The organism is Metabacillus sp. YM-086 (genome assembly GCF_048059995.1).
GTDB classification, from domain to species: domain Bacteria; phylum Bacillota; class Bacilli; order Bacillales; family Bacillaceae; genus Metabacillus; species Metabacillus litoralis_B.
In genome coordinates this window covers 57672-115342 of record NZ_JBLUOI010000006.1, presented here as the reverse complement: position 1 = coordinate 115342, position 57671 = coordinate 57672, and the positions used below count along the sequence as shown (strand labels likewise).

At 35.0% G+C, this 57671-nt stretch carries 52 protein-coding genes and 1 pseudogene (1 of these 53 only partly in view); 5 read left to right on the top strand and 48 right to left on the bottom strand.

From position 1 onward, the window contains the following. Window positions 1-204: 204 nt before the first annotated feature. The 8 genes from ACEWK1_RS04555 to ACEWK1_RS04520 all read right to left on the bottom strand — a co-directional run bounded on the left by ACEWK1_RS04555 (window position 205) and on the right by ACEWK1_RS04520 (window position 5464). Window positions 205-612, bottom strand: a complete 408-nt coding sequence (locus tag ACEWK1_RS04555; protein WP_212134648.1) for a hypothetical protein — start codon at window positions 610-612, stop codon at window positions 205-207. Window positions 613-1115: 503 nt separating this feature from the next. Further along, window positions 1116-2096: a hypothetical protein gene (locus tag ACEWK1_RS04550; RefSeq protein WP_212134646.1), complete on the bottom strand. Its 981-nt coding sequence runs from the start codon at window positions 2094-2096 to the stop codon at window positions 1116-1118. A 511-nt stretch (window positions 2097-2607) separates the two neighbouring features. After that, entirely contained in the window at window positions 2608-2847 is a 240-nt protein-coding gene (locus ACEWK1_RS04545; protein WP_396653802.1) for a Gp37-like protein, read from the bottom strand. 301 nt (window positions 2848-3148) lie between these two features. Continuing rightward, window positions 3149-3367, bottom strand: a complete 219-nt coding sequence (locus tag ACEWK1_RS04540) for a YneF family protein (protein ID WP_098797247.1) — start codon at window positions 3365-3367, stop codon at window positions 3149-3151. Window positions 3368-3453: 86 nt separating this feature from the next. After that, window positions 3454-3900 (bottom strand): sporulation inhibitor of replication protein SirA, encoded by a 447-nt coding sequence (gene sirA / locus ACEWK1_RS04535; protein WP_232273494.1) that lies wholly within the window; start codon window positions 3898-3900, stop codon window positions 3454-3456. Between the two features lie 181 nt (window positions 3901-4081). Further along, complete coding sequence (locus tag ACEWK1_RS04530) at window positions 4082-4312, bottom strand: DUF896 domain-containing protein (RefSeq protein ID WP_121661495.1); 231 nt, start codon at window positions 4310-4312, stop codon at window positions 4082-4084. A gap of 163 nt (window positions 4313-4475) precedes the next feature. Then, window positions 4476-5138: a recombinase family protein gene (locus tag ACEWK1_RS04525; protein WP_212134642.1), complete on the bottom strand. Its 663-nt coding sequence runs from the start codon at window positions 5136-5138 to the stop codon at window positions 4476-4478. Between the two features lie 14 nt (window positions 5139-5152). After that, window positions 5153-5464: a LysM peptidoglycan-binding domain-containing protein gene (locus tag ACEWK1_RS04520; protein ID WP_121661493.1), complete on the bottom strand. Its 312-nt coding sequence runs from the start codon at window positions 5462-5464 to the stop codon at window positions 5153-5155. A 157-nt stretch (window positions 5465-5621) separates the two neighbouring features. Between ACEWK1_RS04520 and lexA the strand changes: the two genes are divergently transcribed. Then, window positions 5622-6245, top strand: a complete 624-nt coding sequence (gene lexA / locus ACEWK1_RS04515) for a transcriptional repressor LexA (RefSeq protein ID WP_212134640.1) — start codon at window positions 5622-5624, stop codon at window positions 6243-6245. A 74-nt stretch (window positions 6246-6319) separates the two neighbouring features. Here lexA and glnA read toward each other — a convergent pair whose 3' ends face one another. The 4 genes from glnA to hflX form a co-directional block, all read right to left on the bottom strand. Continuing rightward, entirely contained in the window at window positions 6320-7654 is a 1335-nt protein-coding gene (gene glnA, locus ACEWK1_RS04510) for a type I glutamate--ammonia ligase (protein ID WP_121661492.1), read from the bottom strand. Window positions 7655-7712: 58 nt separating this feature from the next. Further along, window positions 7713-8114 carry a MerR family transcriptional regulator gene (locus tag ACEWK1_RS04505; protein ID WP_121661491.1) on the bottom strand — a complete coding sequence of 134 codons (402 nt, stop codon included), beginning with the start codon at window positions 8112-8114 and terminating at the stop codon, window positions 7713-7715. 106 nt (window positions 8115-8220) lie between these two features. Beyond that, the gene (locus ACEWK1_RS04500) at window positions 8221-9495 is read right to left on the bottom strand and encodes an aminotransferase class I/II-fold pyridoxal phosphate-dependent enzyme (RefSeq protein ID WP_212134638.1); all 1275 of its coding nucleotides are present in this window, start codon (window positions 9493-9495) and stop codon (window positions 8221-8223) included. Beyond that, window positions 9488-10771 (bottom strand): GTPase HflX, encoded by a 1284-nt coding sequence (gene hflX / locus ACEWK1_RS04495; RefSeq protein ID WP_232273495.1) that lies wholly within the window; start codon window positions 10769-10771, stop codon window positions 9488-9490. Before hflX ends, ACEWK1_RS04500 begins: the two co-directional genes overlap by 8 nt. A gap of 221 nt (window positions 10772-10992) precedes the next feature. Between hflX and ACEWK1_RS04490 the strand changes: the two genes are divergently transcribed. Continuing rightward, a complete protein-coding gene (locus ACEWK1_RS04490) occupies window positions 10993-11622 on the top strand; it encodes a trimeric intracellular cation channel family protein (RefSeq protein ID WP_212134636.1) in 630 nt (209 codons plus the stop codon). Window positions 11623-11683: 61 nt separating this feature from the next. Here ACEWK1_RS04490 and ACEWK1_RS04485 read toward each other — a convergent pair whose 3' ends face one another. Then, entirely contained in the window at window positions 11684-12022 is a 339-nt protein-coding gene (locus ACEWK1_RS04485) for a hypothetical protein (RefSeq protein WP_121661488.1), read from the bottom strand. A 370-nt stretch (window positions 12023-12392) separates the two neighbouring features. On the opposite strand from ACEWK1_RS04485, the gene ACEWK1_RS04480 reads away from it, so the two are divergent. Continuing rightward, window positions 12393-12716, top strand: a complete 324-nt coding sequence (locus ACEWK1_RS04480; RefSeq protein ID WP_180320415.1) for a hypothetical protein — start codon at window positions 12393-12395, stop codon at window positions 12714-12716. Between the two features lie 149 nt (window positions 12717-12865). Here ACEWK1_RS04480 and ACEWK1_RS04475 read toward each other — a convergent pair whose 3' ends face one another. From ACEWK1_RS04475 to cotE, 7 genes are all read right to left on the bottom strand, one after another. Then, window positions 12866-13207: a hypothetical protein gene (locus ACEWK1_RS04475; protein WP_212134634.1), complete on the bottom strand. Its 342-nt coding sequence runs from the start codon at window positions 13205-13207 to the stop codon at window positions 12866-12868. A gap of 194 nt (window positions 13208-13401) precedes the next feature. Beyond that, on the bottom strand, window positions 13402-14364 hold the full coding sequence (spoVK, locus tag ACEWK1_RS04470) for a stage V sporulation protein K (RefSeq protein ID WP_212134632.1): 963 nt from the start codon (window positions 14362-14364) through the stop codon (window positions 13402-13404). 244 nt (window positions 14365-14608) lie between these two features. After that, window positions 14609-14836 (bottom strand): RNA chaperone Hfq, encoded by a 228-nt coding sequence (gene hfq, locus ACEWK1_RS04465; RefSeq protein ID WP_098797259.1) that lies wholly within the window; start codon window positions 14834-14836, stop codon window positions 14609-14611. A 38-nt stretch (window positions 14837-14874) separates the two neighbouring features. Next, complete coding sequence (miaA, locus tag ACEWK1_RS04460; protein ID WP_162987292.1) at window positions 14875-15813, bottom strand: tRNA (adenosine(37)-N6)-dimethylallyltransferase MiaA; 939 nt, start codon at window positions 15811-15813, stop codon at window positions 14875-14877. Between the two features lie 335 nt (window positions 15814-16148). Beyond that, window positions 16149-18047, bottom strand: coding sequence for a DNA mismatch repair endonuclease MutL (mutL, locus tag ACEWK1_RS04455; protein WP_121661483.1), 1899 nt, complete (start codon window positions 18045-18047; stop codon window positions 16149-16151). A 23-nt stretch (window positions 18048-18070) separates the two neighbouring features. Continuing rightward, entirely contained in the window at window positions 18071-20671 is a 2601-nt protein-coding gene (mutS, locus tag ACEWK1_RS04450) for a DNA mismatch repair protein MutS (RefSeq protein ID WP_212134630.1), read from the bottom strand. Window positions 20672-20999: 328 nt separating this feature from the next. Next, complete coding sequence (gene cotE, locus ACEWK1_RS04445) at window positions 21000-21545, bottom strand: outer spore coat protein CotE (RefSeq protein ID WP_121661481.1); 546 nt, start codon at window positions 21543-21545, stop codon at window positions 21000-21002. Between the two features lie 338 nt (window positions 21546-21883). Between cotE and ACEWK1_RS04440 the strand changes: the two genes are divergently transcribed. Then, a complete protein-coding gene (locus tag ACEWK1_RS04440) occupies window positions 21884-23116 on the top strand; it encodes a cation:proton antiporter (protein ID WP_121661480.1) in 1233 nt (410 codons plus the stop codon). A gap of 40 nt (window positions 23117-23156) precedes the next feature. Here ACEWK1_RS04440 and ACEWK1_RS04435 read toward each other — a convergent pair whose 3' ends face one another. The 21 genes from ACEWK1_RS04435 to ACEWK1_RS04335 all read right to left on the bottom strand — a co-directional run bounded on the left by ACEWK1_RS04435 (window position 23157) and on the right by ACEWK1_RS04335 (window position 47857). Beyond that, complete coding sequence (locus ACEWK1_RS04435; RefSeq protein WP_121661479.1) at window positions 23157-23594, bottom strand: RicAFT regulatory complex protein RicA family protein; 438 nt, start codon at window positions 23592-23594, stop codon at window positions 23157-23159. Between the two features lies 1 nt (window position 23595). After that, on the bottom strand, window positions 23596-25122 hold the full coding sequence (gene miaB, locus ACEWK1_RS04430) for a tRNA (N6-isopentenyl adenosine(37)-C2)-methylthiotransferase MiaB (protein WP_212134628.1): 1527 nt from the start codon (window positions 25120-25122) through the stop codon (window positions 23596-23598). 178 nt (window positions 25123-25300) lie between these two features. Continuing rightward, window positions 25301-27460: a DNA topoisomerase III gene (locus ACEWK1_RS04425; protein ID WP_212134626.1), complete on the bottom strand. Its 2160-nt coding sequence runs from the start codon at window positions 27458-27460 to the stop codon at window positions 25301-25303. A gap of 261 nt (window positions 27461-27721) precedes the next feature. Then, window positions 27722-28897, bottom strand: a complete 1176-nt coding sequence (locus tag ACEWK1_RS04420; RefSeq protein ID WP_212134624.1) for a glycine C-acetyltransferase — start codon at window positions 28895-28897, stop codon at window positions 27722-27724. A gap of 62 nt (window positions 28898-28959) precedes the next feature. Further along, the gene (gene tdh, locus ACEWK1_RS04415; RefSeq protein ID WP_212134622.1) at window positions 28960-30000 is read right to left on the bottom strand and encodes an L-threonine 3-dehydrogenase; all 1041 of its coding nucleotides are present in this window, start codon (window positions 29998-30000) and stop codon (window positions 28960-28962) included. Window positions 30001-30208: 208 nt separating this feature from the next. Next, a complete protein-coding gene (locus tag ACEWK1_RS04410) occupies window positions 30209-31078 on the bottom strand; it encodes a 2-oxoacid:ferredoxin oxidoreductase subunit beta (RefSeq protein ID WP_212134620.1) in 870 nt (289 codons plus the stop codon). Window position 31079: 1 nt separating this feature from the next. Then, window positions 31080-32816: a 2-oxoacid:acceptor oxidoreductase subunit alpha gene (locus ACEWK1_RS04405; RefSeq protein ID WP_212134618.1), complete on the bottom strand. Its 1737-nt coding sequence runs from the start codon at window positions 32814-32816 to the stop codon at window positions 31080-31082. 202 nt (window positions 32817-33018) lie between these two features. Further along, complete coding sequence (locus tag ACEWK1_RS04400) at window positions 33019-33942, bottom strand: dipeptidase (RefSeq protein ID WP_121661473.1); 924 nt, start codon at window positions 33940-33942, stop codon at window positions 33019-33021. A 132-nt stretch (window positions 33943-34074) separates the two neighbouring features. Then, window positions 34075-34335, bottom strand: coding sequence for a stage V sporulation protein SpoVS (gene spoVS, locus ACEWK1_RS04395; protein WP_003181955.1), 261 nt, complete (start codon window positions 34333-34335; stop codon window positions 34075-34077). A gap of 316 nt (window positions 34336-34651) precedes the next feature. After that, window positions 34652-35446: a TIGR00282 family metallophosphoesterase gene (locus ACEWK1_RS04390; protein ID WP_121661472.1), complete on the bottom strand. Its 795-nt coding sequence runs from the start codon at window positions 35444-35446 to the stop codon at window positions 34652-34654. Window positions 35447-35572: 126 nt separating this feature from the next. Continuing rightward, window positions 35573-37135 carry a ribonuclease Y gene (gene rny / locus ACEWK1_RS04385; RefSeq protein WP_285842646.1) on the bottom strand — a complete coding sequence of 521 codons (1563 nt, stop codon included), beginning with the start codon at window positions 37133-37135 and terminating at the stop codon, window positions 35573-35575. A gap of 480 nt (window positions 37136-37615) precedes the next feature. After that, entirely contained in the window at window positions 37616-38656 is a 1041-nt protein-coding gene (gene recA / locus ACEWK1_RS04380) for a recombinase RecA (protein ID WP_212134616.1), read from the bottom strand. A gap of 299 nt (window positions 38657-38955) precedes the next feature. Further along, window positions 38956-40206: a competence/damage-inducible protein A gene (locus ACEWK1_RS04375; RefSeq protein ID WP_269671088.1), complete on the bottom strand. Its 1251-nt coding sequence runs from the start codon at window positions 40204-40206 to the stop codon at window positions 38956-38958. A gap of 12 nt (window positions 40207-40218) precedes the next feature. Next, window positions 40219-40797, bottom strand: a complete 579-nt coding sequence (pgsA, locus tag ACEWK1_RS04370; protein ID WP_212134614.1) for a CDP-diacylglycerol--glycerol-3-phosphate 3-phosphatidyltransferase — start codon at window positions 40795-40797, stop codon at window positions 40219-40221. A 120-nt stretch (window positions 40798-40917) separates the two neighbouring features. After that, the gene (locus tag ACEWK1_RS04365) at window positions 40918-41790 is read right to left on the bottom strand and encodes a helix-turn-helix domain-containing protein (protein ID WP_212134612.1); all 873 of its coding nucleotides are present in this window, start codon (window positions 41788-41790) and stop codon (window positions 40918-40920) included. A 16-nt stretch (window positions 41791-41806) separates the two neighbouring features. After that, window positions 41807-42598 carry a DUF3388 domain-containing protein gene (locus ACEWK1_RS04360; RefSeq protein WP_098796361.1) on the bottom strand — a complete coding sequence of 264 codons (792 nt, stop codon included), beginning with the start codon at window positions 42596-42598 and terminating at the stop codon, window positions 41807-41809. Window positions 42599-42750: 152 nt separating this feature from the next. Further along, window positions 42751-43008 (bottom strand): DUF3243 domain-containing protein, encoded by a 258-nt coding sequence (locus tag ACEWK1_RS04355; RefSeq protein WP_121661466.1) that lies wholly within the window; start codon window positions 43006-43008, stop codon window positions 42751-42753. Window positions 43009-43081: 73 nt separating this feature from the next. Further along, window positions 43082-43798, bottom strand: a complete 717-nt coding sequence (gene ymfI, locus ACEWK1_RS04350) for an elongation factor P 5-aminopentanone reductase (protein WP_212134610.1) — start codon at window positions 43796-43798, stop codon at window positions 43082-43084. 115 nt (window positions 43799-43913) lie between these two features. After that, the gene (yfmH, locus tag ACEWK1_RS04345) at window positions 43914-45203 is read right to left on the bottom strand and encodes an EF-P 5-aminopentanol modification-associated protein YfmH (RefSeq protein ID WP_121661464.1); all 1290 of its coding nucleotides are present in this window, start codon (window positions 45201-45203) and stop codon (window positions 43914-43916) included. Beyond that, window positions 45200-46480: an EF-P 5-aminopentanol modification-associated protein YfmF gene (gene yfmF, locus ACEWK1_RS04340; protein ID WP_212134608.1), complete on the bottom strand. Its 1281-nt coding sequence runs from the start codon at window positions 46478-46480 to the stop codon at window positions 45200-45202. Before yfmF ends, yfmH begins: the two co-directional genes overlap by 4 nt. A gap of 147 nt (window positions 46481-46627) precedes the next feature. Further along, on the bottom strand, window positions 46628-47857 hold the full coding sequence (locus ACEWK1_RS04335; RefSeq protein ID WP_212134606.1) for an MFS transporter: 1230 nt from the start codon (window positions 47855-47857) through the stop codon (window positions 46628-46630). A gap of 325 nt (window positions 47858-48182) precedes the next feature. Here ACEWK1_RS04335 and ACEWK1_RS04330 point away from each other — a divergent pair. Beyond that, window positions 48183-48642 (top strand): annotated as a pseudogene (locus tag ACEWK1_RS04330) (transposase); the annotation flags it as partial. 180 nt (window positions 48643-48822) lie between these two features. Here the strand turns inward: ACEWK1_RS04330 and ACEWK1_RS04325 are convergent. The 7 genes from ACEWK1_RS04325 to ACEWK1_RS04295 form a co-directional block, all read right to left on the bottom strand. Then, window positions 48823-49776, bottom strand: coding sequence for an ABC transporter permease (locus ACEWK1_RS04325; RefSeq protein WP_373995115.1), 954 nt, complete (start codon window positions 49774-49776; stop codon window positions 48823-48825). A 6-nt stretch (window positions 49777-49782) separates the two neighbouring features. Then, the gene (locus tag ACEWK1_RS04320; RefSeq protein ID WP_121661459.1) at window positions 49783-50829 is read right to left on the bottom strand and encodes an ABC transporter permease; all 1047 of its coding nucleotides are present in this window, start codon (window positions 50827-50829) and stop codon (window positions 49783-49785) included. Then, the gene (locus ACEWK1_RS04315) at window positions 50826-52355 is read right to left on the bottom strand and encodes an ABC transporter ATP-binding protein (protein ID WP_251393920.1); all 1530 of its coding nucleotides are present in this window, start codon (window positions 52353-52355) and stop codon (window positions 50826-50828) included. Before ACEWK1_RS04315 ends, ACEWK1_RS04320 begins: the two co-directional genes overlap by 4 nt. Window positions 52356-52689: 334 nt before the next feature. Then, the gene (locus tag ACEWK1_RS04310; protein WP_121661457.1) at window positions 52690-53766 is read right to left on the bottom strand and encodes a BMP family lipoprotein; all 1077 of its coding nucleotides are present in this window, start codon (window positions 53764-53766) and stop codon (window positions 52690-52692) included. 199 nt (window positions 53767-53965) lie between these two features. Then, window positions 53966-54691, bottom strand: a complete 726-nt coding sequence (locus ACEWK1_RS04305) for a GntR family transcriptional regulator (RefSeq protein WP_121661456.1) — start codon at window positions 54689-54691, stop codon at window positions 53966-53968. 331 nt (window positions 54692-55022) lie between these two features. Beyond that, window positions 55023-57398 carry an FtsK/SpoIIIE family DNA translocase gene (locus tag ACEWK1_RS04300; RefSeq protein ID WP_251401731.1) on the bottom strand — a complete coding sequence of 792 codons (2376 nt, stop codon included), beginning with the start codon at window positions 57396-57398 and terminating at the stop codon, window positions 55023-55025. Window positions 57399-57559: 161 nt separating this feature from the next. Next, a protein-coding gene (locus ACEWK1_RS04295; protein WP_121661454.1) for a YlzJ-like family protein crosses the window boundary here: on the bottom strand, window positions 57560-57671 show its final stretch. Its footprint extends 113 nt past the window's final position; the window shows 112 of its 225 coding nt (coding positions 114-225); its start codon lies off the right edge, out of view; it ends in the stop codon at window positions 57560-57562.

Sequence of the window (57671 nt, the reverse complement as noted above, 5' to 3'; positions counted from 1 at the left end):
AGTTATCTCAACACCAATTATTTCAAATTCTCATTAATTTCACAATATTTATTCCTGAAAATGGCAATAAAACTGAAATAAGTACTTTTCCTTGTTCAGTTCAAGAAAAGCGCTTTTTTAGCTTAAATAAGAAAAGCTGCCTAATGACAGCTCCGTTCTTAAACTCTTGCGCTTTGTTTGCAGAATATAGTTATTTAAAAACTTTTATTTAACAACTCTTACATACGTTTTTTCTGTTATTTCAATTTGATCTACATTAAAGTCCTTTATTTTTAGGGTTAACTCATTTTCTCTCTTCTCAGTTTCTTCACCTAACCAACAACTATAAACCTCAAAGTACTCTCCTGGTTTCAGGAACTTATCCATTATTTCGCATAGTCTTATGAATTTCTTCTTTGACTCAGCATTTACTTCTGAATTAGTGTGTATTGAAATATCGATTCCCCAATCGGTTGAAACCTCATAGACAAAACAAGTAGTGAATTGATACTTTTTTACATTTAATCGATGATAATCCTCCGAAAATGAATTACCTATTAGTAATACATCATTTGAGTCTTCGGAACTTAAAGGTAGTTCTACATTACACCCAATATAACTGGCTAAGCTCATAACTATCCCCCTTTTTAAAATTAATAAGATATTCTTAATAGAAAATATCTAACCATTTTTCTCCTTGATCAGTCCGGTTTCGAAAGTTCATGATTATAGCGCTTGATTATTCTTTGTTCCTGAAAAGTGCTTTTGGTGGAATCCTTTAAATAGAGGAAAGATCAGTCTCCGTAAAAAACCACTTTCCATACGCGAGGGTCCGAGATTCTTTTTATTAGAACAGCCATTTTCTGTTGATGGCCTTCAACAAAAGGACAGTGATTTTTAAGTTCATTAACGTACCTTGTCATTAAACTTAGTCCAAAGTATACGAACACCATCTAATTTTAACTCAGTTATATAGAATCATCTTAAAAAGGATGATCAGATTTGTGTAACAACATTGGCGATATAGTCATTTAAATACACCTCAAAACAATTGTAACAAATTAGGATGTAAAAATAATTGGTAGTTGGAGTAAACAAAATAACCCCTACCAAATCAGGAAAGGGGTTATTTCTACTTAATTACTTATGTCAAACCAAACTTCATCATCCCAACCTTGATTAAATACAACTAAAGGTTCATCATTTTCATCTACCATGAAATATGTCCAACCTTCATGTTCTGCACCTTCATACAAATCGTTTCTTAAGTCTGGTTCAAGACCAGCGATAGAAATCCAGTCATCATACGTTACTCCACTTCCACTAACAGCTTTAAATTTAGCATGATTTATATCATAAGGTTCTTTTTCTAATTCAAGTACTTTTATTCTAAACTTAGCTAACACGTATTTCATACCGGCATCTGGTGAATCATTATACATGTTTGCTTCTTTTACCAAAGTTAATGCTTCATCACCTGAGATAACATCTGTTAGTTCAACCTCATATTTAACATGACCGTCTAACCAATCATCTTTTTCAACAAGTAATGTTTCACCAATTCCTGCTGGATTCTTTCTAGAATTTCTATTATTAAGTTCGTTTAATTTGTCAACAATATCACTTTTTATACTAGATAGTCCATTGCTCACTTTAGCAGGTAACTGCTCATACCCACCAGCTTCTTTAATTTCAACTGCTCTTTTTTCTAATCTTTCAAGTTTTGCAAAGTCACTATTTGCTTTATCAACTCTGTTTGCTGTAAGTGAGTCATTTATTACTTTCATTAATCTATATTGAGACACTTCATAAATAACACGTTCCCTTGCAATTTTCGCTGGCTTCACATACTTATTATTCAAAGCATCTCTGTTGGATTTTCCTGAAACCTTTCCAATTGCTCTTTCAGTCTTCTTAATATCATTAGAAAATGAATCATACTGATCATCAATTGAAGATATGTCACCCGAGTTAATTGTGGAATTGAAGCTAGATAACTTTGTTTTAAGTACCTCACCTAAATTTGCAGCATCAGTGTAACTACTAGCACTAGCAGTATTTACTGTTAATGTTAATGCAACCAATACTGTAAACATTGATAATATTATTTTTTTCATGGTCTTCTCCCTTCAATTTGAAATCTATCAACCATGAAAATATTACCATATATTTCTACAATCTGTAAAACACAGAACCTATCTACTTCAGTTTTCTATCTTCAATAGCTTTAACCAAAGCATTTATCATATAAATAAGAGGGACTTCATAATCATTTGTAACATCATAATCAGGCTTCAATCCCATACTTCGCTAATCTTTCAATTACAATTTTAGTAGCTTCTGTTATTCAAATAACCACTTCCTTCACATTTAATTTTCCAAATGTATCTGTTACATAGCTCCTAGTGTTTAAATCATAAACAACAACCTCGAGCCTAGCTGTTCCATCATCGTTTGTTTCTGCTGTATCTTTAGCTCTACAAATATCTCATGTCGATATCAACCTGAATCAGATCAACGACTCTTCTGTCAATCCCTTCACCTCTTCAACATAAGAAGTGAGATACTTGCTATTTCTTCTGCAAGGTTTTTTAAACGTGATTGCCAGGATATTGACTGTCCTCTGTTTTAGTTTGGTGCAACAATCAATTGTGGTATCTTTCTGTTAGCATCTACAGAGTTTACTATGTTTGTGTTCACATAATGCTTCATAACTGTTTCTGCATTGCCTTGTTTATTGTCATACGCTGTGTGAGAAGGTGGCAAAGTAATCCCTTTGGGCAACAATTGCTTTTTATGACAATCCTCTAATGAGCCATTCTCAGAAGCTTTACCATTCTCATTTAATTCAATTCCTCTATGTTTAATCTATTTATCGACAAGAAACTGCTTAAGTTGCTTTATTTCTGATTTTTATTTTTCATTGTTTTAGGGGTATATCCCTTCGCCTGACAGTGGTAGAAATACTCCGATGAAACATCTTTTAAATAAGCATAAAAAAAGACCACCCTTCCTGAATTTTTCATCAGAAAAAGTGATCTTCTACGTTATGTAAGAAAGATTAAGCAGTTTATATTAAAAATTCCGAAGAAAGATTCACCAATTATAGTTATTCTACTTAGGAATTTCCATTTGTAAATCGCTTAAAACCTTGCTATATCAACGTTTGTTACTTTTGCATCTTATTCATCTGTGACATCATTTGATTGATTTTCTTTTGGGATGGTTTTTGTCCCATTTGCATCATCATCATTTTCAGCATTTGTTCGTTAATTGGTGGATTTTTCTTCAGGTAATTCATCATATATTTACGCGCAATGAAAAATCCTAGTGCAACCCCAGCAAGTAAAGCTAGAATGCCTACTAGAATAACAACCCATAATTGCATTGTATTTCCTCCTTCGTGTTGTCTATTTTACAGTGTACTAAATCCTTTGATATTATACAACATTTGCACTATAATTTCTTTATATTTTATCCAAAATTTCTTTCTTTTATTGGGTTTAGCCACCCATATCTTTCACCTTTTAAGTCCATTGCTAAAAAACAAGGATCAAATTTTCTTAACACTTCAAAAAATATAGTTTCCGCCTCATAACTTCCATCAGAAGTAAGCTCAAGATGACGATTTTTCACTATTAATGTTGCATTACCAAGATTTCCTTTTAACTCGATTTTATGGATATTTTGGAACACTTGATAGTCTGAACGCTTTGCTAAATGAGTTCCTAGTAATTGATGAATAAATAACATTGGAATGGGTTTAGTTATATAATTAATTTGCTTCTCTAGTGTGTTTTCATGTTCAGATCGGGCAATTGTCCAGTGAAAATCTTGAAACAGATGGTAGATTTTAGACTCACGACCAAAGTAGTGACTTGCAAATTCTTCTTCTATTAAGTATATATAATAGTGTCTCACTGTTTCACTCTCCTCAACCATACTATTTCTCTTATTATAAAAGAACAAAGAAGCAATTATTGTCTTAAACTGGAGAGAGAAGACACTATTTTTGTCGAACATTTGAAACCTATCATTACTTAAAGAAGAATGCCATATTCAGTTCCAATTAAAAAGGAATAAATCATTGATTTATTCCTTTTTAATGTAGATCTTTCCTTCTCTCATTTTTCAGCTTTTGCGGCGTTACATCGTTACCATTCGGGTCAACAACTGTTACTCCCTTTAAAGTGTTTTTCATAGAGGACCGAAACACTTGTAAATACTCATTTCGAAGAGATTGTTGTTCTTGCTTTTCTTTATCAGTTAGCCCTACTGACTTTGCTTTCTTGGATAATTCATTTATTCGATCGATTTTAAATTTCGGTAACATGTTTAATAAACTCCTCTCTTAAATCATATAGACTTCAATCTTACAGCTAACCTCAAAGAGATTAAGTATAAAATTACTTTAAAGTCTTTTAAATGATACAAATGACATATTACTAAATAGAGGAGAAAATAACAACTTTAAAACATATTTTTTCACCAATAATTTACCTATCAAGATCCTGTAGATTATTTTCATCAATATATTCTTGATATCTTCTGTGTACAGTAGCCTTACTAACTCGAAACCCTAATCCCCTAAGAGTTGAAGCAATTTCTCCAAAAGTTAGATTTTTCTTCCTTAGCTTAAGAATCTCTTCTATTGGTAAATCAATCTTCTCACGGCCGCCTCCCTTATCGACGTTCTTTAAATTTTCATGAGGATTGTAGCCATTCTCTATTGCCCGATTCATGCCTCTTTTTATTTTATAATTAATAAGCTTCCGTTGGAATTCTTCAACAGTTGCAAGAATACTCAGTACCATTTCATCTGTTTCGGACAGTTCAGGCTCTCCACGCTCATTTAGAGTAAAAATCTCAGCATCCATTTTTCTTATTTCATGTAAAAGAGCTATTTTTGCGTGACCCCGTCCTAATCTTGTATCATCTTGAACTAATAATATAGATGCCTTCTTTTCTTTTAAAATTGATAGTGCTTCAATCATTCCGTCACGGTCTATGTCATATCCACTATGTCTTTCCTCTATTATCTTTATAACTTCAATATTATGTAGCGAGGCTAATCTTAATAGCTCCTCTTTTTGCCTATCAATAGAAGAATCTTGACTATCCTTCTCTGTACTTACTCTACAATAAACAACTGCCTTCATTATTAGATCATCCTCTACTTACTAGCAATTTGTTCTATTTGATAGATTTCTTCCTTTTCAACAGGTACAAAAACAAATTCACCTGGCTTAACAACATTTGTGTGAATGCCGTTTTTATCCTGTACCCACTTTACAAACTCTTGTTTTGAAATCTGGCTTTTTTCATTAAACTCATCAGCAATTGACCAGAGGCTGTCACCCTCTTTAATTTCTACTTGATGATATTTATCCAAACTTTCTGATTTACCAGTATACGTTATTGCTAGTGTTATTGCAAAAAGGACTAGAAAAAATGATACTACATATGTAAAAGATTCTTTTTTCATTTTATACACCTCATAGGAATATTTGTTCGTATTTGTTGAAATTAGTATAATACGAACGAATGTTCCAGTCAAGCGTTTTTCTCGAACTTATGTTTGTATCTAAAGGTAAATGATGCTATAATAAACATAAATTACAGGATCCGAGGTGTCACAGAGGATGACGAAACTATCAAAAAGGCAACAAGATATATTAACTTTTATTAAAGATGAGGTCCAAAAAAAGGGGTATCCACCTTCAGTACGTGAAATTGGAGAAGCTGTTGGATTAGCTTCAAGCTCAACAGTACACGGTCATTTAGCTAGATTAGAGTCAAAAGGATTAATTAGAAGAGACCCCACGAAACCAAGAGCTATTGAAATACTAGAGGAAGAAGAGACTCTCCATATTCCAAAGAGCAATGTTATTAATGTTCCAGTAATAGGAAAAGTAACAGCAGGTCTTCCAATTACAGCTATTGAAAATGTAGAAGAGTACTTTCCGCTCCCAGATCGATATATATCAGAAGATGAACATATTTTTATGCTAGAAATTATGGGTGAAAGTATGATAGAAGCTGGAATATTAGACGGTGATTTAGTAATCGTCCGACAACAGCAAACGGCTAACAATGGTGATATTGTTGTGGCTATGACCGAGGATGATGAGGCAACTTGTAAAAGATTTTTCAAAGAAAAAGACTATATTCGCTTACAGCCAGAAAATTCAACAATGGAACCTATTATTCTTCGAAATGTGAGTATACTAGGAAAAGTAATTGGAGTTTACCGCACGGTTCATTAAGCTTGCCTAATTAGGCAAGCTTTTTTATTTGCAAATAAAAAAACTTAACACTAAATGTGTTAAGTTTTTTTCTATTAATACATTGACATGTATTGTTCTCTTTCCCATGGGTGTACTTGCGTACGGAACATATCCCACTCTATTTCTTTCGCTTCAATAAAGTGCTCAAATAAGTGTTCACCTAAAGCATGCTTCATTGTGCTATCTGCTTTTAACAAGTCTAGAGCTTGAGCTAGTGTTGCTGGTAGGTCTACGATACCATTTTCAACACGCTCTTCTTTTGACATAACATAAATGTTACGATCAATAGGTTTTGGAGCTTGAAGCTTATTTTTAATACCGTCAAGACCAGCAGCTAAAAGAACACTCATAGCTAGGTATGGATTTGCTGCAGGGTCAACACTACGAACTTCTACACGTGTACTTAACCCACGTGAAGCAGGGATACGAATTAATGGACTTCTGTTTTGTGCAGACCAAGCCACATAACACGGTGCCTCATAACCAGGTACTAGTCGTTTATAAGAGTTTACAGTTGGGTTTGTTACAGCTGTAAATGCAGGTGCATGTTTGATTACACCAGCAATAAATTGTCTAGCAGTTTCACTTAATTGCAGTTCAGCGTTCGTATCTAAGAATGCATTCTCACCTTTGCTAAATAACGATAAGTTACAGTGCATACCAGATCCGTTTACACCAAACAATGGTTTTGGCATAAATGTAGCATGTAATCCATGCTTGCGTGCAATTGTTTTAACAACTAATTTAAATGTTTGAATATCGTCACATGCTTTAATTGCAGAAGCATATTTAAAATCAATTTCATGCTGACCAGGAGCTACCTCATGGTGAGATGCCTCGATTTCAAATCCCATTTCTTCTAGTTCTAGAACGATATCACGGCGGCAGTTTTCACCTAAGTCAGTTGGTGCTAAGTCGAAATATCCACCATTATCGTTTAATTCTAATGTTGGTTCGCCTTTTTCGTCTAATTTAAATAAGAAGAATTCTGGCTCAGGCCCTAAATTGAAATCTGAAAATCCAAGTTCTTCCATCTCAGAAAGAAGACGTCTTAGGTTATTACGAGGATCACCAGCAAATGGAGTGCCATCTGGATTATAAATATCACAGATAAATCGTGCAACTTTTCCTTTTTCTGCTGTCCAAGGGAAAATAACGAATGTATCAAGATCAGGATATAAGTACATATCAGACTCTTCGATTCGAACGAAACCTTCAATTGAAGATCCATCGAACATCATTTTATTATCTAAAGCTTTATCTAATTGACTTACAGGAATCTCTACGTTTTTAATAGTTCCCAAAATATCTGTGAATTGTAGACGGATATATTTTACATTGTTTTCTTTTACTAAAGTTACGATATCTTCTCTTGAATATTTAGCCACTTGAAAATCTCCTCTCCTATTTCAAAAAAGTTTTATATTCAATTTCATACTAACTGGATCAATGAAAAAACCTTGTCATGTCCCCTTGCCTTAATGTTGGTCGATTAAAGCGTCCTGCCTGCATAAGTTCAGATTTTAAGAGCTTACGTAATTCAGCATCACTCAAATCAGGTTTTTCAACAGTTTTATGTTGCTCTTCTTTCTCTTCACTATGTGTACTTTTGCGCAAGAAAATTTCTTTAATTCCAGCCAAGTTGACACCTTGTTCAATTAAATTACGAATCTCCAATAATTTGTCAACATCATTAAACGAAAACAATCTTCTATTGCTTTCCGTTCGAGCTGGAAAAATAAGTTCATTCTCTTCATAATAACGAATTTGTCTTGCAGACAGATCTGTGAGCTGCATAACAATTCCGATAGGAAATAGGGGCATTGAGCGTCGTATATTATCACTCATGTTATTCGCTCCTTTTATTTAACTAATCTCATTATAACTTATGTAATATTATGTGTCAATCATGTGTCAGGTTACATAACATAGTAGAATTACTTTCTATTAGTAGTTATCTATCTATTGAGATTAACTTTTGCTCAATTAAAGAATCAACAGCACTACAAACAGCTATTTTTACATGAGTGTATGTTAGTCCACCTTGGACGTATGCAACGTAAGGCTCTCTTAATGGCCCATCTGCGGAAAGTTCAATGCTAGCTCCTTGAACAAAAGTACCTGCTGCCATAATGACATCATCTTCATATCCAGGCATATAGTTAGGATATGGTGTAACATGGGAGTTTATTGGTGAAGAATACTGAATTGCTTGGCAAAAAGCAACCATCAGTTTTGGGTCTTCAAATTGTACAGATTGAATCAAATCAGTTCTTATACTGTTCCACGAAGGACTCGTTTTCAAACCAATTTCTTCTAAAAAAGCTGAAGTAAATACTGCACCTTTTAACGCTTGTCCCACAACATGCGGTGCCAAAAAGAACCCTTGATACATTTCCTGAAGGCTGTATAGTGAAGCACCAGCCTCTGCTCCAATACCAGGTGAAGTCATTCTGTACGAGCAAGCCTCTATAAGTTCTTTTTTGCCAACTAAATAGCCTCCTGTTTTTGCAAGTCCACCGCCAGGATTTTTAATTAATGATCCTGCAATTAGATCAGCTCCAACATGACATGGCTCCAATTCTTCCACAAATTCACCATAGCAGTTATCAACGAAAATGACAATATCTTCTTTAAGTGATTTAACAAAATTTATCATTTCTTTAATATCTGATATTGTAAATGAAGGCCTTGTTGCATATCCTTTAGAACGTTGAATACCAATCATTTTAGTTTTAGGGGAAATAGCGTTTTTTACACCTTCATAATTTACAGTACCATCTTCTTTAAGATCCACAGTATTGTAATCTATATTAAATTCCTTAAGTGAGCCAATACCGCTACCTCTGATACCTACTATTTCTTCAAGTGTATCATATGGCTTTCCAGTTATATATAGAAGTTCATCGCCTGGTCTTAAAACACCGAAAAGAGCAATCGAAATAGCGTGCGTTCCGGAGATAATTTGTGGTCTTACTAAGCCAGCTTCCCCCCCAAACACATCTGCATACACTTCTTCTAAGGTGTCTCTGCCAATATCATCATATCCATAACCTGTTGATGGAATAAAGTGAGAGTCACTAATTCGATGCTTTTGAAAGCTTTTTAGCACCTTAAATTGGTTTACCTCACTGATAAAATCAATTTGGTCGTGAACCTTAGTTATTTTTTGTTCAGCCTTTTCAACAATTGGGGCAATAGCTGCCCCATTTTTTAATAACTTAAACATGTTTATTACCCTCTCCGTTAAACCTATCTAGTTGTCCATTTATCGCATGTGTTGGGAGAACAAACCCTTCGATTTCATACACTTCTTTCTCTTCTATAAATTCTAAGTGTTCAATTAAAGATTCAGTTTTCAATTGCGAAATTAATCTACCTTCATTTGCTGGTAGGTGGATGGAGTAATGTTTCATTTCTTTTTTTGCAATATTCTCCACCTTATTCATCAACATTTTTAAATCTTCTTCAGAAAAAGCAGTAATTGTTAGATACTCCTCCGTCGGGGATGGTACAAATGATCCAGGAGTCTGATCCTTTTTATTATAAACGGTCAAAATCGGTATATCGGTTACATCCAATTGTTCAAGAAGCTTATATACAGTCTTCTCATGATTGGCGTAGTCTTCATTCGAGCTGTCAACAACATGAAGAATAAGATCTGCTTCTTTTACTTCTTCAAGTGTAGATCGGAACGCTGCCACAAGAGTTGTCGGTAAATCCTGAATAAAACCTACAGTATCTGTGATCAGTGCTTGATATGTTGATGGTAATAATACTTTTCTTGTCATAGGATCTAATGTTGCAAATAATAAGTCTTCTTCAAACGTTCCTGCTGTTGTTAATCGATTAAATATCGTTGATTTCCCTGCATTTGTATACCCTACCAAAGCAATTTGAAAAGCTTGGTTCTTCTTACGACGTTCACGATATCTGCTTCTGTGTCTAACAACAGTTGATAACTGCTGTTTTATTTCATTAATACGATTTCGAATGTGACGACGATCAGTTTCTAGTTGAGTTTCCCCTGGACCTCTTGTACCAATACCTCCTCCTTGACGTGATAAAGCAATACCTTGTCCAGTTAATCTCGGGAGCAGGTATTGTAGTTGTGCAAGCTCTACCTGAAGCTTACCTTCTTTTGATTTAGCACGTTGTGCAAATATATCTAAAATCAGTTGAGTACGATCTATAATTCGCACATCTACTATTGATGATAAATTTCTTAATTGACTTGGTGATAATTCATCATTAAAAACGACAATATCTGGACTAAATTCCTCAACTAAACTCAATAATTCATCTACTTTTCCTTTTCCTATGTATGTAGCGGGATGTGGCCTCTCCCTTTTCTGTGTCATTTGGCTAAGTACTTCTCCATTAGCTGTTTTCGTTAATGAAGCTAACTCCTCCATTGAGTAATGAAAATGTTCGTCAAGTATTGTTTGAAGCTGACAACCAACTAATATTACCTTTTCTTTAAGTACATCCAATGTATTATTCAATAAAAAACCCTTCCCTTACGCTATTTTTAGCACTTTAATCATATCAAACATTACTGTAATTCTCTAATTATTTCTGTTATAGACCTAGTATAAACAGTTTTGGACCTATAATATTCTTATCCATCTTGCTTTCAAACAGAATACTAAAGAAAAGAATTGACCTTTATGGAGGTTACATATACAATAATTTCGGCTGAATTTATACAACTGGGGGAATTATTTTGACTTGGGACGTTTTAAGTATTATTGGAACAATTGCTTTTGCGATTAGCGGTGCAATCGTAGCAATGGAAGAAGAGTATGATATATTAGGAGTATATATTTTAGGTATTGTCACGGCATTTGGCGGTGGTGCAATTCGAAATTTACTTATAGGTGTCCCAGTCAGTGCGTTATGGGAGCAAGGAGTGCTTTTTCAGGTAGCCCTTTTTGCTATGACGATTGTTTTTTTATTTCCTAATCGATTATTACAACATTGGGAAAAATGGGGGAATTTTACTGATGCAATCGGCCTTTCCGCATTTGCCATACAAGGTGCTTTATATGCTGTTAACATGAATCACCCTATTAGTGCAGTAATCGTTGCAGCAGTATTAACTGGTAGTGGCGGAGGAATTGTCCGAGACATCCTTGCAGGACGTAAGCCACTAGTACTTCGTGCAGAAATTTATGCCTTTTGGGCAATTATTGCAGGATTTTTAATTGGCTTTAAGCTTGTTAACGAGCCTTTCGAACTTTATATTCTTTTTGGATTCATTGTATTACTTAGAGTTCTGTCCTATACATATAAGTGGCGTTTACCAAATCGAAGTTTCAAACCATCATCAAACAATGAAACAATCTCAGGATAAATATAGAATGTTTGTTGAGTATAGGAAAAGGCAACTATAATGGAGTTGCCTTTTTTATATTTTAGCTGATTTCCTGTAGTTCTTCTCTTGATCGACTGACTTTACATTTTATATAAGTTTGGGTTGTATCAAACATGTCTGCAACATATAACGTTGCTCCATAATAGGTTTTTTCGTTAGTCATTTCTTCGTTAACAATATAATCATAAATTGCAGATTCAATATCTTGGAAGAATGGTAAAATGGCTTCGTTATTCTTAATGATTTGATATAGTTGAACTGTTAAAAATGGGTTTTTATCGTATTTTTCCACCAATTGGTTAATGACAGATTCGTTAAGTGACAAGTTATTTTCAACAAGGTATTTTAGCTGTTCTAAAAATAATTTGTTATCACACATCCTAATCACTCCCTCTTATAGTTTGTATTCTAACATTTAGAGGGGTTCATTGAAAGCGTTTCCAACATTGTTTATTATAGCTTTTTTCGATTGAAGATTACAGGTTTAATGCTATTTTTATATGACTCTATATTTATACAAATAAATACATAATGAACCTTAACGTTGATTGTTAGAACTTTCTATTGTCTATAGATTTATAATGATCATATTCAAATTTACTACAAACTCTAACTTATTTTTATTCATTTGATTTAGAGCTAATATATATTAAGATTCCTTAAATTAATTTTTATTCATGAATTCTCTCACCTATTGATTAATCAAGAATAATTTATATGATAGCTACAAAAAGAAAGGTGTGATCATAATGAAATGGAGAAATTATGGATTATGGACATCTATTGCTTCTCTTTTATATATGGTATTTAAAGATTTAGGCCTACAGATTGATCTAACAAGTTGGGAAACTTATGTCACATCTGTTTTAGGTATTCTTGTGACACTAGGTATTATTTCCAACCCTGAAAATGGAAAAGGATTTTTCAATAAAAAAACAGACAATTCCATAGCCCCTTCTGATATGACAAACCCACAGACAACTACAAATAACCAAAGTCAATCCGAAGAAACAACAACCACATTCTCTGAAGAAGCTGTTCCTGATCGTAAATATGTACCTTATGAAAAATAAACATAATGGTTCATGTTCTTATAATTACAATGGAATTAGCAGTTTAAGGAAAACATAAAACGATAGTCATAAATTGACTATCGTAACTATATTTGTATATTGAAGGGTACTGTGAAAAGTACCTTTTTTGTTTTAGAAAACGAAGAAATCTATTTTTCATTTTCAATTTTTTCGATTTTAATAATCCCATTAATATGATTCTCTGATTCTACATAAGCCATAATCTTATCTTTCACTTTAAGTTTTTCTTTTAAAGGATGTTTAATATTTTCGCTATTAAATTGTATTTTAGTTTTTCCATCTGTAGATTGTCCCTGATATTCATTGCCATCAACCTTTGTAATTACATAAGTAAAGGTTTTATATTCTTCTTTGACCTCAGTGGTTGTTACTTCTTTAGATGTTCCTCCAGTATCTGGCTTAATAAAGACCATACCAAGCCCTAATAAGACCCCTGTTAAAACGAGTAAAAGAATTAGTTTTATTTTCATCATTACCTCCATATCGAAAAAACTGTCCCGCAATTGAACAGACAGTACAAATAGTAACCTGATATATGATGTATGATAAAAATATAAAAAAAGAACGGCTAGCGCCTCTTAAAAATATTATTAAGAACAAAAGCCCCCAATTAAAGTGGGGACGATGTCTTGAAAGTCTATCTCAATAAAAAACAACTTTAACTTCAATTACTTTTATGCTCATTTAATACCAAATCTTGGCTTTTTATTGTTAAAAGATCTTCACGATTATATCTGTCCGTTAATAATAACCTCATCGCTTGTGAACGGATTGACTTTTCAATAATGTTTCGAACATAGCGACCATTACTAAACTTTGATGGATGTGTTTCTGTTTTAACAGCCATTAGATGTTCTTTGAGTTTGATTTCTGCATCTTGGTGAAATCTATACTCTCGTTCTGCCATCATAAGTTCCGAAATATCCATTAAGTCGTCCACAGAATAATCCGGAAAATCTACAACAAGTGGAAACCTTGATAAAAGTCCTGGGTTCAAAGACAAAAAGTTATCCATTTCACGTGGGTATCCCGCTAATATCAATACAAAATCATGCTGTTTATCTTCCATATGTTTGACCAATGTATCAATTGCTTCCTTACCAAAATCTTTTTCCCCTCCTCTTGCGAGAGAATAGGCTTCATCTATAAATAATATTCCACCAAGGGCTTTCTTAATTAAATCTCGAGTTTTTTGTGCAGTATGCCCGATATATTCTCCAACGAGATCTGCCCTTTCTGCTTCTATAAGATGACCTTTCGATAAAACATTCATTTGGAAAAAAAGCTTTCCAACTAATCTTGCTACCGTTGTTTTTCCTGTACCAGGATTTCCCTTAAACATCATGTGCAGTGCTTGCTTTCCTACTTTTAACCCCTGTTCTTCACGCTTTTTATTTATAAAAATCCAAGCGTAAATTTCTTTTATCATTCTCTTCATTTCATTCATCCCGACAAGCGAGCTCATTTCTTCTTCAATTTCCTTTAAAATCGCATGCTTCACTTCTGCCTTAGGAATTTTCAAATCATATGAAGAGGAGCTGACTTCTACTTTTTCTTTAGATTGATTGTTTAGGATTATATTTATTTGTCCATTTGTTTTATATGTGAATGCTTGATCACGTTCCAAAGACCTTCACCTCACTATCTGTTACTTAGTATACGTGAGCTTTTTAAAAATTTGACTATGGAATGAAATTGTCCAAAAGGCAAACGCAAAAAAGGAGGATTTTTGTTGGTTTCTGCGCTTTCCCAAGAAATATCCATTCCTTTATCTATATTCAATTTTTCATAAATTAAAACCTTGAGATCTATTTTAATTATAAAATTCAAAAAAGTAAGGGAGTTGATGTGTTTCATCAACTCCCTTACTTTTATTGCTCTAGCTCTATTTGTATGTTTTTTTGTGGTGAAAATGTTGAGATAGCATGTTTGTATATAAGCTGTTGCTTACCCTCTGTTTCTAACAATACTGTAAAGTTATCAAAGCCCTTAACAAGGCCTCTTAATTGGAATCCATTTAGTAAGAAAACAGTTACAAACGTTCCATCCTTACGAAGTTGATTAAGAAATTGATCTTGAATATTGATTGATTGCTTCATGTTTCGTCCTCCTCTTTTATCTATACCTTTTAATTCGATTAAAGTTTCAGCTTTCCTGCTATGTATGTAAAAATTTCGTCCACCTTTTGTTCATGATTTATAGGTGGGGTCATATTAAACCATTTAACATCCATTTTATTTCGAAACCATGTTAACTGACGTTTAGCATATCTTCTTGAATTCTGCTTTAATTGGCTTATTGCATCTTCAAGTGTTGTTAACCCATCAAAGTAATCATAAATTTCTTTGTAGCCAATTGCTTTGATTGCCTGTGTATCACGTATGCCAATATCATACAACTTCTTTACTTCCTCAATGAGCCCTTGTTTTATCATTAGATCAACACGTTCGTTAATCCTGGCATATAGAACATCTCTGTCCATTGTTAAACCAACTAAGGCTACATCATACAAAAGTTGGCTTTCCTGTTGTTTCAGATGCTCTGCCATCGTCACACCTGTACAATGAAAAATTTCTAAAGCTCTAATCACTCTTCTAGTGTTATTTGGATGAATTTTAGTTGCAGACTCCGGATCAACATCAGCTAACATTTGATGTATAGCAAGTTCACCATTAACTTTTAGGTCTTCTTCAAGCTTCTTCCTAAATTCAGGATCTGATGGAGATTCTGTAAACTGATAATCATATAAAACAGATTGAATATATAAGCCTGTCCCTCCAACAATCATTGGCATTTTGTTTTCTCTTGTCATGTCATCAATTAATGGTCTAACTTTTCCTTGAAATTCCGCTACTGAAAAATCGTCTTCTGGATTTTTAATATCTATAAGATGATGAGGAATACCCTCCATCTCATCTACGCTAATTTTGGCTGTTCCTATGTCCATGCCTTTATAAATTTGCATTGAATCACCGCTAATAATTTCACCATCTAATCGGCGGGCAAGGTCAATGCTAAGTTTTGTTTTCCCAACTGCTGTTGGACCAATGATGACGACGATTTTCTTTCTATTCAAACACAACCACTCTTTCACTTCAAATAGATTCTACGTTCATCATCTTATCATGTGTATGATATGAACACCAGATTATTGTTTCCTTTTTAATATAATTGTAAACATTCTATTATTATTTATTTTTACACTGGGTAATAAACTTAAAAACCGCTATATTATATAAAATAATTAGGAAGAAGTCGTTTGTTTTTCTGTTTACATAATATTATTATTATTCATATTTAAGCTTAATCATAAAAGTGTAATTATAGATTATTTTCAGAAGTCTCTCTCACTAAAAGAAAAAAGCCCTCAAAAAGAGGGACCGTTGTGTTCTGATTTTTATTTCTGTTTTTTCACATGACTCTCTTAAACATCTTTTCCATCTCATAGGTCGAATAATGAACAATAATTGGTCTTCCATGTGGACAAGTAAATGGATCAGTCGTTTTTCTTAACGTTTCAAGTAATGCAAAAATCTCATCATTTCGTAGGTGATGATTCGCTTTGATGGATGCTTTGCAACTCATCATAATCGCTGCTTCTTCACGGAGTTTCTTAATATTTATCTTTTTATCATCGAGTACCTGCTGAATGATTTCCTCAATCGTACTTTTTTCTTCTCCTCTAGGAAACCACTGTGGATGTGAGCGTACAATGTAGCTATTCCGACCAAAAGGCTCGAGAAATATACCGACTTGTGCTAATGCATTTAAATGTTCTTCAATAATCATTGTCTCATCAGTAGAGTATTCAAAGGTTAGAGGTACCAAAAGCTCTTGAACCTCCGAGTGGACCTGTCCAACTTTTTCTTTAAAGAATTCATATTTAATCCGCTCTTGAGCAGCATGTTGATCTATGATAAAAAGCCCTCTATCATTTTGGGCTAATATATATGTTCCATGCATTTGACCAATTGGGTACAAGACAGGTACTCTTTCTTCTTGTAATAGTGGTTGTTGTTTCTGTTTTTCATCATAAGAAAGGTTCTCTTCAAATACCTCTTCTTCATGATGAACTATTACTGTTTCAGTTTCATCATGAAATTCCTCGTCTATTTGATCTTGATATTGCCAGCTATCATCTATTTTATTATGAAGTTGTTGTTCTTTTTCCTCTACTATTGGTGTTCTCTGTATTAGGGATGTTTGTTGAAAAGCTGATGGCCTTTCATTAACAACCTCTCTAGTATGATCAAAGGTAAATTGTTGCTGCTCATCATCCGACTTTGTTTTCGTCATTTTTGGAGATTCTACGGATGGTATAAGTTGCTGTTGTTTAAAAACATCTTTAATCCCATTTGTAATCAGTTCATTTAGTTCTGCTTCCTTACTTAACCTCACCTCAAGTTTCGAAGGATGAACATTCACATCAACTAATAACGGATCCATTTTTATTTCTAAGAATACAATGGGAAAGCGTCCTATTGGTAGCAACGTATGATATCCTTGCTGAATGGCCTTAACAAGAGAATAATTTTTTATAAATCGCCCATTAATGATCGTTGATATATAGTTTCGGGAAGCTCTTGTTATTTCAGGTAAAGCAACATAGCCATTTACTTCAAAATCTAAAGATTCTAACGTTAACTTTTTCATTTTTTTTGCAATGGAAAGTCCATAGATTGAAGCCAAAACCTGGCGGACATCTCCATTTCCACTCGTATGAAGAAGCTTCTTACCATTATGAACTAAGCGTATGGAAACCTCTGGATGTGCAAGTGCAATTCGGTTTACAATGTCCGTAATGTTTCCTAATTCCGTATGAACTGTTTTCATGTATTTCAACCTGGCTGGTGTATTGAAAAAAAGATTCCTAACCGTAATATCTGTTCCTTTTCGACTTGAGGTTGATTCATGTTTTTCAATTTTTCCACCCGATAAAATTAGATTTGTTCCCGCTCCTTCTCCTGTACTTGTTTTCATATCAAGTAAAGAAACAGAGGCAATACTGGGAAGCGCCTCCCCTCTAAAGCCGAGAGTCCGAATCCGAAAAAGATCATTTTCATCTTTAATTTTACTTGTGGCATGACGGTGGAAAGCATTTAAACAATCATCAGGTTCAATGCCATCACCATTATCAACAATTCTAATTTTGCTTAAACCAGCTTCCTCTATATCAATTTCCACAATGGTACTGTTTGCATCTATCGCATTTTCTAATAACTCTTTCACAACAGAAGCAGGTCGTTCAACGACCTCTCCTGCTGCAATTTTATTTGATAACATATCATCTAGGCGAATTATTTTACCCAATTATCTCACCGCCTTCTTGCTTTTTATTTCACCTTTTTCTGCAATTGATATAGTGCATTGATTGCATCAAGAGGTGTCATTTCTAAAAGATTCATAGATTTTAATTGTTCAACAACATGTTGTTCTTTCTTAGATAGAGTTGGTATTTTAGTCGAAGGCTGTCGTCCATGATCCGGGAACAGAGAGAGCTGAGAGTCTATAAAAGATTCTTCTTGTACCCTTTCACTCTTCTTCGGTGTGACAGAATTTGTGCCTTTACTATCTTTTTCTAGATCCTTCAATATTTCTTTCGCACGTACAATTAAAGATTGTGGGAGTTCAGCGAGTTCTGCTACATGTATACCATAACTTTTATCTGCTGCACCTTCTTCAATTTTGTGTAAAAACACAACTTTACCATTTTCCTCAATGGCTTTTACATGAATATTTTTTAACGATTGTAATTGTTCTTCGAGAACTGTTAGTTCATGATAGTGTGTAGAGAATAGTGTTTTAGCGCCTATTTTTTCATGAATATGTTCAATAATAGCTTGCGCTAAAGCCATTCCATCATAAGTTGAGGTTCCTCTTCCGATTTCATCAAACAATATTAAGCTTTGAGAAGTAGCATGAGCAATGGCATTTTTAGCTTCAAGCATTTCTACCATAAACGTACTTTGACCTGATATGAGGTCATCAGCTGCACCAATTCGCGTGAAAATTTGATCAAAGATAGGCAAAACAGCTTCCGAAGCAGGTACATAGCAACCTATTTGAGCTAGAATTGAAGTTAAAGCTATTTGACGCATATACGTGCTTTTCCCTGACATATTTGGTCCTGTGATAAGCAGCATATGTCGTTCATTGTTAAAATAACAATCATTTGCTACGTATTCCTGATTATCCATTACTTTCTCTACAACTGGGTGACGACCATTCTTAATAAATAGTTCATTAGATGGAGAAAAAACAGGCTTGCAATAGTGGCGATTTTCACTTACAGTTGCAAAACACTGAAGCACATCTAATTCACTGAGGCGTTTAGCTAAACCTTGTAATCTCGGAATATATTGTTTAATTTTTTCTCTAATCTCAACAAATAATTGATATTCTAATTCTACAATTTTTTCTTCTGCCTCTAAGATTAGTGACTCTTTTTCTTTTAGAGCAGGAGTAATAAAGCGTTCAGCATTAGACAGTGTTTGTTTACGCTCATACATGCCTTCTTCTAAAAGGTGAAGGTTTGCTCTTGTTACTTCGATATAATAACCAAAAACTTTGTTATATCCAATCTTCAGTGACTTAATCCCTGTTTTTTGTCGCTCTTGCTGTTCAAGCTGAGCAATCCAGGTTTTCCCGTTTCGACTGGCATCACGATACTGATCTAATTGCTCGTTATAGCCATCGTTTATAATGTTCCCTTCCTTAACGGATAAAGGTGGGTTTTCAATTATCGAACGTTCTAATAAATTTGTTAAATCCTCACAAGAATCTAATCTTTCTATAGAAAATGTCTCACTTTGTAAGGATTGACATAGACTTTCAATTGCTGGAACCTGCTGTAACGATTTTTTAAGTTGAATAAGGTCTCTAGCATTTACATTACCAAACGCTACTCGACCAGCTAGGCGCTCTAAATCATATACTTCCTTTAATAATTGCCTTAGGTCTTCTCGTTCAAAAAAGTGTTCCATTAAAGTTTCAACCATTGACAATCGCTTTTCGATTCTCACCTTATCTACAAGAGGCTTATCTACCCATTGTTTTAAGAGTCTTCCACCCATTGCCGTCTTTGTTTCATCTAACAACCATAAAAGCGAGCCTTTTTTCCCTTTTGAACGAATTGTTTCTGTTAGTTCAAGATTTCTTTTTGAAAAAAGATCAATCTTCATCGCATCATGAAGATAGTACACTTTTAGTTTTTGTAAGTGATCTAAACTACGTTTTTGAGTCCGTTCTAAATAAGATAATAGTCTACCAAATGTTGTAACGAGCCGCTCATCATTTATTTCTTCAACAAGTGAAGAAAAATGTTCTGAAATTGATGATTCTATTTGATAGGATAAAGTTGCTTGACACCGATCTATAAGCTGCTTTTTCCATTTTTCTTGAAAATCATTTAAAACCACAATTTCTTTTGCACCTACAGAATAGATTTCATTTAATAAATCATCAAAACTTGAACAATAGGCAACAAGGTTTTCACCCGTTGTTAAGTCACTTAATGCCAAACCAAATTGAGAATCAAATTCAGTTATGGAAGCAATATAATTGTTCTCTTTTTCTTGAATACCTTTTCCATCCATTACAGTACCTGGTGTAATAAGTTGAACAACTTCTCTTCGAACTACACCTTTTGCCTGCTTCGGATCTTCCGTTTGCTCGCAAATAGCAACCTTATAACCTTTTGTAATCAATTGTTCGATATAGTTAGGAGCAGAATGATAAGGAACCCCACACATTGGTATTCTTTCTTCTCCGCCTCCATCACGGCTTGTTAAAGTAATTTCTAATTCCTGTGATGCCTTAATAGCATCTTGAAAAAACATTTCATAAAAATCTCCTAAACGGAAAAATAAAAAGGCATCTTGATATTCTGCCTTTATCTTTAAATATTGCTGTATCATTGGCGTGTAAGTTGCCATGTTTATCCTCCAATACCACTGTTAACGTTCTTTATAGGTTCATTTCTTCACTATCATCTTCTCTGAGTACTATCGTGTACTTCTACTCGTCTTCTTAAAATACGATTATCGTCAGTAATGGTGAAAATTAGCCTTTTTCAACAAAGTACATTATAGCATAAATCGACAATTTCTAGTGAAAATAGCAAGATGGAAATTTACGTTATTAACATAAATATAGAAGGTAAATCAAGTGGAAAGGAGATTTTGATGGGATTGCATGAGGTTAGAGGAAATTTTGTACTCTGATTAAGCAAAATAAAAAAACTAGGAGGTTGCTTCCCCCTAGTTACTCTTCTACATCTCCAACTAAAAACTCAGGATTCAAGTCTTCAAACTCATCTTCTAATTCTTCTTCCCAACAATCATCATCATCATCGCAGCCTTCTGGATTAACGTGTACACATACTTTCGTTTCACCGATAACCTCTGCAAGATGCTCGCGTTCCGCTTGAACAATAATTTTATTTCCGTTTGGTGAAATTGTTACTTCTAAACAGTTTGGTTGTTGAAGAGCTTTACAAATTACTTCATGTTCATCATCAATAAAGTTATCATCTTTATATCTAAGCTTAATCACATCTACATAATCTACACGTTCTGTAACCACTTCTGTTTTTGTGTTTTCGTTGTAAGAATACCAAACATTAATATCATAAGTACCTTCAACTTCAACTGTTTTACCTTTCTTATGCGCATCATAGTTATGGTTAATAATCCAACCACCTAAAATGCTCGCAGGTTTTTGCGATGGTGAAATCGTATGTGTACATTGTGAAAATTTACGTCCTTTTGCAACAACTGCTTTTGTAATAATCTCTCTGTATTCAGACATTCGAGCATACCCTCCTCAATGAATCTTCATTTAATCCTATGCTAGGCTAGTAACATATGTGCTAATTAATTAAATGAATTTATGACATGTTACGCCAATACATGTAACGTATAGTACATTGTATGCTGGGTTCACAAAATATGTGCCTAAAAAAGTAAAAAGGTGCATGTGTAAGTCATACAATAATTGCCTAAGTTTCTTTTTTAGCGCCTTTATCATCTAAAACAAATTTAAACTTTACTCTCAACTATGTTATTTTTCCGTGTTTAACGGGAAAGGTAAAAAAGTCATTATTTAGTTGAGTGTTCAAAAAAATCTATGTGAAACCGGAGGAAGATATGCACTTCTTCAATGAAATTTTTATACAAATTCTTATATTACTTGCAATATCAATTGCTGTTATAGCCATTGCGAAGCTTGTAAAGCAGCCATATTCAATTGCTTTAGTGTTAGTTGGACTTTTCCTAGGTCTAACAGATATTCCAATTATTGAGGAAGCTGAGCAGTTTATTACACAATCAAATGTGTTTCAGGCAATAATTATTTCATTGTTTTTACCTATCTTATTAGGAGATGCTACTTTAAAGCTAGAATTTTCTTTACTAAATAACCAACGAAAACCAATCCTGGCTCTTGCATTTGCAGGGACATTATTATCGTTTTTATTAATTGGTTTAGGGTCATACTACATAATCGGTTTACCTTTAGTTGTAGCATTTACATTCGCTGCATTAATGAGTGCTACTGATCCAATAAGTGTGTTGTCCATTTTTAAGACTCTCGGCGTACCAAAGAACCTTGCGATTACGATCGAGGGTGAATCCTTAGTAAATGACGGAATTGCGGTTGTTTTATTTCAGATTTCAACCATCTATTTAATATCCTATATAGAAATGGGTATTACAGGCATTGGAGCAGGTATCTTATTGTTTCTTAAATTTAGTATTGGCGGATTATTGGTCGGCTTATTATTAGGCTTTTTATTTAGCCAATTTTTAAGGCCTTTTGATGATTATCCGTTAGAAGTGGCGTTTTCGATTTTATTATTCTTTGGTTGTTATTTTATTGCAGAGCACTTTCATGTTTCAGGAGTTATTGCCGTTGTGGTAGGAGGATTAGTTTTCGGAAGCTATGGCTCAAAAATTGGGATGTCAGAACAGACAAAAACGAATATAAACACATTTTGGGATAGTATTACACAAATCGCAAACTCACTTATTTTTCTAATGATCGGTCTTGAAATAAGAAATATTGATTTTAGTCAGAAATGGGGAATGATTTTCTTAGCTATTATCATTGTCATAGTAGGCCGAGCAATAGCCGTGTATACTAGTACAGCTTTTGGATCGGGCTTATCAAGCAAAGAGAAGCATATAATTAATTGGGGTGGATTAAAAGGAAGCCTTTCAATAGCACTAGCTTTAAGTCTTTCACCAGACTTCGAGGGAAAAGAAACAGTTTTATTATTAACCTTTAGTGTTGTGCTTTTTTCCTTACTGATTCAAGGGCTATCCATCAAACCTCTTATTGTAAAACTTGGAATGATTTCATCGCAAAGAAAAGACATGTAAAAAGGCAATCGGTTCTTTCAACCGATTGCCAAAGTTTAAGTTATGAACAGCTACTGCCGCCTTTAGAGCTTCTTACTTTCGAACCAGTTTCACCTGCTAAAAGGTCACCACCAGTTGAAGTAATGATTTCATTTGTTACTTTATTTGAAATTGTATGAGAAACTAGTTGAAGCAAGTCATTTACTTCAATTTGGGAATCTTTAAATTCTTGTATAATTGGAATTTCATCAAGTTCACCTTGAATTTTGTCAATTTTCTCTTCTACTTGCTTTAACGCTTCATGTTTACCATAGTGTTGAAAATTAACTGCTTGTTTTTGTAAGCTTTTGATACTCGCGATCATCTCACGAACTTTTTGATTTTCATTAAGCTGAGCTTCCGCACGTTTAAAGAAATCAACTTCTTTGGATTCTGAAATCATTTGTGCAAGTTCTCGAGCTTTTACTACGATATCGTCTTTCGTATATACTTTTGTCATCTTAATTCACCTCAACCGCTTCTTCTACCATTTCTCCATCTAGCGTCCATGTTTTAGCTTTTATGATTTTCACTTTGACAATTTTACCAATTGCCGATTTTGGTGCTCTAAAGTTAACAAGCTTACTTTTTTCTGTGTAGCCTGCAAGAACATCTGGATTGTTTTTGCTCTCACCTTCAACAAGCACATTCACAATCTGACCTTCGTATTCTTTTAATTTTTTTGCAGAAGTTTCATTTACAACTGCATTTAAACGTTGAAGGCGTTCTTTCTTAACCTCCATTGGTACATTATCTTTCATTTTTGCTGCTGGTGTGCCTTCACGTGGTGAGTAAATGAACGTATAAGCACTATCAAATTCAACCTCACGATAAAGTGAAAGTGTTTCTTCAAATTGTTCTTCCGTTTCATTCGGGAAACCAACAATAATATCTGTTGTTAAAGAAGCGTTTGGCATTGCTTCTTTAATTTTACGAACTAGCTCTAAATAGCTCTCACGTGAATATTTACGAGCCATAATTTTCAATATTTCAGAGCTACCTGATTGAACCGGTAAATGAATATGATCGAGAAGGTTACCGCCTTTAGCTAACACTTCAATTAGATGATCATCAAAGTCACGAGGGTGACTTGTAGTAAAGCGAATACGAGGAATATCAATCTTATGAATTTCGTCCATTAAATCGCCTAAACCATATTCTATATCCTCGAAATCCTTACCATACGCATTAACGTTTTGACCAAGAAGCGTAATTTCTTTATAGCCTTGTGCAGCTAAATGGCGTACTTCCTGGATAATTTCTTCAGGACGACGGCTACGCTCTTTACCACGTGTATAAGGAACGATACAATACGTACAGAACTTGTCACAGCCATACATAATATTAACCCATGCTTTAATGTTTCCTTTACGAACTTTTGGAAGATTTTCAATAACATCTCCCTCTTTTGACCATACTTCAACAACCATTTCTTTTGAGAGATAAGCTTCATTTAAGATTTGTGGTAAACGATGGATATTATGTGTACCAAAAATCATATCAACAAAAGGATGTACCTTAAGAATACGATTCACAACCGATTCCTCTTGTGACATACAGCCGCAAACACCTAATAGAAGATCTGGTCTTTCTTTTTTTAATGTTTTTAAGTGTCCTAATTCACCAAACACTTTGTTTTCTGCATTTTCACGAATAGCACATGTGTTTAAAAGAATCACGTTTGCATCTTCAACACCGTCTGTTGGCTCATAGCCCAATGCCATGAAAATCCCTGCCATTACCTCTGTGTCATGCTCATTCATCTGACAGCCATATGTGCGAATATAAAACTTACGGCCTTGTCCCATTCCTTTAAATTCTTCTGGAATCGAAAATCCATCATATTTTACATCTTCTTTTCCACGCTTCTTCGCATCTTTTAGAGAAGGCGGCATATATACGGCTTGGAAATACTGGCTGTAGTCCTTTTCGGATTTTTTGTCCGATGGGTTTACTTGAGTACTTTCCTTACGCTGTTGTTCATTCATTATGCAATTCTCCTTTCAAATTGCGCTTATTATAATCTTTTAAAAAGGCAATTCTTCATTCACTAACTTAAAATATATAGAAACATACAACTTAATAGTATATCGATATTAGCGTTAGAACACAATCTTTTAACCATACTGTAAAGAATTGTACATGTTTTTGTGACAAAATGCGAATCTATTTTTTTACATTCGTATCTTCAAAGAGGAATTGTACTTTGTTGTCCTTCCATTCAAGCCTTGCATCAAAGGTTTTATCCCCCTTTTTAAACCCTTTAATAACATTGGACTGACCTTCACTTAACAATTTTTGAGCATTTGCTTGTGAGACTTTTTTACCAAGTATCTTTTTCGAAATTGTAAATTTGCATTGATTAGCTTTGTAGTTTGAACAGCCGTAGAACTCTCCTTTGTCAACTACATTTCCATCACAGAACTTACATTTACCTATTTTCTTTCCTAAAGAATATTTAGAAGATGTTCTCTGAATTGATTCTACTTTTAAACCTTCAAAACTCCAACTTGCAGAGATTTCTATAGCATCCGATACTATTTTAGTCGACAATTTTTTCGTCTGCTCCATAAAAACGGATGGTGATGCCTGACCTTCTCCAATTTCTGATAAGCGTTGTTCCCATTTTGCTGTCATTTCAGGTGAAGCCAAAATATGATCTCCTACTGCTTCAATAAGAACTTTTGCTTTATCTGTTGCAAATACTTGATTTCTTTTAATCTCGATATATTTACGATCTTTTAGCATTGTGATAATTCCAGCTCTTGTTGCTTCAGTTCCTAAGCCCTCTACCTTACTTAGTACTTTTTCGAGTTCATCATTCTCAAGATATTTACCAGCAGTTTTCATTAAGGTAATTAATTGTCCCTCTGTATATCGTTTTGGTGGCTGGGTTTTTCCTTCCTTTGTTTCAACCTTATCAACATGTCCGGAGTCTCCCTTTTCAAGGTTGGGTAAAATCTCATCCTTATCCTTGTCATTTTGATAGATGACTTTACGCCAGCCTTCTTGAATTTGCTGCTTCCCTTTTGTTATAAATTCTGCACGTCCATCAACAAGGGTTGTTAAGGTAGAATAATCAAAAATTGCCTTTTCATAATGGGCAGCGATTAGCCTTCTCACAATCATGTCATAAATTTTTTCTTCATCAGAAGAGAGCTTTTTAGGGTCCCTAACTTGCTCAGTTGGGATAATTGCGTAGTGATCAGTTACCTTTTTTTCGTTCACATAACGAGGGTTTTTTACTATTGTTGAAACTGGCAAAGGAAAGAGTTCTTTATATTGATCAAATCCACTTAGCTTTTGTAGAATCTCTGGAAATTGTTCCGCCTCTCCCTCTGTTACATACGTTGAATCACTTCGTGGGTAAGAAACGATTCCCTTTTGATAGAGTGATTGAACGATATCTAATGTTTTCTTAGGCGAAAACTTAAATGCTTTGTTTGCTGTTGCCTGTAAAGAGGACAAATTAAAAAGCATAGGTGGTTGATATTCTTTTCTTTCAGTTATCAAATCTTTAATTTCAGCAGGTTTTCCTGTGCAAAACACCGCTATTTTATTCGCTAGTTCCTTATCCATCACACGTGTTTGCTGATCTTTATGCCATTTCCCTTTATATTTCTTACCGTTAATGTTAAATGTTGCAATAACCTCCCAAAATGGTTCAGGTTTAAAAGAATCAATTTCCTTTTCTCTTTTAACAATCAGTGCAAGTGTAGGAGTCTGAACTCTCCCCGCTGAAAATACATCATTCATACCACGTTCTTTCAGCAATAAAGAATATACTCTAGAGGCGTTCATTCCAACGAGCCAATCTGCACAGGCACGAGAATAAGCCTCATAAAAGAGATTTTTTGTTTTTTCATCGTCTAATAACTGACGAAATCCCGTTTGTATAGCGGCTGGTGTTAATGAGGAGATCCATAATCTCTTTATTGGCTTTTTTACACCTGACAAATTGATAATATTTCTGACAATTAACTCCCCTTCACGCCCAGCATCACCCGCATGAATGATTTCTGTTACGATTGGATTGTTTAATAACTGTTTTATAATATAAAACTGTTTTGATTTTGATTTCGTTACTTCGTACTGAAACCTTTCTGGAATAATAGGTAACATTGAAATAGACCACTTTTTCCATTCTGGCTTATATGCTTCTGGATTACTTAATTGCGTTAGGTGACCTATAGCCCACGTGAAATAAGCACCTTCTGGAAACAGATCATTAGGTTTCACCTCAAAATAACCGTCCCGCTTTACTCTTTGAAATTGTGCACTTAGGGTCGAAGCTTGGTCAGGTTTTTCAGCTATAATTATTTTCATTCTTTCTCACCTTGCATATTTAATCTATTATTTTTCTATTTCCTTCTTAGTCTAGTTTACTTCATTTTTTTCTTTCTGAAAAATGGCAGAAAATAAAGTTTTTATACTTTGTGGTGCCTGTCACTACCCGATTTTTGCTGAACCATGTCGATTACAAAAGGTTTTAGGTGTACTCTATCCAGACTTTAGTCCGATTTTTTAGTGTAAATATGCGCTGACAAACAAAATACAGCACTATACATAGTGCTGTAAAAGAAAGATTTAGATAATCTTTAATTCTTTTCCCGCTTTCTCAAAAATACTGAGAGCCTCTTCAAGATCCTCTATTGAATGTTCTGCTGTAACAATTGTCCGAACGCGCGCGTGACCTTTAGCCACAGTAGGAAAAGCAATCCCTTGAGCAAATACACCATACTCTAGCAATTTATCAGAAAATCTGTGTGCTAATGCCTCATCCCCAACAATTATCGGCGTTATAGGAGTATCACTTTTCCCAGTGTTAAATCCAAGTTTCGCCAAACCATCTTTAAAAAACCTTGTATTTTCCCACAGTCTCTTAATTAATTGTGGTTCCTCTACTAAAACATTTATCGCTTCCATGCATGCGGCTGTAACTGCAGGTGGATGAGATGTACTAAATAAAAATGGTCTGCCTTTATGAATTAAATACTCAATAAGTGTTCTTGGTCCAGCTACATAACCTCCCAAAACACCTATAGCTTTACTTAACGTTCCCACTTGTATATGAACACGCCCATCTAAGCCAAAATGGTTAACCGTACCTCGCCCATTTTCTCCTAATACCCCTGAAGCATGTGCATCATCAACCATTACCAATGCATGGTATTTTTCTGCTAGGTCTACAATTTTAGGTAAAGGGGCAATATTACCATCCATGGAGAATACGCCATCAGTCACAATAACACGTACTCTATAATTCTCTGATTCTTTTAGTGCTCTTTCAAGGTCTAACATGTCTACGTGTTTATAAACCTTCCTAGCAGCCTTCGTTAACCGAATACCATCAATAATGGAAGCATGATTTAATTCATCTGAAATCACAACATCCTCATTAGTTAAAATAGAAGAAAGTACCCCTTGATTAGTTGTAAACCCGGATTGAAAAACTAATGAAGATTCAGTATGTTTGAATTCAGCAAGTTTTTCCTCTAACTCTTTATGCATAGTAAAAGTACCAGCAATCGTTCGCACTGACCCTGTTCCTGCCCCATAGTTTTCAACAGCCTTAAGTGCCGCAGAGCGTAAGCGAGGATGCGAAGTTAATCCTAAATAATTGTTTGAAGATAACTGGATAACTTTTTTACCATTAATTACCACTCTCGATGATTGGTCAGATTCTAAAGGTATTAATTGACGAAATGTTCCCTGTTTCTTCATTTCTTCTAACTCTAATTGCAAAAACTCAAAACCGTTCATTTTAATCTCCTCCTGTAATTTAGTTATAAATAATCTCATCGTGAAATTGTAAACACTTTCACTTATGGGTGTAAAATTACTTTTCCACAATTACCATCCATCATTAACTCAAAACCTTTTTCATATTGCTCTAATGAAAATCTATGTGTAATAAGTGATTTTACATTGACCTGTCCTGAATGAACTAAAGCGGAAACTTGCTTCCATGTTTCAAACATTTTTCTCCCGGTTATTCCTTGAATCGTTATTCCTTTAAAAACAATATCATTTGTAACATCAAATTCGACTGGTTTTGTAGGTAAACTTAGAATCGACACGCGCCCTCCATTTGTTACCATTTTAAACCCCTGGTTAATTGCAACAGGCTGACCTGACATTTCACATACAACCTCTACTCCATGACCATAAGTTAATTCATATACAACTTGTAAAGGATCTTGGCATTTCGAATTCACAATTGTCGTTGCACCGAGTTGTTTTGCTAGCTGTAATCGATATTCATTTATATCTACCGCAATAACTTGAGCTGCACCAGCAGCTTTTGCTATTCCTACAGCCATTATTCCAATTGGGCCACACCCGATAACAGCAACTGTTTTACCAATTACATCGCCTGCTAACACGGTGTGAACAGCATTTCCCATTGGTTCCTGAATAGAGGCAAGATCATATGGCATATCTTTAGGATTTTTCCATAAGTTTGTTGAAGGCAGCGCAACAAACTCTGCAAAACACCCTCCAGTATCAACACCAATGATTTTAGTAGCATTGCAAATATGTGCTTTACCCGTTAAACACTGCGGACATTTTCCACAGACTAAATGTGTTTCCGCGGAAACAGAATCACCCACTTTAACATTTGTCACTTTATCTCCAATCTCAACAACTTCTCCAGAAAACTCATGACCAAAAATATAAGGTGGATTTACTCTACTTGCTGACCACTCATCCCATTTATAAATATGAACATCAGTCCCACAAATTGATGTTGCTTTTACTTTAATTAATACTTCATTTTCTGAAATTTGTGGAATGGTTACCATTTCTAACTGTGCCCCGTATCCTCTATGATGTTTTATAAGCGCTTTCATTTTTCCGTTCACAGTGAACACCCCTTAATTACAAAAGCATATTTAACAACATTTTAACATGTTATATTTTTTTGTAAACATCAGAGTCCGTACACAGTGGACGATTGGCTGCTTATAAAATAAAATATTAAATATGATTCATTTTACCTAATTCTTCCTCAATGATTTTTTTATAGCAAAAAAGAGGACTGCATAATAAAATCAGTCCTCTCTTAAGTCACTACATAAATTCCGCTAACATTTTATTAAATTCTTCCTCATCTATTGTTAAATCAGCTTGAGAAAGAGGTGTTTCACTATACCCATTAATACTTTCTTGATAAGATTTTTGTTCTGTATTTTGATAGATTAAACCCGTAACCAATCCATTATGCTTCATAAGAGTTTGCATCGCCACTTCTTTATTATGTGGGTCATACCCTTCTACATTTGAAAGCTTTGTTAAATTCTCTTTAAACCAATCGTACGTATTTACTTTATTATACGTTACGCAAGGACTGAACACGTTAATTAACGAAAATCCTTTATGATTAATACCTGCTTCAATTAATGCTGTTAAATCTTTAAGGTCTGTAGAGAAGCTTTGTGCTACAAATGTAGCACCAGCTGTTAAGGCCATTTCCATAACCGATAATGCAGATTCAATTGAACCTTGTGGAGTGCTCTTCGTCACAAATCCAGCATCACTTCGAGGAGAAGTTTGTCCTTTTGTTAATCCATAAATTTGGTTGTCCATGACAATATAAGTAATGTCAATATTACGACGAATAGCGTGAATAGTATGACCCATTCCAATCGCAAATCCATCGCCATCTCCACCAGAGGCAATAACAGTCAAGTCTTTATTTGCCATTTTAACACCTTGTGCAATTGGTAAAGAACGACCATGAATTCCGTGGAATCCATATGAATTAATGTAACCTGAAATACGCCCTGAGCAGCCAATACCAGAAACAACTGCAAGCTCTTCAGGCGTTAGTCCAACATTCGCTGCTGCACGTTGAATTGCTGCTTGTACAGAAAAGTCACCACAGCCTGGACACCAGTTTGGTTTTACATTATTACGAAAATCTTTAAATGTTGCTGCCATGTTAGATCAACTCCTTGCTTCTAGTATGAATTTCATGAGGTAGGAATGGATTACCATCATATTTTAGTAAAGAAGAAATCTTATTCGCATATCCTACGTTCATTTTAAGAAGACTCGCAAGTTGACCTGTTGCATTATTTTCTACGACAATTACTTTTTTAGCCGCTTCAACTAATGGAAGGATTTCATCGCTTGGGAATGGATGAATAAGGCGGATTTGAGCGTGATTTACCTTTATTCCATCAGCTTCTAGACGCTGCATAGCTTCTTCAATAGTTCCACGTGTTGATAAATAACCTACGAGTAAAACATCAGGATTTTCATGCTGAACATTTTTATAAACAGGGTTATTAAATTGCATGTTATTAAGTTTTCTTAAACGTTTATCCATTTGAGCTACACGATTCAAAGCAGATTCCGATGGCTTACCTGTTTCATCATGTTCAACCCCTGTGACATGGTGAATTCCGTTTTTTACACCTGGAATGACACGAGGAGAAACACCATCCTCAGTTACTTCAAAACGTTTAAAGTATGCTTTGTTTTCAACTTCTGGAAGCTCCTCTGCAACAAGCTTACCACGGCGAATTTCAATTTTGCTGTAATCTAGTGGTTCTACTGTTTGCTTCCCAAGAGAAAGCTGTAAATCTGATAATAAAATAACAGGAACTTGATATTCTTCAGCGATATTAAACGCTTCAATAGTATCGTAGAATGCTTCTTCAACTGTACTTGGAGCCATTACAACCTTCGGAATCTCTCCATGAGTACCATAAATCATAGCCATTAAGTCCGATTGTTCCTGTTTGGTTGGTAAACCTGTACTTGGACCCCCACGTTGTGTATCAATAATAACAAGTGGTTGCTCCGTCATACCTGATAGACCGATTGCTTCCATCATTAAAGATAAGCCAGGTCCGGCAGATGCTGTAAATGTACGAGCTCCAGCATAGTTGGCTCCAATTGCCATTGTACAAGCAGCAATTTCATCTTCTGTTTGAATAACCGCACCGCCGAACTTCGGTAATTTTTTAATTAAATATTCCATAATTTCTGAAGCAGGTGTAATTGGATATGCAGCCATAAAACGTGAGCCACCTGCAATGGCTCCTAAAGCGATCGCATCATTTCCAATCATAAACATACGTTTTTTACCGTCTGCCTTCTCTAAATAGAGATCCTGACGTTGGAACTCAAGTTGTTCTTTCAAATATTTTGCTCCATTTTTAATTGCCTGCATATTTTTCTCTACAATTTGTTCGCCTTTTCGGCCATAGATTTCATTTACAACCTCATGATATTGACTTGGTTCAATATCAAGTATTGCACTTGTTGCGCCAATAGCGACCATATTTTTCATTAAAGAAGTTCCAAGCTCTGTTGCAATTTCAGTAAAGGGAACTGAAAATAGAGTTATATGCTCATTTTCTGGAATAGTAGGATTAAATTTAGCATCTGCAAGCACAATTCCCCCTGCACGAAGTTCGTGGAAATTGACATCAATTGTTTCTTGGTCAAAAGCTACTAAAATATCAAGATCATCCGAAATTGCTTGAACTTTTGTTGTGCTTACACGAATTTTGTTATTGGTGTGACCACCTTTAATTCGAGAAGAAAAATGACGATAGCCATATAAATAATACCCTAGTCGGTTTAATGCAATAGAGAATACTTCACCTGTACTTTCAATTCCTTCTCCTTGCTGTCCCCCAACTTTCCATGAAAGTTGACTAATCATGTGTTTCTACACCCCTCATTTAAAGCAATATGTTTTATTATTCTATCTTTTTCACATTTCAATAACGTTCAGTTTTATAGAAATTTCTAAACTCTAGTGAAATTATTGGAATTAATACTAAACGTATTCAATTTTAGACCTAACAAGAAAAAATTACAAGACTTTACTCAAAAGTTTATCGAATTGAAAAAGCTGATTTTTATTAATATGAAACATGATTCACAAAATTTTGATAGATAAATTTTTCAACTAAAGATTCTGGATAATGACGTTGAAGCTCGTTGATAAATAGTTCATAACACAAGTAATTTTCAAGTCCTTCGATTGTTTGTTCTATTCCATCAAAGTCAGATCCAAACCCAATATGATTTTCTCCACCTAACGAACATAAATGATCTATATGCTTTAACAAGTCCTTAATCTTTGGTTGATCATGATTTGTCGTAAAAAAAGGAACAAATGTTATACCTATCATTCCGTTTTTCCTAAAAAGCGCAACAATTTGCTCATCCTTTAAGTTTCTTACATGTGGACAAAGATGATGAGTATTAGAGTGTGACGCAATCGGATAATCAGCTAAATCCAATCCCTCCCAAAAGCTTCTTTCACTTGCATGAGATAAATCTGTCCATAACCTTTTCTTATTTAAGAATGCGATAACTTCCCTACCAAAATTCGTTATACCTGCATTCCTTGTTTCTTGTGCACCATCTGCCACAAGATTTGCGTAATTCCACGTTAAGCCAACTGAACGAATTCCAAGTTCATACAATAATTCAAGATTTTCAAGCCGGTCACCGACTGCATCACAGCCTTCTAAAGTTAAAATAGCTCCTATTTCTTCCTCTTTTAAATGGTCGATATCTGATTTTGTTTTAAGCAATTTGACCTCATTAAACTCATTTAGAACTTTTTGATAAAAAATGTTAATTTGTTGCTGAGCCACATCTAGTTTATGAACAAATGGGACGCGTTCTGGTACAAAAATAGCAAAGCATTGTATTGGTTTTTCCATTTTCTTTAACTTTGAGATAGAAACATGTAACTTCTCATCTTCAGAAACATTTATAGTTGGGTCTTCCCATATCTTAAATAACATATCACAATGCGCATCAAATAGTGCCATGTATGATCTTCTCCTCTCGTACGTTAGACTAGTTTAATCTATTAATAGGATACAATATAAAAAAAAACAGGGTTTGACTCCTATTGAGTCAAACCCCTATGTTACCTACAACTCTTCCATCATGAATGAAGCTTATCTTGGCTCCACAATGAGTTTAATAGCTGTACGTTCTTCTCCGTCTATTTGAATATCCGTAAAAGCAGGAATACATATTAAATCAACACCACTTGGAGCAACAAAGCCTCTAGCAATTGCTACAGCTTTCACTGCCTGATTAAGAGCACCAGCACCAATTGCTTGAATTTCAGCTGCACCTCTTTCTCTTAATACTCCAGCTAATGCACCAGCGACTGAATTAGGATTTGACTTTGCTGAAACCTTTAATATTTCCATTTCTAGTTCCCCCTTCATTTTCAATGAATCCTTGAGTGTTCATTAGAACAATCATTGGCATATCTTGTTTAAAAAGGAGCTCCCCAACATTCCTTTTAAACAGTGTTAGTTATATATCCATTGATACTATATTCACTAGAGTTGGAAAATATTCCTGCTTGTTCGCACATTATTTCGAAAAATTCTAAATGTTATGCTACATTATGTAATTTGAAGAATCGTCTGGATGAAGTGGATCCCTTAAAGACAATTGATCAACAATATTCCCACCCGTTCGTCTCCCACTCTCATTTCTTTCAATCATTTATGTTAATTGCTATTCAAAAAACATATGATCATCATTAATAAGAATTCTTTCAATTTTTGTAGCCTTGCCCGTTTTATCGTTAATATCAACCACAATGCCACTTAATTGGGTTCTACCATTAGCCACATCATGACGAACAGGTAGACCTGTAAGAAATCGTTTTAAAATCATTTCTTTATCTACGCCTAATATGCCATCATAAGGCCCAGTCATACCAACATCTGTAATATACGCTGTTCCTTTGTCTAAAACTCTATCATCAGCTGTTTGAACATGCGTATGCGTCCCAACAACAACTGATGCACGCCCGTCTAAATACCAGCCCATTGCCTGTTTCTCACTAGTTGCTTCTGCATGAAAATCAACAAAAATAATAGATGTACGCTTTTTGGCTTGTTCAATTAGCTCATCAGCCTTTTTAAATGGACAATCAGAAGGTGGCAAAAATGCACGGCCTTGCAAATTGATTACAGCTATCTCTTTTCCTGCAACATTTACATATACCATTCCTTTTCCAGGATTATTTTCTGGAAAGTTCGCAGGGCGAATCATATTAGGTGCTTTATCGATAAATTCAAAAATTTCACGATTATCCCAAGTGTGATTCCCCATTGTAATGACATGGGCACCAGCTTGAATAAACTGCTGATACATCTTTTCTGTAATCCCTCTTCCATGTGCAGCATTTTCTCCATTAATAATAATAGCATGTGGCTGATATTTTGTTTTCAGTTTAGGTAGGTACTCTTTAATCATATCTCTACCAGGTGAACCAAACACATCACCTATAAATAAAATTTTCATATGTACTTCCTTTCTCTCATCTTACTGTCTAGACTTTTTTTGTTGAACTCACACAGGATCCGTCGTTCATAGATTTAGTGTTACACAAAATTGAGCAAAAATAAAGTGGCGCATTTCTGCACCACTTTATTTTGCGTATTCAACAGCTCTTGTTTCACGAATCACAGTAACTTTTATATGACCCGGATAATCGAGCTCTTCTTCAATTCGTTTTCGAATATCTCTTGCTAAGCGATGTGCTTGTAAGTCATCAATGCTATCAGGTTTAACCATGATACGAACCTCACGGCCAGCCTGAATGGCAAATGATTTCTCAACACCTTCGTAAGATTCAGATATTTCTTCAAGCTTTTCTAGTCGACGAATATAATTTTCTAGTGTTTCACTACGTGCACCTGGTCTTGCTGCAGATAATGCATCAGCAGCTGCCACAATAACCGCAATAATCGATGTAGGTTCTGTGTCACCATGGTGTGATGCAATGCTGTTAATGACAACAGGATGCTCTTTATACTTTGTCGCAAGTTCTACACCAATTTCCACATGACTACCTTCAACTTCATGGTCTATAGCTTTTCCAATATCATGAAGTAAACCAGCTCGTTTTGCCAGTAATTCATCTTCTCCAAGCTCAGCAGCCATTAATCCTGATAAGAACGCAACTTCCATAGAGTGCTTCAAAACATTTTGACCGTAACTTGTTCTAAATTTCAATCGACCAAGAATCTTGATCAAGTCAGGATGAAGCCCATGAACTCCAACTTCGAACGTTGTTTGTTCTCCAATTTCACGAATATATTCATCCACTTCACGACGAGATTTCTCAACCATCTCTTCAATACGTGCTGGGTGAATACGACCATCTTGAACAAGCTTGTCTAAGGCAATTCTTGCCGTTTCACGTCGAATTGGATCAAAACCTGACAGGATCACTGCCTCAGGTGTATCATCAATGATAAGGTCTATCCCCGTTAATGTTTCTAACGTACGAATATTACGTCCCTCACGTCCAATAATACGACCTTTCATTTCATCATTTGGAAGATTAACAACAGAAACAGTAGTTTCAGCTACATGATCTGCCGCACATCGTTGAATAGCAAGTGACAGGATTTCTTTCGCTTTCTTGTCAGCTTCTTCTTTAGCACGATTTTCGCTTTCTTTGATCATTACAGCGATATCATGTGTGAGTTCATTTTCTACCTTTTCAAGAATTATTCCTCTTGCTTCATCTCTTGTAAGGCTAGATATGCGCTCAAGCTCTGTTTGCTGTTTACGCACAACCTCGTCCACTTTGCTTTCCATCTCTTCAATATGCTGTTGTCTTTCATTAAGAGAACCTTCTTTTCTCTCTAGCATCGCTTCACGTTTATCTAAAGACTCATCCTTACGATCCAGATTCTCTTCTTTTTGTAATAAGCGATTTTCTTGTTTTTGAAGCTCGTTTCTTCTCTCACGAACTTCCTGTTCTGCATCTGTGCGGAGCTTATGAATTTCATCTTTCGCTTCAAGAAGCGCTTCCTTTTTAGTAGCCTCAGCATCACGCTTTGCTTCTTCAAGAATTTGCTCCGCTGCATTACTAGCACCAGCAATTTTTGCTTCGGCAATAGACTTACGAACAAAATAGCCAACAACTGCACCGACGATTAGGCCAAGCAAAATGGAGATGATTATTGATACTACGTCCATTATTACACCTCCTCTTGCTATGAACTTGTTTTTTCTAGATTAAAGTGTCGGCATGTACATTGTTCAATTATAAGTTGTCAACATACAGCACAAAGCTTTGTTTTCATGTTGAACCTTGCGTCTTTAAACTATTTGACATAAGACTTTTTCAAGTACCAACATTTTCGGCTTTCAAAATGCTTCAATCATCATTCTACAAAATTGTAAAATATACATCTCAATTGTAAATCTGTGAATTTTTCTTGTCAAGCCTGTCATTATAATGTTTCCAAGCATTTTGTACAATCTTATTTCCATGACCTTTGTGATAACTAGCGAAAAAGGATGATTTTTGTAGAATTATGTCACAATATTTTATGCAAAGATTATTTATCGTTTTCTTACTAATAAAATTCTATAATCCATATGTATTTAGACAAATTTCACATTATTTTTTAAAATAAAAATAAAAAAGGGGCAAAACGCCCCTTAATTAAATGCTTATTCCCCTAATAAATTCATCTCTTCTTGACTTTCATCTGGTGCAGTAACTTCTTCGTCTAGACCATAATGTTTACGGATTTCACCTTGTATTTCTAAACGTATTTCAGGGTTTTCCTTTAGGAATTGTTTGGCATTTTCTCGACCTTGACCTAAACGTTCTTCATTATACGAATACCAAGAACCGCTCTTTTGAACAATATCCAAATCCGAACCCATATCGATAATTTCGCCTTCTTTTGAAATTCCTTCACCGTACATAATATCAACTTCTGCTACTTTGAAAGGAGGTGCCACCTTATTTTTAACTACTTTAATTTTAGTTTTATTTCCGACCATATCATTACCTTGTTTAAGTGTTTCAGCACGGCGAACTTCTAAACGAACAGAAGAATAGAATTTTAAAGCACGACCACCTGGAGTTGTCTCAGGGTTTCCGAACATCACGCCTACTTTTTCACGAATTTGGTTAATGAAAATAGCAATTGTTTTAGATTTATTTATAGCACCTGATAATTTACGTAATGCTTGAGACATCAGTCTTGCTTGAAGACCGACATGTGAATCACCCATCTCACCTTCAATTTCAGCTTTAGGTACTAACGCTGCAACCGAGTCAATAACTAAAATATCAACGGCGCCACTTCGTACAAGAGCTTCTGCAATTTCTAGTGCCTGTTCACCAGTATCAGGTTGTGAAAGTAGTAATTCATCGATGTTTACACCAAGTTTTTGTGCATATACAGGGTCAAGTGCGTGTTCAGCATCAATAAATGCTGCTTGACCACCTTGCTGTTGAACCTCAGCGATGGCATGTAGTGCTACAGTTGTTTTACCAGAGCTTTCAGGACCATAGATTTCTATGATTCTACCACGAGGATACCCACCTATACCTAAAGCAGTATCAAGTGCTAATGAACCACTTGGAACAGTTGATACCTTTCGATCTGTTTGCTCTCCTAATTTCATAATAGATCCTTTACCGAATTGCTTCTCTATTTGTTTTAACGCCATATCTAAGGCAGCTTGACGATCACTCACAAAATTTCCTCCTTAAAGTTCATCTATAATAAATATACCTGTTTTTATCTTGTTTGCCAAGTAAAAAGCGAACATTTATTCGATTATTTTATTTTAATGTTTTAAAGTCACTATATATCTACTTTTTTATATAAAGAAAAAGTAAATTTTAGATAGTAAGTGAGTTTTATTTTTAATTTTTACTTGTTTTCTGACGGTTTGTTGATTTTCACAACAAAAACAGACTCTTTTCTTCATAGAAAAAAAGACTGCTAAGCAAATGTCTAATAGTAGATTAGTGCTTAACAGACTTCATTATATCATTCAATTTCGTTTAATAGTTTGACTAAATAATGACATCCATACTTTACCGAGCGAACACGAATTCCCTTTCTAGATCCAGCTAGATTCAGTTTATAAACATTGGAATCCTGATCCCCCATAGAAATGGCAATAAAAACGGTCCCTACAGGCTGGCCCTCATGTGGTTCTGGTCCTGCAGCACCTGTAAAACTAATGCCTATATCACTTTTAGAGAGCTTTCGGATTTGCTCAGCCATTTCCCTTGCACATTCCTCGCTAACTGCGCCAAATTGTTCAAGTGTACGCTTTTGCACCTTCAACATTTTCTCTTTTACTTCATTTGTATAGGAAACAATACTACCTTTAAAAATTTGGGAAGCACCATCTAAAGATGTCATGTACTCAGAAAACATTCCACCTGTTAAACTTTCTGCAGCAGAAATTGTTTTCCCTTTTTTCATCAATAGTTTCTTCAATTCGTGAACAAGGGTTGTCTGTTCATAACCATAGAAGAACTCACCTACACGGTCATTAATTCTTTTCTCTGTTTCATCAAGGAGTTTTTGTGCAAGATGTTCATCTTTATGTCTCGCTGTAAGCCTTAATGTAACTTCTCCATCTGCTGCCAAAGGAGCAATTGTTGGATTTGTTTGTCCATCAATAATATCCTGTATATCTGTTTCAAGCTGGGATTCACCAATTCCAAAATATCTTAATACACGTGAGATAATTTTATCTTGAAAACCTAGTTTTGTTTGGAAATATTCTTTTCCATAATTCTCAAACATTGGCTTCATTTCACTAGGTGGGCCTGGCAATAGCATATAAATCATTCCGTCAATATCAACAGCCATTCCAGGAGCCATACCATAGTCATTTTTTAAAATGTAGGAGCCATCAATAACCAATGCTTGTTTTTTATTATTTTCAGACATGATACGTTTTGTTTGAGTAAAATAACGTTCGATACTTTCTAAAGCTTCCACATCAAACGTTAGCTCTCTTCCTAACACTTTTGAAATTGTTTCTTTTGTTAAATCATCCTTAGTCGGACCGAGGCCTCCAGTAAAAATGATAACATTAGAACGTTCCTTTGCAATGTTAATTGCTGATTCTAGACGGGAAGGGTTATCTCCTACTACGGTATGATAATATACACTCAAGCCAAGTTCAGCTAACTCTTGTGATAAAAATTGAGCGTTAGAGTTCACTATTTGACCTAAAAGCAACTCCGAACCAACGGCGATAATCTCTGTTCTTATATTCATGAACAATCCCCCTTACTTAGAATTTACAAAGGCTTGTTTATTTTTAATGAAGTAGTCCCAACCAGAATAAACAGTAAAGAATGTTGCAACCCATAAAGAAATTGTAGCAAACGGAATGTTCATAAATTCGAATGGTAAGTTGTGAAGTAATAAAGCTGAAATGGCAATAATTTGCGTCCATGTCTTGATTTTCCCTAACATGTTGGCTGCCACTACCTCACCTTCTCCCGCTAACACAAGGCGAAGACCGGTTACTGCAAATTCTCGACTTATAATTAGAATAACCATCCAGGAAGGTGCAGCCCCCAGCTCCACTAAAATAATTAGAGCAGCTGACACAAGTAGCTTGTCTGCTAATGGATCAAGAAATTTACCAAGATTCGTAACTTGATTCAATTTCCTTGCATAATAACCATCAATCCAATCAGTTGTTGATGCAACAATAAATAGAATAGCTCCTACAAAATGAGTTGTTAAGATTGATTCTGAACCAAACGTTAATTCCCCCCAATTAAATGGGACTAACATTATAACCATAAAAACTGGTATTAAAAGAATCCTTGAAATGGTAATTTTATTCGGCAAATTCATGTATATTCCTCCATTTTGATTAAACTCAAGCATTGACATGCAAAATGGGACGACCCGTTAAAGAGTATGAACCCCTACTAAAAATGTAGTAGTTCATACTCTTCTTCCTGAGTCAGTCCCCTATTCTTTCTTATAAATGATGGTGATGTCCTGTGGCGTGGTTTTTGTATCTTGATATTGCAGGAGCTCACCATTAATTTTTAAGTCTGTCCCTGGTACATTTCCAACTCTAATTGTTATTTCTGATTCTGCGGTTAAATCATTTACTTTTGTTTCACCTTTAGGAATTTCTTCTCCATAGAATGTTTTACCTTTTCCGTTTCTAACTCTAACCCATGTCCGATCCTTTGCAACAACTTCCAGCTGAAACTTTTCAGCACCTGATAGCTCATAAGTCGTTGTTGATCCTTCCACTACAGAAAGGCTTTGAGCAGCTGTTTCAGGTTCTTCTGGCTCTGTTGTTTCCTCTTGAGGAGCTTCTTCCTGGGCAGGTTCCTCTTCGTTTGCCTCATCATCAGTTGTTGTCGTATTTTCTACTTTTTCAAATTCAACGTCATTTGCTTCAGACACATTGTTTTCATTATTTGCGTTATCTTTAGCTGCATCTTGTCTCCAGAGCCATAATAAAATAGCCAATACTACAACTACAGCTATCGTTAAAAGCTTAGGTAAAAAGTCTAGAAACTTAGACGCAGATTTAGGCAATTGTTTATGTGTTCTTACTCTTGATAGCTGCTCAGGAACATCTTCCTTGTGTGTGCTTGGTACATCGTTCTTGTATTCTTCAAAAAGCATTTCCGGATCTAAATCAACTGCTTCAGCATATTGCTTTATAAATGCTCTTGCATAAAATTTACCAGGCATCATTGCATAATTGCCTTCCTCAATGCCAATTAAATAACGCTTTTGAATTTTTGTTATTTCCTGGAGATCGTCCAAGCTCATATTTTTTTCATCTCTTGCTTGTTTCAGTCGATTTCCTAGTTCACTCAACCGTAACACCCCATAATTAAAAGTCAAATCCTGAAAGACTTGAAGAGTCAAACATTGTTGGTCCTTCTTCAACATCTTTATATGTAATTTCCTCGTCAGGCTCGTTGCGAATTTCTATTATGTAATCAAAATCATCAATTGTATACTCTGTATTCTGTACAAATATATCAGGATGCTCAACAACCTTAGTAGCAGAAAGCCTCATAATTTCTCTTACAAGCTGTAAGTGTTTTTCAGATCCTCTTCTCGTTGAAACAATTCCATCGATAATAAACACATTATCTTCACTATATTCATCAGCAATCAGCTGACTACGAATGGTTTGTTTAAGTAACGTAGAAGAAACAAACAACCATTTTTTATTTGCACAAACACTTGAAGCCACAATTGATTCTGTTTTTCCCACCCGAGGCATCCCTCGAATTCCAATTAACTTATGGCCTTCTTGCTTATATAATTCTGCCATAAAATCAACCAATAGTCCAAGTTCATCACGCACAAATCGGAAAGTTTTTTTGTCGTCGGCATCTCTTTGAATATAACGACCATGTCGAACCGCTAATCGATCACGAAGTTTTGGAACTCTAAGCTTTGTAACAGTTATGTTATCCATTGTATTTAAAATTGATTCAAGTCTGCGGACTTGATCATTACTTTCACACTTTAGTAAAAGACCTCGACGGGAATCGTCAACACCATTAATTGTAATAATATTAATTGCCAACATCCCTAATAAGGAAGACACATCTCCTAATAAACCGGGACGGTTCTTTTGAATCTCATATTCCAAGTACCACTCATATGGCAAATTAAACCCTCCTCTTTAAACAACCACTATTATTTATAATAAATGATTTTTCTCAAAGAAGAAAGAGAGAAAGAAACGTATAAGTTAAAATGATTTCTAAACTAAAATAGATCACCTGTTGAATCAAAGAAAAAGAGAGGATCTCTCCTCTCTTAGTGTGAACCATTGTTTTGAACAAGTTTAACCATCATGTTTGCAATCGCATGTTGTTCTTGCTCAGACGCGACACTCCATAAATCTGCTAGTACTTTTTCTTGTGGGTTTTTAGCTTCTACTTGTTTCGCTAAATAATCACCAATTTCAAACGCTAAGTTAGAAATAACTTGATCGTTCATTCCTTCGTTTTGGGCATGATCTAAACGATCACCTAGGAAATTTTTCCACTCATTCCAATTATCTAATACAGACATAGGAGTTCCTCCTTTATAATTGATACAAGATTATTGTTCCAAGGAAAGGAGTATTCTATACCAATTTCTTTTTTTAAATCCATCCACCATTTACGGAAATAACTTGACCTGTTATATAGGAGGATTTTTCTGATGATAAAAAAGTTACAGTCTCTGCAATTTCATCAGGTTTACCCAGTCTTCCTAGTGGAATTTCTTCTTGTAGCTGAATCAATTCCTCTTCTGTAAATTGAGCAAGCATTTTAGTAGAAATCGCTCCTGGTGCAATGGCATTAACTCTAATATGACTTGGTGCCAGCTCTTTTGCGAGAGCCTTCACATAAGCATTTTGTCCACCTTTCACCATTGAATACAAGACCTCACAAGAAGCACCTGTAATCCCCCAAATAGATGATATGAATATAATATTACCTTTACGTTTTGTAATCATCGAAGGGATTAGCTTTTGTATTAAACGAAATGGACTCGTTATATGTAGCTCTACCATTTGATCAATCTCTACATCATTTAGATCTGTTACCAACCCATAATGACTCGTCCCACTATTAAAAACAACCAATTCAACAGGCATATGTATATGTTTAAGTAATTCTTGTACACCCTTTTTACTTGTCAAATCAGCTTTAATTGGGAGAATTAAGCTGTCTTTATACAAGCTTTTCAGTTCATTTAATACCTTTTCATTTTGATGATAATGAACATATAGATGATACCCCTGACTAATTAATTTTTTGGAAATGGCCATGCCGATGTCACCACTCGCCCCAGTTATAAGTGCGTACTTATCCATAACGTCTCCTTTAGTAATTATTCTATATGTACCTGATGTTAGCTTCCTTTTAAAGGTATTACTGCTTCCCTATTATACTGAAAAAAGATCTGACTGAGTCAGACCTTTTCAATAATTATTTAGGCACCACTTGACATACTGAAAATAACTCTTCATCTACTGCTTCTTGTAATACGTTTGTCATATCTTCTTGAGTTAACGATTCTAACATTGGGACTACATCAAAAAGGTTCATCTCATTAAATGCATAACGTGTAAATTGATTGGCAATGTATTCAGGTGAATTAATGGCTCTCAGAAATGCCCCAATTTTTTTCTTTTTAGTTGCCTGGAATGTTGTGAAATCCACACCATCGTTTTTGGCACTAAATAATACTTGTTTAATTTTGTCTGCAAGAAGATCTGGATTTTCCGTATCTCCACCAATCATAGCAAACCCAAACCCTTTTTCTTCTGTATAATCATAGCTGAATGTGTCATCAATTAAGCCTTCTTTATATAATTCCTCGTAGTGCTTTGAACTTTTACTGAAGAGCATATCGAGAATTATATTCATAGAAAGCTCAAATTTCAACAGTTCTTTTCCCACTCGATTAGGATTTTTAGCTTTTAATCCAACTAAACATTTTGAGCTTTGAACATTCATCTTTAATTTCTCAATTTTTTTAAATACCCCAACTGGTTCATCTGGGAACTCCCTTTTTATTTCAGGTTGAGCTGTGAAATCTTTTTTATCTTGGTTCGTTCTAACTTGCTTTAATATTTCCTCTGGTTCAACAGCACCCACAACAAATAAGAGCATGTTACTTGGATGGTAGAAAGTATTATAACATTCATACAAGGAATCCTTCGTAATTTTAGCAATAGAATCAACTGTTCCGGCAATATCAATTCTAACAGGATGATTTTGATATAAATTTTGAATTAATCCAAAATATAAACGCCAATCAGGATTATCATCATACATATTTATTTCTTGACCGATAATTCCCTTTTCTTTTTCCACTGTTTTTTCTGAAAAGTAGGGCTCTTGAACAAAATCAATTAATGTTTCTAAGTTTTGTTCAACTGAGCTTGTGCTAGAAAATAAATATGCTGTTCGTGTAAAGGATGTGAAAGCATTTGCCGAAGCTCCTTGCTTACTAAACTGCTGGAATACATCTCCATCTTCTTTTTCAAATAATTTATGTTCAAGAAAATGAGCAATTCCATCTGGTACAGAAATCATCTCTTTTTCATTTAATGGTTCAAATCGATTATCAATTGATCCGTATTTTGTCGTAAAAGTGGCATAAGTTTTGTTAAAACCTTTTTTAGGTAACACATAGACATCAAGCCCATTTGACATTTTTTCGTAATATAATGATTCTTGTAATTGATCGAAGCGAATAGGATTTGTTGTCATGCCGTTCCCCCCATTCCTTTTAAGAAATAAATTGTATCTAGCTCAATCTTCTGAGCAACTATAGTTACCTCTTCTTTTGTTACCTTTTCAATGCCATTTAAATAGTCCTCAAATGATCGATTTATATTTGCGATAACGTTATGATAAACAATTTCAACTAAGCCATAAGCAGTATCAACAGTTTCTAGTAATTGATTTCGAATGACAGCCTTGGTTTGCTCAAACTCTTGTTCAGTGAAATCTCCGTTTTTCATTGCAGCCATCTGTTCTTTTATAATCGAAACTGCCTGATCATAGTTTTGAACTTCAATACCTGACATAACCATTAATAAACCTTTATGACTTTCTACCCTTGATGCTGCATAATAAGCTAAACTCGCTTTTTCGCGAACATTGATAAACAATTTTGAATGTGAAAAACCACCGAAAATACCATTAAAGACCTGCAGGGCATAGTAATCCTCATCTTTATACGTACTATTTGTTCGATAACCGATGTTTAACTTTCCTTGCTTTACATCCTGTTCTTCAATTACTTCTTTTTCTTTTATCTCTTTCGTAGTGTAAGGGGTTTGGACTACAGGTTGGCGGCTGTTGTCAAAAGTAAAATATTTATTCACATACCCTTCGACTTCGCCTTGATCAAGATCACCAACAACATACAAATCTATATGATCTGTCTGAATGCATTTTTGATAATATTCATACAAAGATTTTGCATCAATTTTATCAACATCTTTTGTTTCACCATTTACATGTAAAGCATATGGCTCATTTTTACACATTTCTTGTACAAGTCTTAAATTAGAATACCTCATTTTGTCATCATTCACAGATTGAATACGTTGCTTGAGGGTACGTTTTTCTTGGGAAACTATTTCATCCTGAAATGCTTCATTTTCTGTGACTGGTTGCAATAAAATTTCTGATAAAAATTTAATCCCTTGTTCTAATAATGGAGTAGCATCTGTTAGAAATTTTTCGTTTGCTATTTCCATTCGAAAAGAAATGATGTGATTTTCACCTTTTTTTGATAAATCAACATGCAGTGTTGCACCATAAAGTTCATCCAAATGCTGTCTTAAAACAGTGCTAGATGGGAAGTTTTTTGTCCCTCTTTGAAGTACATATGGTAATAGTGCTCTATATGTAACATCCTGTTCACTTAAAGGGGCTAATAACTTAAGGACAATCGTATTTGTTTTGAACTTTGATGTTGAGACTGTATGCAAAGATAGACCATTTACATCTGTTTGCTGTTCATGAAAATAAGACATGAAGACCCTCCTTTTTACTATTTTCAATTTGTTTGTAATTATATCAATACAAGGATAATAAAGGAAATAATACACTTTTAATTACTATCTTATCCTAACTCTTATCATAAAATTCTATACAAAAAGAGACCGAAGATTTCGGTCTCTTTAAGCCAATTTTGGCATTTGCTTTGGATCCTTTTCTAGATCCTTAACCTGGATAAAGAGTAACACAACCATAACTGCTATAACACTTGAACCAGCAGAGATGTAATAGACAAGATGTTCACTAACAGACATTAAATAAGAATAAACTGGAGGCCCTGCCGCAACACCAATAAATCTCATTGCACTATATATTGAGGTAATTGTCCCTCTTTCTTCTTTTTCAATACCCTCTGTAATTAAAGCATCTAAACTTGGTAGGGTAATCCCAATACCTATCCCAGTTAAAACTAAGAAAGAAATTAAAAACATCAAGGTGTGTTGTACTCTTAATGCAATAAATGAAATTGTAACTAATCCCATGCCAACGATAATAACGGTTTTCATTAGATTTTTACTTTGACCTATTTTCTTTCCAGATATGAAAGAACTAATCGATAAAGCCAGCAATGGAATAGCTAAAACTAACCCTTTTTTAACTCCATTAATGTTATATTGTTTTTCTAACATGTCCGACAAGAAAAACAAAATTCCAAATAGAACGAACATGATAATACATCCAACAGCAAAAATGGCAAAAAGCCATTTACCATTTTCAGCAAAAATACCTTTTACACAGTGGGCAAACTCCTTGACTGTTTGTACTTCTTTATCTTTTGTTTTTGGTACTTTTACAAGGAAGGCTACTAGCAAAACACTAACTAAACTAAAAAAAGGAATAAACCAAAACGGTAGGAACCATAAAAAGGCTGCAAGAGCTGCACCAATTATAGGACTCAACACCTTACCAGCAGTGTTTGCTGTTTCAGTTAACCCAAGGCCAGCACTTATTTCTTCATCACTTTTAAACATATCGCCTACTAGTGGCATAACAACTGGTGCCGCCCCTGCAGAACCAATTCCTTGAAGCACACGTCCTATTAAGATCCATATGTAAGGATCTTCAATTTTCCAAGAAGCCCATCCAGAAACCGCTCCACCTACCCCAGCAATAATTAAACATGGAACCATCACAATTTTTCGCCCAAACCGATCTGATAAGTATCCCGCTATTGGAATTAAAATAATCGCTACAATTGAATATACGGTAATAATCAAAGATACTTGAAAGGCACTAATATTTAATTTTTTTGAGATGAGAGGTAAAACAGGAATCAGCATTGAATTTCCTAATGTCATAACAAGAGGAACAGATGATAATGCAAGTAAATCAAGCTTCTTTGGTGCTCCCATATTTTCTTCACCTGTCTAAGATTATTTTGTTAACAAGTTCATTTTGCGTAATATTGGTCTAACATATACTGGAATTAAGTAACAGTTAGTTCAGCATGGTGTTCACAGTGTTTTTATTTTGGCTTGAGGTGAAAGGGGGCTGTTGATTTCCGTTTCAGGCGCTTCGCTTTCCGCGTGGCTGGCGGTGAGCCTCCTCGTCGCTAGCTCCTGCGGGGTCTCACCTGTCCAGCTGCTCCCGCAGGAGTCTGCGCGCCTTCCACTATACAATCAACAGAAACTTTAAACTTTATGTGCAGCAGTAATAAAATAATATGAGGTGATTTAGATGTTATCACAGAAGAGTTCAATCGCACGAGATCAATTAGAGATGGTTACCGTAGATCAGCTTGTTCCTTAAGATCATTTGGTCCGTAAGCTGGAAGCTGCCATAGACTTCTCTTTCATCTATGATCGAGTTAAGGATCTCTATTCGGAAGTGGGTCGCCCAAGCATTGATGCAGTTCTGTTAATCAAGCTCCCATTCATCCAATATATCTTTGGTATTCGCTCTATGCGTCAGACAATCAAGGAAACCCAGACCAATATGACATATCGTTGGTTCTTGGATTGGAATTCCGTGATTCTGTTCCTCACTTCTCCACCTTCAGGAAGAATTACGAACGCCATTTTGCAGAAAGGGAATTGTTCGAGGAGATCTTCATCGAAATCTTGGAAACAGCTATTAAAAAGAAGTTGTCAGCGGATCACATCTCATTAGCTCTACACACGTAAAGGCTAGTGCTAATGCTGGACAACCCTTCGAGGGCTTTAAAAATTGTCCATGCAGGCGATGCTATCTTAAAAGATAGCCAACTGGACATGAGAGGGTCCAGTAAAGCATAAAAACAGTCTATCCCGGGTGTCTTTTCTAATAAAAAAGCCAACTCAAAGACAAAAAGCTTCTCCAGTTTGGAGAAGCTTTTTTATTATCGTTTTCCCTTTTCATATGGTGTTCCTAATGCTTTAGGTGAATCAGCACGACCGATGAATCCTGTTAATGCCAGAATTGTTAAAACATAAGGAAGGATAAGTAAATAAACAGCTGGTATATCTTGTAAAAATGGGATTGTTCCACCTATAATACTCAAGCCTTGAGCCAGCCCAAAGAATAAAGCTGCTCCCATTGCTCCAAGTGGATGCCATTTTCCAAATATTACTGCTGCAAGTGCCATAAATCCTTGACCACTTATCGTCGCATGACTAAAGTCTCTAGAAATAATGGTAGCATAAACAGCACCACCTACACCGGCAAATGCACCACTTAATAGAACACCTATATACCTCATTCTAGTTACATTAATACCCATAGTATCTGCAGCCATTGGATGTTCTCCTACCGAACGTAAACGAAGTCCAAATGGTGTTTTAAAGATTACATACCAAACAATAATTGCAGTGAAAATGGCTAAATAAGAAGTTACATATCCACCTGAGAAAAATATTTTTCCAATAATCGGGATATCACTTAGTAACGGAACATCCATTTTGTTAAAACTAATATTGATTCGATCAGTTTGCCCTTTTTCATAAATATTTTTAACAAGGAATAATGTTAAACCAACCGCCAAGAAGTTAATTGCAACACCACTTACAACTTGATCTGCTTTAAATGTAATAGAAGCTACAGCATGTAGTAATGAAAAGATAGATGCAGCAACCATAGCGGCAACGATGGATAGCCACGGAGTAGCATTTCCAAATACTTCAGCGAACTGTAAATTAAATACAATTCCTACAAAAGCACCAATAACCATTAAACCTTCTAGACCGATATTAACAACACCTGAACGTTCACTAAAAACTCCTCCAAGTGCAGTGAAAATAAGTGGAGCCGCAACGAATAAAGCTGTTGGGATAATGATTTCTAAAGCTTGTAGTATGCTCACTTATTTCCCCTCCTTTTTAAAACGAAATAATATCCAACGGATAAAATAGCTAGAAGCAACGAAGAAGATAATAAGCGCAATAATGATTTCAACAAGCTCATTTGGAACACCAGCTTCAGAAGGCATATTTAACGCCCCAACTTTTAACCCGCCAAACAAAGCTCCTGATAGTATAATACCAATCGCTGCGTTCCCACCAATAAGTGCAACAGCAATACCATCAAATCCTATTCCGGTAAATCCATTTTTAACTGACACATATTCAAACGTTCCAAGACCTTCCATAGCACCGGCAACGCCCGCGAAAACACCTGATATGACCATAGATAGAACGATGTTACGACTAACATTCATACCAGAATAATGTGCTGCATCATGATTGAATCCTACAGCTCGTAGTTCAAAACCTTTGGTTGTTTTCTCAAGTAAAAACCACATAATAAAAGCACCGATTAAAGCAATAAAAATTCCATAATGCATACGTGAGTAATCTGTTATACTTTCAAAAAACTCAGAACGTAGTGATGCAGATGGGAATATTTTATCAGTGGAATCACTGTTATCAGTAATAACCTCTCTTATGAGATAATTCGTCACGTGAAGTGCAACATAGTTCATCATAATTGAAACGATTACTTCATGGACTTTAAATTTAGCCTTTAAAAACCCAGGAACAAAGGCCCATAATGCCCCCGCTAATCCAGCAGCGATAATAGCTAATGGGAGATGTATAATTGCCGGTAACTCAAACGCAACACCAACCCAAACTGCTGCTAACCAGCCAACAATTACTTGACCTTCAACACCAATGTTAAATAGTCCTGTTCTATAAGCAAAGGCAACAGCTAAACCAGTAAGAATATACGGTGTTAATTGTCTAACTGTTTCACCCATATAATAAGTGTCACCAAAAATCCCATACCATAATGCACTATAGCCAGCAATTGGATTGTATCCACTAACAAGCATGATAATTGCACCTGAGATTAATCCTAAGATGACCGCAATTACAGGAATTAATAAGTTCATATAACGATTTAAATTCATGACTGGTTACCTTCTTTCTGACGCTTACTTCCCGCCATAAGGAGTCCGAGTTCTTGCTCAGTTGTTTCTTTAGGATCCACGATATCAACGATTTGCCCTTCATAAATAACAGCAATTCGATCACTAACATTTATAATTTCATCCAGTTCAAAAGAAATTAGTAGTACTGCTTTCCCTTTATCACGCTGCTCAATTAGTCGGCTATGAATGAACTCAATCGCACCAACATCAAGACCTCGCGTAGGTTGAGCTGCAATCAATAAATCGGGATTACGATCAACCTCTCTCCCTATTATCGCTTTTTGTTGATTTCCGCCCGAAAGAGCTCTAGCAAGAGTTGAAGAACTTGGTGTTCTAACATCAAATTCCTTAATAAGTTCCTTTGCTTTATCATAAATGGACTTAAAGTTCAGTACACCACTTTTTGAAAATGGTTGCTTATAATATGATTGTAAAACCATGTTCTCACCAATTGGAAAGTCTAGCACGAGTCCATGTTTATGTCTGTCTTGTGGGATATGTCCAACCCCTGATTCAGTTATTTTTCTAGGATGATAATTTGTAATATCTTTGTTGTTAATTTTAATAGAACCAGAGCTGACTTTTCTTAATCCTGTTATAGCTTCAATTAATTCAGTTTGACCATTACCGTCTACACCTGCAACACCGACAATTTCACCAGCTCGTACAGATAAGTTCAATGAATTAACCATTGCAACTTGTCTATTATCCTTTACGATGAGATCATTAATAGTTAATACATCTTCCTTCGGTTTAGCAGGAGTTTTTTCAGTCTTAAAGGACACCTCACGCCCTACCATTAGGGAAGCTAACTCATTTGGATTTGTATCAGCAACATTAACTGTGCCAATTCCTTCACCTTTACGTATAACCGTAACCCGATCACAGACTTCCATAATCTCTTTTAACTTATGTGTAATTAAGATGATTGATTTTCCTTCTTTTATCAACGTCTTTAAGATTTGAATTAATTCTTTAATTTCTTGTGGAGTAAGTACTGCTGTCGGCTCATCAAAAATTAAGATTTCAGCGCCACGATATAGAGTTTTTAGAATTTCTACACGTTGCTGCATCCCTACGGATATATCAGATATTTTTGCCGACGGATCTACTGCTAAACCATATTTTTCAGATATCTCTTTAACCTGCTTTTCGGCATCTTTTATATTGATTGTCGTTCCTTTTTTAGGTTCATTTCCTAATATAATGTTTTCTGTAATAGAAAAAGTGTTGACCAACATAAAATGCTGGTGGACCATGCCGATCCCTAAATCATTCGCTATATTAGGATTGGTAATATCTACTTTTTTCCCTTTTACTTTTATCTCCCCTTTTTCAGGTTGATATAAGCCAAAAAGAACATTCATTAAAGTTGATTTTCCTGCACCATTTTCGCCTAATAAGGCATGAATTTCGCCTTTTTTCACTTGTAACGTAATATTATTATTTGCTACTATGCCAGGAAATTCCTTACGAATATTTAGCATTTCAATTACATATTCCAACTTGCTCACTCCTTTTTCCTGAACAACTTATGGTTCTCACGTTTCATTTTGCTAAAAACTAGCTGGTATGAAAATCACCAAATGCAAATCTACTAAACCTTTCATTATCTTGATGACATAATATAATTCATTAACTATAACCCTTTATCATTACTTTTATGTATAGGAAAGTCATCGATGTTCTTACAAAAAGGGAATCGAATGAATTGTTAGAATATTTGCATTTAATGATTTTCAGGAATAAGGGCTGACTTATATCTGTATAGAAACCCCAAATAATAATTATTGTTGGAGGAATCTAAAGGATTATCTAAGTCAGCCCTACCCCTATTCATTATTTTGTTGGTACTTCAATTTCACCATTAACAATTTTTTGTTCATACTCTTCTACTTTTGCCTTTACCTCTTCAGATAAATGCTCGTCACTCGGAGCAATACCAATTGCTTCCTCTTCAATACCATACTCAATTACTTGACCACCAGGGAACTCACCAGCTTTTGCTTTTTCAGCAAGGTCCTTAACAGCAACGTCTACACGTTTAACCATAGATGTAAGAGTAATATTGAATTCTTCACCATCTTTTGTTGTACCGTTACCTTCTTCATGTTGATCTTTATCTACCCCAATAACCCATAGTTCACGGTCTGGATCTTCTACTTTTAAGTCAATCGCTTCAGAAAATACACCATTACCAGTACCACCAGCAGCATGGTAAATAATATCAGCACCTAACCCATACATACTTGAAGCAATTTGCTTACCTTTTGCAGCATCCCCAAAAGAACCTGCGTATTGAACTTCAACAGTTGCATCAGGATTTACAGCTTTAACACCTTCAATAAATCCAACCTCAAACTTCTTGATAAGGTCACCCTCAACACCGCCAACGAAACCAATTTTGTTTGTTTTCGTTGTTAATCCAGCAACAACACCTACTAGGAATGATCCTTGATGTTCTTTGAATGTAATGCTTGCAACATTTGGTTGTTCTACAACACTATCAACAATTGCAAAGTGTGTATCTTTTTGTTGTTGTGCAATTTCATCTACAGCAGGTTGTAATAAATAACCAATACCATAAATTAAATCAAAGTTTTTACGAGCTAACGTATTTAAGTTAGTTGCATAATCTGCATCACTTTTTGATTGAAGGTAATCAAAGCCGTCAGTTCCTTTTTCTAAACCATTTTCTTCACCATATGCTTGAAGACCCTCCCAAGCAGATTGGTTAAATGATTTATCATCCACACCACCAATATCAGTTACCATCGCAACAGAAAAATTATCTTCTTTTGCTTCTCCGCCGCCTTCACCGCCAGCGCCTTCATTTTTGTCAGCACCACCACATCCTGCTAACAATGTTCCTGCAGCAAGAAAAAGTGATAATGCTAATCCATTTCTTTTCTTCATCATTAAAGCCCCCTAAAAAGTATTTTAAAATAACATAAAACCCAAACGTATAGCCTACCTTGGCCAACCACCTCCTTAAAGTAAAGAGCTATGTACTCTCATACATTTTAAACAACCTTTAGGAGTTAAGCACGATATAGCGGAGATTTCCTTACATACTTTATTATTGAAAAAGTATGTATCACTACCTATTCTTTACCTATAAACGTTTCCTTACTACATGAAAACTAAAATGGTCCGCTCTAAAATAGTTTAATGAGTATAGTACTGGTTGATCTTGATCATTAAAATGCATTTGTTTTAAAAGCAATAATGATGTTTCGGGATCACATTCTAATATTGGAGAAATCTTTTCATGATAACCAATTGGTTCAATATGTGTAACTGCGTAGCTTATGTAAATATTTGCTTTATCTTCAAGTAATTTAAGTAAAGATTCTTGTTCATGATCAAATGTGTCAGGCAGTACTTTAGTTGGGATTTTATCTAAACAATATACAACAGGCTCTCCGTTTGCGGTTCTTACCCGTTCAAGCAAAAATATTTCTTCTGTTTTTTCACATTTAAACCTTTTCACATCGTCTTCTGTTGCTCCAGTAATTGAAGATGATAAAAAAATAGTACCAGGCTTTAAACCAGCTTGTTCAATCGTAGCTGTGACACTATTTAATTGCTCAATACCTGAGGTAAATCTAGGTTTAGAATTCACAAAAGTACCTACACCATGTCTTCTAATGATAACGTTTTCTTCTTCAAGTGTTCGTAATGCCTCTCTTAAAGTCGCTCTACTTACACCAAGGCTTTTCGATAATTCAAATTCAGAAGGTAATTTTTCTCTTTCTCGATATGTACCATTTTCAATATCTTCTTTGATCTTATCAATCACTTGTAAATACAAATGCCGATTATCAGATTTTATGGTCATTGAAACGCGCCCCCAGTTATCCCCACTATATACAAGAGATCAGACATCAGATGTTATACACCTTAGTCTAACCGAAATTACTATATCATGTTTTATGCTATAAATAAATAGAAACTAGTAAAAATTGTCGAATAAGGAAAGGAATTCTTTCCTATCGTTTGTTTCTAAGGGTGAACTTATACCCATAATATGACTCTTCATACAATGCATTTATATCTTACTCTTTTTGTCACATTTTGTCGATGATTTTAATAGGTAAATAGCCAAACCAAAATAAAAAAACTAAACAGAAAACAACTTAGTTAAAGGTTGTCTCTGTTTAGTCATGATATTAAGAAGTAATGTCTTCATGTTTTTCTTTTGAAATAAGGACTTCTCGTGGTTTGCTTCCTTCATATGGTCCGACTATTCCTCGTTCTTCCATCGCATCTATTAATCTTGCAGCCCTTGTATATCCAACACGAAATCGCCTTTGAAGCATAGATACAGAGGCTGTTTGCATATCAACAACAAGTTGGACAGCTTCATCAAACAATTCATCATCAACTTCACTAGTTGTTTCCACAACCTCAGTTGGAATCATTTCTTCCTGATATTGAGCTTTTTGTTGGGCAATAACAAAGTTAACTGTTTGTTCTACCTCTTCATCGGATAAAAATGCACCTTGTACCCGAACTGGTTTAGAGGCTCCAACAGGTAGGAAGAGCATGTCCCCTCTTCCAAGTAGCTTTTCAGCTCCTCCCATATCTAATATGGTTCTTGAATCTGTCATGGAGGAGACACTAAAGGCAATACGAGAAGGGATATTTGCCTTAATAACACCTGTAATAACATCAACTGATGGACGCTGTGTCGCTATAATTAAATGGATTCCAGCTGCACGTGCCATTTGCGAAAGTCTCGTTATAGAATCTTCTACATCAGAAGATGCTACCATCATTAAGTCTGCAAGCTCATCAACAATGACAACAATATATGGGAGTTCCGGTTGCTTTGCTTCCTCCTCACGGTTATTTCTTTTGATCACTTCATTATAACCTTCTATGTTTCTTGTACCTGTATGAGAAAAAAGTTCGTACCTTCTTTCCATTTCATTAACAACTTTTTTCAATGCCTGTGATGCTTTCTTGGGATCTGTTACAACTGGTGCAAGCAAGTGTGGTACTCCGTTATACACATTTAATTCAACCATTTTTGGATCAATCATCATCAATTTTACTTCATGTGGTTTTGCTCTCATTAAAATACTAGTAATGATCCCATTAATGCAAACACTCTTTCCGCTTCCTGTAGCACCTGCAACTAAAAGATGGGGCATTTTGTTTAGTTCCGCTAAAACCGCATCACCTGAGATATCTCTTCCTAGGCCTATTAATAGTCTAGCATCTGGTCGGTCATTTGCTTTTGATTCTAACACTTCTCTTAATGAAACCATTGCGATTTCCGAATTAGGTACTTCTATACCAACTGCTGATTTACCCGGGATTGGAGCTTCTATTCGAATATCTTTTGCTGCTAATGCTAACGCAAGATCATCACTTAAGTTAACAATTTTGCTAACCTTTACTCCGACATCCGGATAAACCTCGTATTTGGTAACCGCAGGTCCTAAATGAACTTGTGTCACTTTAGCTTTTACACCAAAGCTTTGAAACGTTTTTTCAAGTTTTCTTGCATTTTCATAAATGTTTTTCTTATCTGCCTGCTGTGAATTTTGTTTTGGAGCTTTTAACAAATCAAGTGGTGGTAGCTTATAATCTTTATTTTCTACTTCAACAAATGATATCGTTTGAAGTGCCTCATTTACCTCACTAGATTCATCAGATGATGGTTGTTGCTTTTCATGATCTGCTTTTCTTTCTTTAGGCTCGAAAGAAGGTTGTTCTTGTTCTTCCATCGTATGTATAATCATTTCTTGCTGACCATTCTCTGTGTCAGAAAAGCTTGATATGATAGGTTGAAGTACATCTTCTTCATCCTCTAAATCTTCATCGATTATTTCATCATCTGAATCTTTTTTCTCTTTCTTCTTCTTTTTAGGCTTTTGCTTCTTTTGCTTTTTTAGGGCCTTGGGTAGATTTTTCATATCTTCTAAAAAGCCAATAGTTTGGTTCTTGATAAATCCACCAATAGGAAGAAGAATCTTCGCTAGTGTAGCTTGAAGGGATTTTCCAGTAATCAAAAGAACTCCAATTACAATTAAGACAATTGCAATAATTTTTGATCCAGCCTCTGCAAATAAATAATAAGAGGCAGCAAACAATACTGCTCCAATTATTCCCCCGCCTAAATCAACAGTACTTGCTTCACCTTTTACTTCCATCCAAAATAGCTCAAGAGTATTTGAAATCACACTTGGTGAAGCGAAGGTACCATTATGTGAAAGCATCTTAAATAATGTTACATGACTTAATAATAACAATGATGCTGTTACACAATATATTCCTATCATTTGTCTGCTAAATAAAGTTGGTATCTGCCGCTTCCATATAAGGAACAGTGAAAACAGGACAATTCCAATAAGGAAGAGCATGTACCATTCGCCACTAAAAAATCGAAATAAATGAACGAATGTTGTTCCCACAAATCCAAGCTTTGAAATTGTAATAAGAGCAATTGCTAAAATGATTAAGCCTGCCAACTCAAATTTTAGGGTCTTCTTCCAATCATCCTTTGACTGTTTTTGTCTTCTTTTTCGTTTTGCCATCTTTTATCACCTTTGTTTCTTTCGAGTATGTAATGATATGAGTAAAATGAATGCAGCCAAAGGCATAATACACAGTTATTTGTTATTTAAATTACAATGAAGAAAGCAGCCGAAATGGCTGCCTTATCAAAGAAGATCTATTTTATTATAACATAATAGAACTAGATGGTAGAAAGAGACATAGTAATTTTTTGACCTGGACATAACTCTGAATTTAAAAAGTGCTGTGGATCGCTACTTAATACTCGTATAATCTCGTATTGGGCATTCTCA

Excerpts from the sequence above, each read along its gene's own strand:
- ACEWK1_RS04555 (WP_212134648.1), bottom strand. The coding sequence starts at position 612 with ATGAGCTTAGCCAGTTATATTGGGTGTAATGTAGAACTACCTTTAAGT.
- ACEWK1_RS04550 (WP_212134646.1), bottom strand. The coding sequence starts at position 2,096 with ATGAAAAAAATAATATTATCAATGTTTACAGTATTGGTTGCATTAACA.
- ACEWK1_RS04540 (WP_098797247.1), bottom strand. The coding sequence starts at position 3,367 with ATGCAATTATGGGTTGTTATTCTAGTAGGCATTCTAGCTTTACTTGCT.
- ACEWK1_RS04530 (WP_121661495.1), bottom strand. The coding sequence starts at position 4,312 with ATGTTACCGAAATTTAAAATCGATCGAATAAATGAATTATCCAAGAAA.
- ACEWK1_RS04525 (WP_212134642.1), bottom strand. The coding sequence starts at position 5,138 with ATGAAGGCAGTTGTTTATTGTAGAGTAAGTACAGAGAAGGATAGTCAA.
- ACEWK1_RS04520 (WP_121661493.1), bottom strand. The coding sequence starts at position 5,464 with ATGAAAAAAGAATCTTTTACATATGTAGTATCATTTTTTCTAGTCCTT.
- lexA (WP_212134640.1), top strand. The coding sequence starts at position 5,622 with ATGACGAAACTATCAAAAAGGCAACAAGATATATTAACTTTTATTAAA.
- ACEWK1_RS04505 (WP_121661491.1), bottom strand. The coding sequence starts at position 8,114 with ATGAGTGATAATATACGACGCTCAATGCCCCTATTTCCTATCGGAATT.
- ACEWK1_RS04500 (WP_212134638.1), bottom strand. The coding sequence starts at position 9,495 with ATGTTTAAGTTATTAAAAAATGGGGCAGCTATTGCCCCAATTGTTGAA.
- ACEWK1_RS04485 (WP_121661488.1), bottom strand. The coding sequence starts at position 12,022 with ATGTGTGATAACAAATTATTTTTAGAACAGCTAAAATACCTTGTTGAA.
- ACEWK1_RS04480 (WP_180320415.1), top strand. The coding sequence starts at position 12,393 with ATGAAATGGAGAAATTATGGATTATGGACATCTATTGCTTCTCTTTTA.
- ACEWK1_RS04475 (WP_212134634.1), bottom strand. The coding sequence starts at position 13,207 with ATGAAAATAAAACTAATTCTTTTACTCGTTTTAACAGGGGTCTTATTA.
- hfq (WP_098797259.1), bottom strand. The coding sequence starts at position 14,836 with ATGAAGCAATCAATCAATATTCAAGATCAATTTCTTAATCAACTTCGT.
- mutS (WP_212134630.1), bottom strand. The coding sequence starts at position 20,671 with ATGGCAACTTACACGCCAATGATACAGCAATATTTAAAGATAAAGGCA.
- cotE (WP_121661481.1), bottom strand. The coding sequence starts at position 21,545 with ATGTCTGAATACAGAGAGATTATTACAAAAGCAGTTGTTGCAAAAGGA.
- ACEWK1_RS04440 (WP_121661480.1), top strand. The coding sequence starts at position 21,884 with ATGCACTTCTTCAATGAAATTTTTATACAAATTCTTATATTACTTGCA.
- ACEWK1_RS04435 (WP_121661479.1), bottom strand. The coding sequence starts at position 23,594 with ATGACAAAAGTATATACGAAAGACGATATCGTAGTAAAAGCTCGAGAA.
- miaB (WP_212134628.1), bottom strand. The coding sequence starts at position 25,122 with ATGAATGAACAACAGCGTAAGGAAAGTACTCAAGTAAACCCATCGGAC.
- ACEWK1_RS04425 (WP_212134626.1), bottom strand. The coding sequence starts at position 27,460 with ATGAAAATAATTATAGCTGAAAAACCTGACCAAGCTTCGACCCTAAGT.
- ACEWK1_RS04420 (WP_212134624.1), bottom strand. The coding sequence starts at position 28,897 with ATGAACGGTTTTGAGTTTTTGCAATTAGAGTTAGAAGAAATGAAGAAA.
- ACEWK1_RS04410 (WP_212134620.1), bottom strand. The coding sequence starts at position 31,078 with ATGGCAGCAACATTTAAAGATTTTCGTAATAATGTAAAACCAAACTGG.
- ACEWK1_RS04405 (WP_212134618.1), bottom strand. The coding sequence starts at position 32,816 with ATGATTAGTCAACTTTCATGGAAAGTTGGGGGACAGCAAGGAGAAGGA.
- ACEWK1_RS04400 (WP_121661473.1), bottom strand. The coding sequence starts at position 33,942 with ATGGCACTATTTGATGCGCATTGTGATATGTTATTTAAGATATGGGAA.
- spoVS (WP_003181955.1), bottom strand. The coding sequence starts at position 34,335 with ATGGAAATATTAAAGGTTTCAGCAAAGTCAAATCCTAATTCAGTCGCT.
- ACEWK1_RS04390 (WP_121661472.1), bottom strand. The coding sequence starts at position 35,446 with ATGAAAATTTTATTTATAGGTGATGTGTTTGGTTCACCTGGTAGAGAT.
- rny (WP_285842646.1), bottom strand. The coding sequence starts at position 37,135 with ATGGACGTAGTATCAATAATCATCTCCATTTTGCTTGGCCTAATCGTC.
- ACEWK1_RS04375 (WP_269671088.1), bottom strand. The coding sequence starts at position 40,206 with ATGAATATAAGAACAGAGATTATCGCCGTTGGTTCGGAGTTGCTTTTA.
- pgsA (WP_212134614.1), bottom strand. The coding sequence starts at position 40,797 with ATGAATTTGCCGAATAAAATTACCATTTCAAGGATTCTTTTAATACCA.
- ACEWK1_RS04355 (WP_121661466.1), bottom strand. The coding sequence starts at position 43,008 with ATGTCTGTATTAGATAATTGGAATGAGTGGAAAAATTTCCTAGGTGAT.
- ymfI (WP_212134610.1), bottom strand. The coding sequence starts at position 43,798 with ATGGATAAGTACGCACTTATAACTGGGGCGAGTGGTGACATCGGCATG.
- yfmH (WP_121661464.1), bottom strand. The coding sequence starts at position 45,203 with ATGACAACAAATCCTATTCGCTTCGATCAATTACAAGAATCATTATAT.
- yfmF (WP_212134608.1), bottom strand. The coding sequence starts at position 46,480 with ATGTCTTATTTTCATGAACAGCAAACAGATGTAAATGGTCTATCTTTG.
- ACEWK1_RS04335 (WP_212134606.1), bottom strand. The coding sequence starts at position 47,857 with ATGGGAGCACCAAAGAAGCTTGATTTACTTGCATTATCATCTGTTCCT.
- ACEWK1_RS04320 (WP_121661459.1), bottom strand. The coding sequence starts at position 50,829 with ATGAATTTAAATCGTTATATGAACTTATTAATTCCTGTAATTGCGGTC.
- ACEWK1_RS04310 (WP_121661457.1), bottom strand. The coding sequence starts at position 53,766 with ATGAAGAAAAGAAATGGATTAGCATTATCACTTTTTCTTGCTGCAGGA.
- ACEWK1_RS04305 (WP_121661456.1), bottom strand. The coding sequence starts at position 54,691 with ATGACCATAAAATCTGATAATCGGCATTTGTATTTACAAGTGATTGAT.
- ACEWK1_RS04300 (WP_251401731.1), bottom strand. The coding sequence starts at position 57,398 with ATGGCAAAACGAAAAAGAAGACAAAAACAGTCAAAGGATGATTGGAAG.